Source organism: Streptomyces sp. NPDC093544 (genome assembly GCF_040683495.1).
GTDB lineage: Bacteria > Actinomycetota > Actinomycetes > Streptomycetales > Streptomycetaceae > Streptomyces.
In genome coordinates, this window is record NZ_JBFBEA010000042.1 from 1 (window position 1) to 46,866 (window position 46,866).

Consider the following 46,866-nt stretch of genomic DNA (forward strand, 5'->3'; position numbering starts at 1 on the left):
GGACAACGTCTGGTTCGACCGGATCATCCCGTGCGGGATCCGCGACGCGGGTGTGGCCTCGCTCGCGGCCGAGCTGGGCCGCGACGTCACCATCGGCGAGGTTCTCCCGGTGGCCGAGCGGCATCTGAAGGACGTACTGGAGAACGCGGAGCTGCTGCCCCGGGAGATCGAGCGGGCGTCGGCGTAGCCCGGCGGGAATGGGCCCCTGTTCCCCAGGGTTGCCCGTCTCATAGACCGAAAACGAACGGGCGTACCCTGGTGTACGCCGAAGAATCGAAGCTACAGGGAGCCGATGTGTCCGCAGTCGCACCCGACGGACGCAAGATGCTGCGCCTGGAGGTCCGGAACGCCCAGACCCCCATCGAGCGCAAGCCCGAGTGGATCAAGACCCGGGCGAAAATGGGTCCCGAATACACAAAGATGCAAGCTCTCGTGAAGAGCGAGGGGCTGCACACGGTCTGCCAGGAGGCGGGCTGCCCCAACATCTACGAGTGCTGGGAAGACCGCGAGGCCACCTTCCTCATCGGCGGGGACCAGTGCACCCGACGCTGCGACTTCTGCCAGATCGACACGGGCAAGCCCGAGGCGCTGGACCGCGACGAGCCCCGCCGCGTGGGCGAGTCGGTCGTCACGATGGACCTGAACTACGCCACGATCACCGGCGTCGCCCGCGACGACCTGGAGGACGGCGGTGCCTGGCTGTACGCCGAGACGGTCCGCCAGATCCACGCCCAGACGTCGGGCCGCGAGGCGGGTCGCACCAAGGTCGAGCTGCTCGCCCCCGACTTCAACGCCGAGCCCGCCCAGCTCGCCGAGGTCTTCTCCTCGCGCCCCGAGGTCTTCGCGCACAACGTCGAGACGGTCCCGCGGATCTTCAAGCGCATCCGCCCCGGCTTCCGCTACGACCGCTCGCTGAAGGTCATCACCGAGGCCCGCGACTACGGTCTGGTCACCAAGTCGAACCTGATCCTCGGCATGGGCGAGACCCGCGAAGAGGTCAGCGAGGCGCTCCGGCAGCTGCACGAGGCGGGCTGCGAGCTCGTCACGATCACGCAGTACCTGCGCCCCTCCGTGCGCCACCACCCGGTGGAGCGCTGGGTCAAGCCGCACGAGTTCGTGGAGCTGAAGGAGGAGGCCGACCAGATCGGCTTCTCCGGTGTCATGTCCGGCCCGCTGGTCCGCTCCTCCTACCGGGCCGGCCGGCTGTACCAGATGGCCATCGAGAAGCGGGGCGCGTACGTGGCCTCGCAGGCGGTCTGAGCCGACGTACCGACGGTAAGAGGAAGGACGACGACGGCCTCGGGACCCCGTACGGCCTAGGCGGCCGGGCACGTCGTAGATGACGATCCGACGAGAGCGGTGGCACTGAGTGCCACCGCTCTCATGTGAATCGGCACACAAGCAACTCCCTCTCCGCGATGGCGCGTTCGACACGGCCGAGGCCGTCCCCGCAGATGGGGGCGCCGTCAGGGACGCATCAGCGATCGGCCCCGGTGCATCAAGGTTTCATTGGTGTTTGACCGGTCGGTCACGCCCTGGTAACACCAATCAGTGACGCTGGTCTTACACCACGTACCGCACCCGCTAGAGCCGCCATCCCGAGGGGGGAACTCCATCATGCAGGCCGCGCCCGTTCGCGCCACCGCCATCCCGTCGTTCACCGATGCACTCCGTGCCGTCGAGTCGGTCCTCATGAGCGGCGGCCAGCGCACCGCCCGCCGCAATGCCTGGACCTCCGTCCTGGAGGACCGCCGCCGCGCCAAGGACAGGGTCGAGGCGCAGCTCGTACTGGAAGCCGTCGCGACGCGTTCGTAGTCGCCGCCCCGCTCCCCCGGCACCTCGCCAACGCTTCCCCGGTACTGCCGTCGTCGGCGCTTCCCGGGCCACGTAGACTTCCGGGCATGGCGAGGAAGGAAAGCGCAGCGGACGCCGCTGCCGAACCCGGGCGACTCAAGCAGATCGCTCTGACTTACAAGATGACCCGTAAGGCCGATTCCAAGATCGGTCTTGTGCTCGCGGCTGTCGGAATCGTCACCCTCGGTGTCTTCCTCGCGATCGGCTTTTTGATCGGTCACCCGATCTATCTCGGCCTCTTCGGCCTCCTGCTCGCCTTCCTCGCGTCGGCGATCGTCTTCGGGCGCAGGGCCGAGCGGGCCGCCTTCGGGCAGATGGAAGGCCAGCCGGGCGCAGCCGCGGCCGTGCTGGACAACATCGGCCGAGGCTGGACCACGACTCCTGCGGTGGCGATGAACCGCAGCCAGGACGTGGTGCACCGCGCGGTCGGCAAGGCCGGCATCGTGCTGGTCGCGGAGGGCAACCCGAACCGGGTGAAGAGCCTGCTGGCCGCCGAGAAGAAGAAGATGGCGCGGATCGTGTCGGACGTCCCGGTGCACGACATTCTCGTGGGCACCGGTGAGGGCCAGGTGGAGCTCAAGAAGCTCCGTACGACGATGCTGAAGCTGCCGCGTGTGCTGGGCGGCCCGCAGGTCACCGCGACCAACGACCGGCTGCGTGCGATGGGCGACATCATGTCGAACCTTCCGCTGCCGAAGGGTCCGATGCCGAAGGGGATGCGGATGCCGCGGGGCAAGATGCGCTGAAGTGACTTGTTGTTCCGATGCTCCCCGTCATGAGGATGACGGGGAGCATCTCTGTTTCAGGCAAGGGTTCTGAACGCCCGGTCGTAGTACACCATCGGGGATCCCTCGCCCAGGCGCACGCCTCTCACCAGGCCTATCAGGACCGTGTGGTCTCCGGCGGGGTGACGGGCGTGGGCCGCGCAGTCCAGTTCGGACAGCGCCTGCTCGACCGTCGGTAGTCCGTCGGGGCTGAGGCACAGTCCGCCCGACGTGAACTTGTCGGCGCCCTTGGTGGCGAAGCGCAGTGCGAGCGGGCGGTGGACCGGGGCCAGCACGCTCACCGCGAAACGGTCGCAGCACTCGAACGACGCCGCCGAGTCGGCCGAGTTCGCCAGACAGACGAGGATCATCGGCGGATCGAGCGACACCGAACAGAAGGAGCTGGCCGTGAATCCCCGGGGGGTGCCGTCGGCGCAACGAGTGGTCACCACGACCACTCCCGAGGGGAAGCGCGCCATCGCGGCACGGAACTGCTCGGGGGCCACCTCGGCGTCCGCCACGTCCTGGCGATCCGTCATCGCAGCCGCGCCGCCATCGATCTGCTGAACCATCGTCAACTCCCGGAGGACTGACAGGTGAGCGAATTGCCGTGGCCGCATTCATGGCGATCGTGATTCGTGGCGATCGTGAATCAGCGATCGTGATTCACGGCAATCGTGGATGTCGGCTTCGGCAATGTGGCGGCCACCGATCGTGTTCGAGATGTCACGCGCATCCAGGACGACTATGCCGTCGCCGTCCCGGGCCGGCAACTGGACGACCGGTCCCTCGCGGCGCTCACCACCTGCGTCAACGCCGCCCGCCTCGGAGCGGGCGGCGTTCGAGAGGTACCGCCGAACGGGTGCCGAGAGGGGCTTACCGGGACCGGGTTCAGCGCACCGGCTCCGTCCGCTCCTGGCCGGACAGCGCCCAGGCGCCGTAAGCCGCACCGGTGGTCTCGAAGGACAGCGCCACGTGCGAGGCAGCGCTGTTCACGTCCCGCCAGAACCGTTGCACGGGGTCTGAGGAGGACTGTCCCGAGGTCCCGCTCGCGCGGAAGACCCGGTCGACGGCCGAGACGAGCAGTTCCACGGCCAGCGCGAGGTCCCTGGCGCCCCGGACCGCGGCCTCGCCCTCCGGCGGACACTCCGTGCCGTCGGCCACCGCCGCCGTCCGCAGGATGAGGAGTTCGGCTGCGTCCACCTCGGCGGCCGAGCGGGCCAGGGAGACCTGCGCCGACGGCATCTCGCGGACGGCCCGTCCCCGTCGGTCGACGCGCTGCCCGGTCCGCGCGATCCAGGCGCGCAGTGCGCCTCGGGCGGCCCCGATCAGCGGAGCGGCGAACGGCAGGCTGTTCACGGCGTACATCGGGACGATGTGGCAGCGCGCGTCCGACGCGGTCGCGTGGCCGGCGTGGACAGCCGAGCGCGGCAGGGTCAGGTGCTCGGGCACGAAGGCGTCGGAGAGGAGCAGGGTGTGGCTGCCGGTGCCGCGCATCCCCACGGTGAACCAGCTGTCCTCGATGGCGAAGTCGGCCCGCGGCACCGCGAAGAACCGCACCTCGGGCCGGTCCGCGGCGTTCGCGGCGTTCGCGGCCTTCTCCTCGTCCTTGGCCGGTACGGCCGCGCAGGCGAGCGCCCAGTCGGCGAAGTGCACCCCGCTGATGTACTTCCACTCACCGCTCAGTCGCCAGCCGCCGGCGACGGGCTCCGCCTTGCCGGACGGCATGAGCGCACCGGCAAGGACCACGTCCGGCCCGTCCGCCCAGATCTCCGCCTGCCCCGCCTCGGGCAGGAACGCCGCGTACCGCCCGGCGTAGGCCGCCAGCGAAGCCGCCCAGGCCGCTGACGTACACCCCTCGCCGACCAGCGCCACCGCCGAGGTCAGCTCGGTGAAACCGCCGGTCTCGCCGCCGTGGGCCACCGGTACGAAGTGCCGCGCGAATCCGGCGTCCCGCACCGCGCGGACCACCTGTGGTGAGAGCTGACGGGCGGTTTCCGCCTCGTCGCTGTACCGGGCCGCGATTTCGGCGACCTGCGGCGCTCGGGCCACGATCGTCGACTTGTTGTCGTACGACATGCTGTCCACCACCTTCACCGGGAGTGGACGCAGTGTCTCCGCCGTGGCTCGCCACCGACCGGACCCCGAGCCGGGCCGGGCGATCCGTCACCCGACCGGCGTCAGAAGTCGAGCATCGGGTCGCAGAAGGCCGACTGCCGCGGGGGCGATCGCTAGCCGCGGACCTCGATCGTGCGGGCCAGGCGGTCGTGGAGGCCGCGGCCGTTGCGGTCCCAGATCAGGGCGGGGAGGGCGAGGCACAGGAGCGCGGTGCGCAGGAGGGCGCGGAGGGGGTTGAGGCGGCCGCCGTTCTCCGGGACGATGCGCAGGCCGAAGAGGCGTTTGCCGGGCGTGCAGCCGACCGTGCCGACGGTGAGGACGCCGAGGGCGAAGAAGATGAGCAGGGCCCAGTTGCCTGTCGTCTGGTTGTAGCCGTCAGTGATCAGGCCGTATGCGATCAAGACGCAGAGCGCCCAGTCGACGACCAGGGCGCCGAGGCGGCGTCCGGGGCGGGCGATCGAGCCGGGTCCTTTCTCCGGCAGACCGAGCTGCTCACCGGGGTAGCCAAGGTCGACACCGGCTTCCCCCAGGGCTTCGCGCGGTCCGGAGAGCCATGATCCGATTGCTTGCCTCTTGTCCACGCGTCCACGGTACTGTGCCCGTTTTGACATGTGGACGGGTGGGGTGCCACGGACCCGGTCCGGTTAACTTGGGCGAAACAAATGGGTCACGCTTGAGAAATCCCCCGTCCCTATGGTCGGGTCCAGCGTGTGCCACCGCACTGGCCGCACGAACGAACTACCACCCCGGTCCGAAGTGAGCGGGAGTAGGAGGAGCTGGATGTTCCAGAACGCCGACGAGGTCAAGAAGTTCATCAAGGACGAAGACGTCAAGTTCGTCGACGTCCGCTTCTGCGACCTGCCGGGTGTGATGCAGCACTTCACCATTCCGGCACAGGCCTTCGACCCGACCGAGGAACTGGCCTTCGACGGCTCCTCCATCCGCGGCTTCCAGGCCATCCACGAGTCCGACATGGCGCTCCGCGCCGACCTGTCCACCGCGCGCGTCGACCCCTTCCGCCGCGACAAGACGGTCAACATCAACTTCTTCATCCACGACCCGATCACGGGCGAGCAGTACTCCCGTGACCCGCGCAACGTGGCGAAGAAGGCCGAGGCCTACCTCGCGTCGACCGGCATCGCCGACACCGCGTACTTCGGCCCCGAGGCCGAGTTCTACGTCTTCGACAGCGTGCGCTTCGACACCAAGTCGAACGAGGCGTTCTACCACATCGACTCCGAGGCGGGTGCCTGGAACACCGGCGCCGTCGAGGACAACCGTGGTTACAAGGTCCGCTACAAGGGCGGCTACTTCCCGACCCCGCCGGTGGACCACTTCGCCGACCTGCGTGCCGAGATCTCCCTGGAGCTGGCCGCGTCCGGCCTCCAGGTCGAGCGTCAGCACCACGAGGTGGGCACCGCCGGCCAGGCCGAGATCAACTACAAGTTCAACACGCTGCTCGCCGCGGCCGACGACCTCCAGCTCTTCAAGTACATCGTGAAGAACGTCGCCTGGCGCAACGGCAAGACCGCGACCTTCATGCCGAAGCCGATCTTCGGTGACAACGGCTCGGGCATGCACATCCACTCGTCGCTGTGGGCGAACGGCGACCCCCTGTTCTACGACGAGGCCGGTTACGCGGGCCTCTCGGACACCGCCCGCTTCTACATCGGCGGCATCCTCAAGCACGCCCCGTCGCTGCTCGCCTTCACCAACCCGACGGTGAACTCGTACCACCGCCTGGTCCCCGGCTTCGAGGCCCCGGTCAACCTGGTGTACTCGCAGCGCAACCGCTCCGCGGCCATGCGTATCCCGATCACCGGCTCGAACCCGAAGGCCAAGCGCGTCGAGTTCCGCGCGCCCGACTCCTCCGGCAACCCGTACCTCGCCTTCTCGGCGCTGCTGCTCGCGGGCCTCGACGGCATCAAGAACAAGATCGAGCCGGCCGAGCCGATCGACAAGGACCTCTACGAGCTGGCTCCCGAGGAGCACGCGGGCGTCGCCCAGGTCCCGACCTCCCTCCCGGCCGTCCTGGACCGCCTTGAGGCCGACCACGAGTTCCTGCTCGCGGGCAACGTCTTCACGCCCGACCTGATCGAGACGTGGATCGACTTCAAGCGCACCAACGAGATCGCTCCGCTGCAGCTGCGTCCGCACCCGCACGAGTTCGAGCTGTACTACGACGTGTAAGTCGTCGCCACGGTTCTTCTACGGAGCCCCGTCAGCGCCTTCGGGTGGTGGCGGGGCTCCGTCGTTGTGCCCCGCCACCACCCGAAGGCCCGCCACCCCGTCGCACCGTCGTACTCTCTCGCACCCTCTGCCCCGTCGCCCCGTCGTACTCTCCGTCCCGCCGTACTCTCCGTCCCGCCGACGTTGTCCGCTCCGGATAAATAAGTGGCTCTTGACAGGGCAGGTCTTTGCCCGCTGTGGGGTCGATCGGGGCCTGTATATGGGGGTGCGCGGGCGCACAATGGAATTCGGGACGAGTGCCCGAGTGTGGGGTGATGCATGATGCAGAGCCGGTTCCAGAGCGATCGGCGGTTGACCGTGCGGATGACGGTCACGTTGTTTTTGCTCGGTCTGTTGTACGTGGCCTTCATCGCGGCGTTGATCGTGCTGCTGAAGTCCTGGGTGCTGGTCGTGGTGATCGCGGTGGCGTTCCTCGGGGCGCAGTACTGGTTCTCGGACCGGATCGCGCTGTTCGCGATGCGTGGGCGGATCGTTGAGCGGGAGGAGTATCCGCAGCTGCACGGGGTGGTCGACCGGCTGTGTGCCGTCGCCGACATGCCGAAGCCGCTCATCGCCGTCTCCGAGATGGACATGCCCAACGCCTTCGCGACCGGGCGGAACCCCGATCACGCGGTGCTCTGTGTGACCACCGGGCTGCTGCGGCGGCTCGAACCCGACGAGCTCGAAGGTGTGCTGGCGCACGAGCTGTCGCACGTGGCGCACAAGGACGTCGCGGTGATCACCATCGCTTCGTTCCTCGGTGTGATCGCCGGGCTGATCGTCCGGTTCGCCCTTTACTCGCAGCTCTTGGGCGGCGGGCGCAGGGACCAGAACACTGCCATGGTGTTCATGGCCATCATGACGGTCTCCGCAGCCGTGTACACGATCAGTTTCCTGCTCATCCGGGCACTGTCCCGGTACCGCGAGCTGGCCGCCGACCGCGCCGCGGCCCAGCTCACCGGGCGGCCGTCGGCGCTGGCCTCCGCGCTGACCAAGGTCACCGGGGACATCGCCAAGATCCCGACCAAGGACCTGCGGACGGCCCAGGCCTTCAACGCCTTCTACTTCACCCCCGCTCTCGGCGCCGAACCGGGCGTGGCGAAGTACTTCTCCACCCACCCGAGCCTGGAGCAGCGGCTCGAACAACTGGCACGTATCTCGGCGGAGTTGGGTGAGGCGGCGACGCCCGGGAAGGCCGGCTGAACATGGGGCTCCTGGACATCCTGCTCGGGCGCAGCAGACCCGTCGCGCCCGACCTCGACCAGCTCTTCGCCCTGCCGTCGGCCGCCATCACCTTGCAGGCGGCCGCCGGGTTCACTCCGACGGGGACGGGCGCGGTGTGCTTCGCGACCGTCGAGGGCGGGGCGTTCGCCGAGGCGCGTCAGGAGGTCCAGGCGCTACTGGACGCGGATGCGGAACGGGACAGTTCGCCGGTGGAGATCAGCAAGGACGAGTACGGGTACTCGTGGCTGGTCTCGCGGCGGGAGCCCGACGATCTGCCCGCGCTGGTGAGTGATCTGCACGCGGTCAACAGTGCGCTGGAGGGCAGCGGCTTCGGGCCGCAACTGCTCTGCTCGGTGGCGAGCTTCCAGGACAGTGAGCAGCGGCGGCTCGGGCTCGTCTATCTCTACAAGCGCGGCACGTTCTATCCCTTCGCGCCGCTGGCCGGCCAGGCGCAGCAGCGCGACAACGCGCTGGAACTGCAGATCAAGGCCGCGCTCACCGACGATCTGCGGATCGAGCAGGACCTGAGTCGCTGGTTCCCGATCTGGGGCGCCCCGGGTCTGTGACCCGGGGCGCGCCGGCTTACTTCTGGCGCTCCTGGCGCCGTGCCTCCAGCGGACGTTCGCGGCGGTAGCGCCGCTCCCACCTGGCCTGACGGTCACGGCGGGCGCGGTACGCGCGGTAGGTGGAGTCCGCGCGGCCCCCGGATCCGGACGCGCCTCCCGAGGAGGCACCCGGCGCCGGACCCGGTGCGGACGCCGCAGATGTGCCGCCCCCGGTGCGGCCGTAGCGGACGTACAGGAAGAGCAGGGCGATCGCCGCGAGCCACAGGACGTGGTTGGAGAAGCCCAGGACGACCAGAATTGCGGTCGCAGAAATGATCAAGGTGCCCATGACGGGACTCCTTGCGTGCGTGGGTGACTGGATCTTGATGTGGTGAACGTGTCGTCCGATGAATCGACGGGGCGCTGCGGGAGGCTGCCCGTCCGTCGGTGCGTAGAGAGTAGCCCTGAGTCCGCCCACTGGTGCCTGTCCGGAGGAAAGCGGTGCTCAGCACCTCCGGAACGCCCCTCCACCGTAGGGAAGCGACACGTGGGTGCGCATCTGCATTTCCCTCGGCATGTCTCTCGCCTGCGCCCCGTCATATACCGCTGTGGAGTGGAGCAAGGTCCACGGCCGGGATCACACGCCCTGTGTCGCCGTGACAACCCCCGCCGTCACGGCGGCGCCCAGTGTCGCGTGGTCGGTGGTGTTCTGGTCCGCGTAGCGCAACGCGAAGTCCGCGACGGCGTGTTCGAAGGTGTCGGCGCCGCCCAGGTAGGCGGCGATCGCGATGCGGTCGCCGGAGCGGGCATGGGCGCGGGCCAGGGCGGTGCCGCAGAGGCGGGCGTAGGCGACCAGTTCGTCAGGGGCCATCCCGGCGACGTCCGCGGAGCCCTTCATGTCGCGCAGTTGCCGCCAGTAGAAGGCGCGTCCCTGTGGCCCGGTCATCCAGCCCAGGAAGATGTCGCTCGCCGCCTGCAACAGGCGCTGTCCGGCGACGACCCGATGCCCTGGATGGACGTACGGGCCGCCTGGCAGATGCTCTTCGAGTACGGATCTGCCGGCTTCCTTGATCTGGAGGAACAGCGGGTCGTCCGTGTCCCGCCCGGCGAGCAGCACGATGAAACAGCGGGTGCCGACGCTGCCGACGCCGACGACCTTGCGAGCGGCGTCGACGAAGCGGTAGCGGTCGAGGAGAAGGCGACGTTCCTCGGAGAGTGTGGAGCGGTAGTCACTGAAGATCTTGCGGAGCGACGCCATGTCGGAGACTCCGGCGGATTCGAGCAGCGGCGGGTCCTGGACGATGCGGCGGCGGCCGCCGACGGTCTCGGTGAGTTTGCCGAGCGCGTGCAGGCTGGTGCGCCGACGGGCGCGGGTGAGGCTCGACTCGACCCGCTTGCGGTGGTGGGCGGAGCGGACCAGCGGGAGCAGGCGGTCGGCGTCGATGCGCTCGTACCAGACGGCCAGCTCGCCCTTCCCGGCGAGCCGCCGGATGCTCTCGCGGTACTCGCCGACCGCCGCCTGGGTCGCACCGTGGGCCTGCGTCTCCGTGTGCCCGTTCTCGCGGGCAGCGACCGCGACGCTGGCCGCGAGCCGTTTGACGTCCCACTCGAAGGGGCCCGGGTGCGTCTCGTCGAAGTCGTTGAGGTCGAAGAGCAGGGTGCGTTCCGGGGAGGCGTACAGGCCGAAGTTGAGGAGGTGCGCGTCCCCGCAGAGCTGCACCGTGAGCCCGGTGTGCGGCTGGGCCGCCAGGTCGGCGGCCATGACGGCGGCGGCGCCGCGCAGGAACGCGAACGGCGACGCGGTCATCCGCCCGTACCGGATCGGCAGCAGCTCCTGAAGACGGCTCCTGCCCTGCCGTTCCAGTACGGCGACGGGGTCGGGCCGGCCGACGCCGGGGATCCAGCCGGCGTGCGCGGAACGGGAGACGCGTTTGCGGGCCGCTCTGCCCTGCGCGGCACGGTCCGCCGCGGTGGCCGTGGCGCCGATCGGGGCCATGGCCGTCAGTTCCGCACGGCTCTGGCCACCACGGCGGTGACCTCGCCGGAGAGTGTGCGGTTGCTGCGGGCGGTGGCGTCCTTGGCGGCGCCCGCGGCGACGTCGTCGACCGTGACGACGGCCGTGTCGAGGAGGTTGCCGCTCTGGTCGCGGAAGTCGATCTGGACGGCGTACGACCTCGACGAGGAGGCGGAGTTGGTGATGGTCACCTTGGCGGTGGAGCGTCCGTCGGAGTCGGTGCTCACGTCACCGACCTTGACGTCGCCCTTGGCGTTCACGCCGTTCTTGAACTCGTCGAACTTCTGGCCGGCCTCGGCGGTGGCGGAGGCGAGGGCGTCGCCGGCCTCGGAGGCGAGGGAGGACGCCGCGGACGCGGCCTTGGAGGCGGCGCCTGAGGGGGTGGTGTCGTCCGAGCAGCCGGTGAGGGGCATGGCGAGGGCCGCCGTGGCGGCTGCCGCCAGGATCAGCCCCGGTATGCCGTGCCTCGTCATGGCGTCTCCCGACGTCTCTCTGGTTTCTTGTCCGATTCCGCTCCTCGCGGTTGCCTCAGTCAAGGCGGGGAGCGGGGCGTACGCATGCCGGGTACGGCGATCGGGTGAGGTGCGCGCGAGGATGGGGACGACGGCGTACTACGGGGTGGGTGGAGACGGCATGGGCGGACAGCGGCGGCATATCGGGGTGGCTGAGCGGCGGGCGCGGCTCGCACTGGGGCAGCGGCTCGCGGTGTCCGCGCGGGCAGTGAGCCCCGAGGAGGTCGCCGCATCGCTGGTCGCGTTGCACGGAACCGATCCGGCGACGGTGTATCTGGCGGTCGGCGCGCGGCTGGCGGATGCCGGGAAGGCGGTGCCGGAGGTCGAGCGGGCGCTGTACGAGGACCGGACGCTGGTGCGGATGCACGGCATGCGGCACACCGTGTTCGTGTTCCCGACCGGGCTGGCCGCCGTGGTGCACGCGTCGACGGGGCTCGCCATCGCCGCGAAGGCCCGTGCCGGGCTGATCAAGGACATGACGACCGGCAGCGACGGCCGGCTGACCGAGGAGTGGCTCGCTGAGGTCGAGGCGTCCGCGCTCGCCGCGCTGGCCCGGCGCGGGCAGGCCACCGTGAACGAACTCACCCGGGATGAACCGCGGTTGAAGGAGCAGTTCACGTACGGGGCCGGCAAGAGCTACGAGAGTCCGCACACCGTGTCCTCGCGGCTGATGCGCGTGCTCGGTGTCGAGGGGCGGGTCGTGCGCGGGCGTCCGCTGGGGTCGTGGACGTCGTCCCAGTTCCGCTGGGCGGTCGCTCCGCCGCATCCCGGGCTTTTGCTCGCCGAGGCCCAGGCCGAGCTGTTGCGCCGTTGGCTGCGGGTGTGCGGGCCCGCGACCGAGGCGGACCTGAAGTGGTGGACGGGGTGGAAGGTCACTGACGTACGTCGTTCGCTGGCCGCGGTCGGGGCGGTGGCCGTCACCCTCGACGACGGGGGCACGGGGTACGTGGCGGCCGGCGACGTCGGGCCGGTGGGCGGGCCCGCGGAGCCGTGGGCCGCGCTGCTGCCAGGGCTCGATCCGACGGCCATGGGGTGGCAGGAGCGGGATTGGTATCTCGCCCCGGACCTGCGGCCGGCCCTCTTCGACGGCAGTGGGAATGTCGGACCGACGGTGTGGTGGGACGGGCGGGTGGTCGGGGGGTGGGCGCAGCGGTCCTCTGGCGAGGTGGCGTGGCGGCTGCTGGACACCGACGGGGTCGGGCGGGAGGCTCGCACGGCCATCTCGGCGGAGGCCGCGCGGTTGGGAGCCTGGCTGGGCTCGACCCGGATCACTCCGCGCTTCCGGACGCCGTTGGAGCGGGAGTTGGGGGCGGGGTGAGATTTTCGCCGCCTCCGCCCCTACCCGTCCCGTACCTGGGGGCTGTCGCCCCCAGACCCCCCGCTATCGGCCTGGACGGCCTCGTCCTCAAACGCCGGACGGGCTGAAAATCCTTAGCCCGTCCGGCGTTCAGGAATCAGCGCGCGTACCTCATCAGCGCTCGCACCATGTGGCACGTGGTGTCCGACGGTGGGTGGACGCCGATGAGTTGTGCGGTGACGTGTATCCGTTCGTTGCGGGCCTGGTTCGGCATGTAGATGCCGGAGTCGAGCAGGGCGATCGCGAGGCGCATCGCCTTGAGCCGGCGGTTGTGGATGACGTACCACTCGCGGGGACGCCCCGGCGGCAGCGGGCGCTTCTCCACGGGCTCGTACGGCAGGTCCAGCTGGACCGCCCTCTTGGACGTGGACTGGGTGGGCAGCGGCTTCAGTGCGGCAACGGGCACGGGCATCCTCCTGTCGCGGTCAGGGCACCGCCGGACTCCCCGGCGACACCCTCGAACACTGCTTCTATTCTACCGCCGAGCACTGACAAAAGCCGCTGGCCACAAGGCATTTGGGGCTGCTGGGGCACCAGCCGAAAAAGGGGTTCCACGTAGCGCGTGCGGCGCCCGTCGATCCCGGTCGACCTCGGCCGGGCGCCAACTCCCCTGTGACCTACGTTACTTCGGTGACTCCTGTAACTGTTGAGTAACTCCGTTCGGCATCTCGTACATAGCGGCGTACCGCACCCCCCGCACACAGGAGGCCGCCCATGTCGCGCAGGAGAACCCTCAGCACCAAGAAGAAGGTCGCGCTGTTGGTCAGCGCCGCGGTTGTGGCCGGAGGTGGGGCCTTCGCCCTGGCCGCCACCTCGAACGCGGCCTCGGTGCAGAACGCGGCGAGTTCGACGGTCTGCCAGGGACTGGCCACCGCGTTCGGCAACAACGAGCAGTTCATCGCCGACCAACGGGCCAACCCGGACTCGCAGTCGGAGGCCCGGATCGACAACCGCGAGGCGGTCCTCGCGCAGATCAAGGTGCAGCAGGAAGCGTCCGGCTGTGAGGTCGGGGAGTCGGCTCAGGACTCCCAGACCGCCACGCCGCCCGCCGCTCCCCCGGCCTCGGCTCCCGCCGAGAGCGCCCCCGCGCAGGACACCGGTGGCGACGCCGGCGCCGCCACCGGCGAGCAGGTCTGCAACGGCTCGACCGTCACCCTCTTCGCGGAGGCGGGCACCCCGGCCGCGTCCAGCAACCAGTTCCCGGCCGGCACGCAGCTCAAGGTCACGAACCTGGACAACAACAAGTCCACGACCGTGGAGGTCACTTCGGTCTCCGGAAGCTGTGTCCTGCTGAACACCGCGGCCTTCGAACTGGTCCGGGAGCCCGGCAAGTTCGTGATCCGCAACGTACGTATCGAGCGAGTGGGCTGACGGAAGCCGTAGCCGTACCGACCGGGTCCTGCCGCTCTCCGGCCTAGAGCGGCAGGACCCGCACCGCGTGCGCGCCCGCAAACCCATCGCATACGAGCCGTGGCACCGCGGGCAGCGGGAAACGCCGTGCGCGACCGCCCGGCAGGGCCGCCGATCGCGGTCGCGAACACCCCCGGCGAGCAGTGCCTGGTAATAACGGGCACACACAGCTCAGGTAACACGGGGTTCACATTTGAGCAATGATCGGGAAATCGCCTGTTGACACGCTGACCTGCATATCCGCGGCGCCCCAGTGCCGCAGCGCCGCAGGCAGCACCCGCAGTGCGACTGAAGACCCACCCCGAAGGATGTGGCCCGTGACCTTCAAGGCTGAGTACATCTGGATCGACGGCACCGAGCCGACGGCCAAGCTCCGTTCGAAGACGAAGATACTGGCCGACGACGCCAAGGGTGCCGAGCTGCCGATCTGGGGCTTCGACGGTTCCTCGACGAACCAGGCCGAGGGTCACGCCTCCGACCGCGTACTCAAGCCGGTCGCCAGCTACCCGGACCCGATCCGCGGCGGCGACGATGTGCTCGTCATGTGCGAGGTCCTCAACATCGACATGACGCCGCACGAGTCCAACACCCGTGCCGCGCTGACCGAGGTCGAGGAGAAGTTCGGCGCCCAGGAGCCGATCTTCGGCATCGAGCAGGAGTACACCTTCTTCAAGGGCACGCGCCCCCTCGGCTTCCCCGAGGGCGGCTTCCCGGCCGCGCAGGGCGGCTACTACTGCGGTGTCGGCTCGGACGAGATCTTCGGCCGTGACATCGTCGAGGCGCACCTGGAGAACTGTCTCAAGGCCGGTCTCGCCATCTCCGGCATCAACGCCGAGGTCATGCCCGGCCAGTGGGAGTTCCAGGTCGGCCCGGTCTCCCCGCTGGAGGTCTCCGACCAGCTGTGGGTGGCCCGCTGGCTGCTCTACCGCACCGCCGAGGACTTCGACGTCTCCGCGACCCTGGACCCGAAGCCGGTGAAGGGCGACTGGAACGGCGCGGGCGCGCACACCAACTTCTCCACGAAGGCGATGCGCGAGGGCTACGACGCGATCATCACCGCGTGCGAGTCGCTGGGCGAGGGCTCGAAGCCGATGGACCACGTCAAGCACTACGGCGCGGGCATCGACGACCGTCTGACCGGCCTGCACGAGACCGCCCCGTGGAACGAGTACTCCTACGGCGTCTCCAACCGCGGCGCCTCGGTCCGTATCCCCTGGCAGGTCGAGAAGGACGGCAAGGGCTACATCGAGGACCGCCGTCCGAACGCCAACGTCGACCCGTACCTCGTGACGCGTCTGATCGTCGACACCTGCTGCACCGCCCTGGAGAAGGCCGGCCAGGTCTGATCCACCCAGCTTGTGTGAGGGGCGTCCACCGTCGTGGTGGGCGCCCCTTCGCGTCTTTATGGGCACCTCTCCGCATTTTTAAGGGGATGTGACGTCAAGTTCACGCCAAGGAAGCGTCCGACGGGTGAGAGGAGTCTCCTGCCCGGCGCCGGCTTCTGCTTCAATGGAGTCATGGCCAGCTTCCAGAGGTACACCGCGACGGGTCGCCAGGACCTGGAGCCGTTCTGGCCTTCCCGTCAGCACCATGACTTCGACCGGGTGTGTTGTCGCGCGATGAACGCGCGGGCCCTCTAAAGCCGACACCCGGCCTCCGGCCAGCGCGCACGACGTACGTCCTCGACGACCCCGACCACGAACTCGCGGCCGTCGATCTTCCAGACGAACTTCTCGCGCGAAAGAGCTGACCTCTCATGGCGAACACCCGTTCCTTCTCCTCCGTCGCGACCGCGACCGCTTCCGCGACCAACACCACCTCCGGACGGCACCGACTGCGTGCCGTCGACCGGGACGAGGTGGTGGATGTCGCCGACTTCCTGCCGCCGGGTGCCACCTGGCTGCCCGCTCCCCAGCACACCCTGCCCGTGCTGCCGGGGCAGCCGCCGATGATCGGCTACCTGGTCCTCGTACCGGCCGACCAGCAGCCCCTGCTGCCGGTCGCCGTGCCGGACCGGCCCGAGCCGTTCACCACCGAGGGCGCCGTCGGCGGTGCCAACCCGCTCGTCCGCATCGACACCGTGCAGCGCACCGCCGAGGTCGACGGGCAGCAACTCGACCTCACCTACCTGGAGTTCGAGCTGCTCGCGCACCTCGTCGCGCACCCGCACCGGGTGCACACCCGCGACCAGCTGGTCACCACGGTGTGGGGCTACGGGCACGTGGGCGACGGACGGACCGTCGACGTCCACGTCGCACGGCTGCGGCGCAAGCTCGGCGTGCAGCACCGGCAGACGATTCAGACGGTGCGGCGAGTGGGGTACAAGTACGCGCCGCCGACCGGTCGTTGACCCTACGGCCATCCTTCGCATCCTGACGAAGGAACTCACGGATCTTCTGTCAGCAGATTCCCGTTCCGTACCGCCCGCCGTCCGGGCAGAGTCGCCCGCATGAGACTTCTGATGCTGGGCGGTACGGAGTTCGCGGGGCGCGCTGTCGTGGAGGCGGCGCTCGGTCGCGGCTGGGAGGTGACCGTCTTCCACCGGGGGCGGCACGCGCCTCCTGCCGGGGTGCGGTCGTTGCACGGCGACCGCACCGCTCCCGACGGGCTCGCGGCGCTTGCCGACGGTGAGTGGGATGTCGTCGTCGACACCTGGTCGGCCGCGCCGCGGGCCGTGCGGGACACGGCACGGCTGCTGGCCGGCCGGGTCGGACGCTATGTGTACGTGTCGAGCTGCTCCGTGTACGCGTGGCCCCCGCCCGCCGGGTACGGCGAGGACACAGCCCTCGTCGACGGGGCGTCCGGGGACGCCGAGCAGACGGACTACGCGCGGGACAAGCGGGGCGGCGAGCTGGCCGTGCTCGACGCGTTCGGGGCGGAGAGGTCGCTGCTGGTGCGGGCCGGGCTGATCCTCGGGCCGTACGAGAACATCGGGCGGCTGCCGTGGTGGCTGAACCGGGTCGCCCGGGGCGGGCCGGTGCTCGCCCCCGGGCCTCGTGAGCTCCCTCTCCAGTACGTCGATGTCCGCGATCTCGCCGATTGGGTCCTCGGGGGTGTGGAGCGGGGTCTGGGCGGGGCGTACAACCTGGTCAGTCCGCGGGGGCATACGACGATGGGAGGACTTCTCGACGCGTGCGTCCAGGTCACCGGGGGTGAGGGGGATCTGCGGTGGACCGATGCCGAGGTGATTCTCGGGGCCGGGGTGGAGCCGTGGGGGCAGTTGCCGGTGTGGGTGCCGGAGGGGAGCGAGCTGCATGGTGCGCTTCATGGGGTCGGGGTGGGGCGGGCGGTCGGCGCGGGGTTGCGGTGCCGGCCCGTGCTGGAGACCGTCGCCGATACCTGGAGCTGGCTCCAGGCACTCGGCGGGGTTGCGCCCCTGCGGGCCGACCGGCCTGCGGTGGGGCTTGATCCGGTGGTGGAGGCGAAGGTGCTTGGGCTGTGAGGGGTGGTTTTCCCGCCCCCTCCGCCCCTGCCCGTCCCGTTTCTGGGGGCTGCCGCCCCCAGACCCCCGCTTTCGGCCTGGACGGCCTCGTCCTCAAACGCCGGACGGGCTAAAGATCTCTAGCGCCGGCCGGGGAGAGATTCAGCCCCTCCGGCGTTTGAGGAGCGGGCTCTGGGGCGGAGCCCCAGGAACAAGGGACGGGCAGGGGCGGAGGGGGCGAAAAACAAAGGGGTGCACCCACCACCACCCCGGCCGGGGGGCCCGGCCCACCGACCGGCTCCACCCGGTCGGTGAGACTGAGCGCATGGATACGCAGAGCAGCAGCCCGGTGCGGGCGCGGGCGCGGGAAGTTTTCGTGGCGGGGGCGCGGGGGCTTCTGGTCGGTGTCGTCGGGCCGGTCGGGTCGGTTGTGCTGTTCGTGCTGGCGGTCGTGTCGATCGTGCTGGTGCCGGTCGGCGTCGGGATCGTCACGACGCCGTGGGTACTCAGCGGCGTACGTGCCTTCGCGAACTGGCGCCGGGTCGTCGCGGCCCAGTGGTGCGGGGTACGGATTCCGGCCATGTACCGGCCGGTGCCCGAGGGCGCCAACCCGTGGGAGCGGTGTTTCCGGATGCTCCGGGACCCGGCGACCTGGCGGGATCTGGCGTGGCTGCCGGTCGACATGACCGCCGGGTCCGTCACCGCGCTGTTGCCGGCTGTCCTGCTGCTCTACCCCCTGGAGGGGTTCGCGCTCGCGCTCGGACTGTGGCGCGTGCTGACGGATGGCACCGGCATCGGCTGGTGGTACGGGTTCGTGCCCGTCTCCGGGCAGGGCACGGCGCTCCTCGCGGGCGCGCTGGGCGTCGCACTCCTCGGCGCCTCCTACTACCTCACCCCGCCCCTGCTGCGCGTCCACTTTCTGCTCACCCGGGCCGTGCTCAGCCCGGGCGAGGGCCAACTCGCCGAGCGGGTGCGCGTGCTGACCGAGACACGGCGCGACGCGGTCGACACCTCGGCGGCCGAACTCCGGCGTATCGAGCGGGACTTGCACGACGGGGCGCAGGCGCGGCTGGTCGCCATGGGGATGGATCTGGGGACCATCGAGACACTGGTCGAGAAGGACCCGGCGAAGGCGAAGGAGTTGCTGGCGCAGGCCCGCAGGTCCTCCGCCGACGCACTCACCGAGCTGCGCGATCTCGTCCGGGGCATCCATCCGCCCGTGCTCGCCGAGCGCGGACTCGGCGACGCCGTAAGGGCGTTGGCGCTGCGGCTGCCTCTCGCGAGCGAGGTGGAGGTCGACCTCGACGGCCGGCCGGGCGCGCCGGTGGAGTCGGCGGCGTACTTCGCCGTCAGTGAGGTGCTGACCAACGCGGTCAAGCACTCGGGCGCCGAGCGTCTCTGGGTGGACGTCCATCACGCGGACGGCATGCTGCGCATCACGGTCACCGACAACGGCACGGGCGGCGCCCGGCTCGACGCGGGCTCCGGGCTCACCGGGATCGACAGGCGACTGGGTACATTCGACGGCGTCCTGGCCGTCAGCAGCCCCGCGGGCGGTCCCACCATGGTCACCATGGAGATCCCTTGCGAGTTGTCCTAGCCGAAGACCTGTTCCTGCTGCGCGACGGACTGGTCCGGATGCTCCAGGCGTACGACTTCGAGATCGCCGCGGCGGTCGAGACCGGGCCCGAACTCAGCCGGGCGCTGGCCGAGTTGGAGCCGGACGTCGCGGTGGTCGACGTACGGCTGCCGCCCTCGTTCACCGACGAGGGGCTGCAGTGCGCGCTGGAGGCACGCCGGAACCGGCCCGGGTTGCCGGTGCTCGTCCTTTCGCAGCACGTGGAGCAGTTGTACGCGCGGGAGCTGCTCGCCGACGGCACGGGCGGGGTCGGCTATCTGCTGAAGGACCGGGTGTTCGACGCGGACCAGTTCATCGATGCCGTGCGACGGGTCGCGGGTGGGGGTACGGCCATGGATCCGCAGGTGATCCAGCAGCTGCTGTCGCGGCGTTCGACCACCGACCAGCCGCTCGGGCGACTCACCCCGCGCGAGCTGGAGGTGCTCGAACTGATGGCGCAGGGGCGCACGAACGCGGCGATCGCGGGTCAACTCGTGGTCACGGAACGGGCGATCGCCAAACACACCTCCAATATCTTCGCCAAACTGGGACTGGAGGTCTCGGACGATGACAATCGGCGCGTACTCGCGGTGCTCGCCTATCTGGACCAAGGGCAGCGGTGAACCGTACTGACACATGTTCAGCGGCGCTGAATATCATTCAGACCCGTCACCAAACCTGTTTTCCGAGATCAACTGCCGGAGAATCGCGGGCTTCTGCGCCCATTGTGGCGGAATTGACCTCACGAACTTCTAAGATTTTCCAGGGTTTCTGAACACCCCACACGCCTCACGCGTATGGAATGGAGCCGCTTCACTCCTGTCGGGCGCCTCCTGCCCCGCAAGGAAGTCAGAGGAGTTCCATGGGACGCAACGTACGAAAACGCCGTTCGCCACTGGCCGTTCGCGCCGTGGCCGCATCCGCGGCCCTCGCGATCGGTGGAGGCGGTCTTGTCTGGGCGAACTTTTACGCCTCGGCTCACGAGGAGAACTCAGGGCAGAACAGCACCAAGGCCGCCACCGCTCAGGTGGCCACCATCTACTGCCCGGATGTCGGCCAGCAGCTCACCGATGTGCCCGACCCGGCGCGCGGGGAGGTCGACGGCGAGCTGGCCACGCTGGACCAGCAGATCACCGACGCCTACCAGCGGTTGGCGACCACCCGCGACGCGCAGGCCCAGGACGCGAGCTTCGTCCAGAACTCCGTTCTCCAGCCGCTCAAGGACAACCGAGCGGTGATCATCGACCGGATCCAGCTGGAGATATCCCGCGTCGGCGGCAACGCCCCGGGCACGCTGGACGGTCTCGCTTCCTGCACCGGGGAGGCCGTGGAACAGCCGCAGACCAACGACGGTCAGGCGGGGGACGGCCAGGACCAGAACGGTGGCGACCAGAACGCCGAGAGTCCCGCTCCTGGTGGGGACGCCGCTGAGCCCGCTCCTCCGGCAGCAGGCGGCGGTCAGGGTGGCAACGGCCCGGTGGCGGACGACTTCCAGGACATCACCACCGCCCAGGCCAACGCCCAGCTGGGTGTCGGCGCGAACGGGATCGCCGCGAACGGGAATTCCGGTTCGAAGGGCACCTTCACCACGAAGTGCGGCACCAACGGGAACGACAACCACAACACGGACAACGTGATCGTCGCCCCCGGTGTCACCAACGGTGCGCACCACCTGCACGACTACGTCGGCAACCAGAACAACGACGCTTTCGCGAGCGACGAGGACCTGGCCGCGGCCGACACCACCTGCCAGAACCAGGGTGACAAGTCGTCGTACTTCTGGCCGGTGCTGCGTCTGCAGGACGGCTCGCAGGACTTCGACCAGAACAACGCCGGTGGCGGCACCGAGGGCAACGTCGGCAAGATCCTCCAGCCCACCAAGGCGCAGCTCAAGTTCGTCGGCAACAAGACCAGCAACGTCGTCGCGATGCCGACGGCCCTGCGCATCATCACCGGTGACGCCAAGGCCTTCATCAACGGCAACGCGAACGCCAACACGAACTGGAGCTGCACCGGCTTCGAGAACAAGGTGCAGCTGGAGGACAAGTACCCGATCTGCCCCGAGGGCAGTGACGTGGTGCGGACCACCAACTTCCAGAGCTGCTGGGACGGCCAGAACATCGACAGCGCCAACCACCGCACGCACGTGGCGTTCGTCCAGGCCGACGGCACCTGCGCCAACGGCTTCAAGGCGATCCCCCAGCTCCAGGTCCGTCTGGTCTACGACGTACCGGCTCCGACCATCGAGAACGGCCAGGTCGTGAACCCGTACGCGGTGGACAGCTTCCCGGAGAACCTGCACAAGCCGATCACCGACCACAACGACTTCATCAACTTCTTCGACACGAACACGATGAACAAGGTGGTCAATTGCATCAACAAGAACAAGAAGTGCACGTGAGTGGCTCACTGAGAAGGTGACCTGCTGAGAAAGCCGGTGGTGGGAATCTCCCACCACCGGCTTTCTCTTGCCCCACCGATTTTCGCCTGCCCCACCAGCTTTCGCTTGCCTCGGACCCGGACCGGATCCGAGGCAGTCCCGGACCCACGCGTCAGCCGGTGTGGCCGGCGTGCGAGGTCCCCACCTCCATGGTCCCGCCGAGCTGGCCGCGCAGCGCGGTGACCACCTTCTGCTCGCCGACGGCCACCCACTTGCGGCCGACGAGGTAGAACCCGCCGTAGTCCTTGGCTCCGTTGATCCACTCGCGCTGGCCGCGGTCGGTGGCGAAGGTCGCGAGGATGAACTGGCCGTCGGTGTTCTTGCAGGTGGCCTGGCGGATCTCGTCCGCGTCTGTCTGGAGCTCGGGGGCACAGCCCGCCTCACTCGCGATGTGCTCCAGGCTGCCGGTCGCGGTGACAGGCACTGCGTCGGAGGTGTCCGAGGTGTCCTCGGCCGCGCAGCCAGTGAGCGCCAGCACCGCCACGGCTCCGGCCACCGTGAGCTTCGGTCGCGTCAACCTCATACCTACGTACCTCCGGTCTGTGTCGGCGCCCATACCGCCGGGAGCCCCGTCGAACGAAGGCCCTTGCCCTGGATACGGCTCCCACGGGCCCAGCGCTCAATCAGCGGCCCCGGTCGGCCTCAGTGGGCACACCCGTGCGAGGGTGAGCCTGTGAACGAAGACTGGGAAAACTGGGAGAAGCGTACGGCGGCGGCGTGGTCCACGTTCGACGACTATGACGATGGGGGCACCTCCCACGCCCTTAAGGCAGTGGGGGACGACGCGGCGGACTTCCGGGCGGTGATCGACGCGCTGGTCGCCGAGCTGCCCGCCGCCAGCCCGCTCGGCCCGTTCGAGCAGGCGTGCGCCTGGGACTCGACGGGTCACTCGGACAAGGCCATTCCGCTGTACCGGGAGGCGCTGGCCCGCGGCCTGGGCGGTTACCGTGGCCGCCGTACCAAGATCCAGCTGGCCAGTTCGCTGCGGAACCTCGGGAAGCCGGAGGAGGGCTTCGAGCTTCTCGGCCCCGAACTCGACGCTCCCTCCGACGAGTTGGACGACGCGGTACGCGCCTGCCTGGCCCTCTGCCTCGCCGACCTGGGCCGCGAACGCGAGGGCCTCGCCCTGGTGATCGGCGCCCTCGCACCCCATCTGCCGCGCTATCAGCGGTCGATGGCGAACTACGCGAGGCTCCTGGTCGAACCCGAGTAGGGCAGGGCCGGTCAAACCCGAGTAGGGCACGGCCGGTGACCATCCAACGACTCGCTCGTTTTGCGCTATGTGCAGTCACAGGATGTAGCCCCGCGCTCCGCACCCTCCTCAGGCCCGGTCGTCGATGTCGAGCAGGCCGAGGCGGCGCTCGTCGAGCACTATCCGCGGCTGGTCCGGCTCGCCTATCTGGTGCTGCCGCCCAGCCTCGGCCGCAACCGCCGGGTGCTGACCGCGCACGCCCTCACCCAGCGTGCGCTGCCGCGGAGCCGCACGTCAGGTGACGCGACGGTCATCCCGGCCCAGCAGACGGGCGGCGGCCGCGACGGCGACCCGGGCTACGCCTTCGTACGCCTCCAAGTGGTGCGTACGGCGTTGGAGGCGGGCCTGCCGCTGGCACGGCCCGCGTGGCCCAAGCGCTCCCAGCTGCCGCCGCTGCTGCCCCAGGTGTGGGGCCTCAGGCTCTTCCCGCGTTCGGGTGGCGCCGACGAACTCGCCCTGGACCAGCGGCTGTCCGCGCTCTCCGGGCCGGCCCGCGCCGCGTATGTGCTGCGCGGCCTGGAGAAGCTGTCCGAGGCGGACGTACGGAAGGTGCTGACGGCGGCGGGCGTCGACGACCCGGGCGCGGCGCTCGCGGTGGCCGCCGGTGTGGAGGCGCAGGACTCCCTGCTCGACTCCCCCGAGTTCGACCCCTGTTCGCTGCATGCCCGGCCCACCGACCTGATGCGGCGCAGGCAGCATGTGAAAGCCGCGATCGCCGCCACCGTGGCCGTCGTGGTGTGCGGTGCGCTGCTCGGCCTGCCCGGCGACGGGTGGGGGCCTGATGGCGCCGCGGCGCCGTCGTACGCGCAGAACCCGGCGGCCCAGGCCGCGCTGGATCCGGCGCAGCTGACCAAGGTGCCGGCCCTGGCCTGGCAGTCGTCCGCGCGCACCGACTTCTCCGTGTGGCCCGCGCGCGGGACCCTCACCGGGGACAGCGCGCTGCTGCGGCGGGCGCTCGCCGTGTGGGCGCGGCCCGGCGAGTCCGTGGCGGTGTCGGCGACCCCCGGCACTCCGTCCGGCGCCCCGCCCGGACCGCCGCAGCTGCTGTACGCGGGTGTGGTGGACCAGGCCCGTGTCGTGCTGCTCTACGACGGTCTGCGCATCGCGCGGTACGCCGAGCCGACCGACGGAACGAACGGCGCGGCCCTCGACTTCGCGCGCGTCGACAGCGCGAAGGGGGCGGAGGCCGAGGCGGTGGTCCTCGGCCGGACCGACGGCAACGTCCGCTATCTGACGGCCCCTTGGGTGACGAAGGCCACCGAGCGGGACCTGATGAAGCCGTCCGCCGGCGCGATGGATCTCGATCTCTCCGCCGACGGTGTCGCCTCCCCGTTGGCCAGCCCGGCCCAGCGGTCCGGCGCGTGCACCTCGTGGAACGTGCTGGAGCTGAAGGACAACTCGGGCACGCGTCTGCTGACCGACCTCGGCGAGCTGATCCCGGCGCATCTCACTTCGGGGCAGCCCTCGTCCCCCGGCGAGGCGACCGGCGCCGAAGCGCTGCGGAACTGGGCGCCGTTCGCCTGCTCGCTGGCCTCCGTGCGCTCGCAGGGCGTGCGGTCGGTGAACGCCTGGCAGTACGCGCGGCAGTCACTGCCCGACGCCGGCGGCAGCGCCACCTGGGTGTGCACGCGGGCCGACACCTGGCGGGGCGGCGGCACGCGCGTCCTTGCGCAGTTCCAGACACCGGGCGGGGTGTACGGGGCGGTCGCCGCGAAGGCCGAGAACTCGCCCGCGTGCGGCCCCCGCGACCCGCATGTGCTGGCGGGTGTGCTGTGGAAGTCGGGCACGGGAAGCTGGTATCTCCTCGCGGCCGGGAGCAGGGACACGGCGTCGGTCGGCGCGACCGGCGGGGTGACCGGGTCGGCGCGGGGCCCCCTGCTCTCCGTACGGACGAAGCAGGGAGCGCAGGCCGAGCTGAAGGGGAGCCTGGAGGACGGGCGGGAGATCAGCGGGCTGCGCTAGGGCCTGTCCGAGCGGGCTGCGCTATGGCCTGTCCGGCCGATCAAGTCGCAGGAAAGCGGCGGCGCCTCGCCGGTGCCGGAGACCCTCGCTGACACTCGCGTCAACAAGTCGACGCACAGGGGTTCTCCCAGCGACTACCCGTCAGTACATTGACGGCATGTCTAACACGCGTGCTCGGCTGCCCGAACCGGTCGACTCCGAGCGGATACCCCTCAAGGCGCGGAAGGTGTCGTTCTCCTGGGAGGACACGCCTCTGCACTGGGTGCCGGGCGATCCGTTCGCCACGCACACGATCAACGTGCTGCATCTGCTGCTGCCGGCCGGTGAGCGCTGGTTCGTGCATGTGTACAAGCAGGTGCTGCCGTACATCCGGGACGAGCGGCTGCGCGAGGACGTCATCGGGTTCATCGGCCAGGAGGCGATGCACGCGCAGGCGCACGACGAGGTACTCCCCCACCTGAGGGAACTCGGGCTCGACCCGACGCCGTACACCGCCCAGGTCGACTGGCTCTTCGAGAAGCTGCTCGGCGACCGTACGCTGCCGCCGGGCAAGGCCCGTAAGTGGTGGCTGCTGGAGCGGGTCGCGATCATCGCGGCGATCGAGCACTACACCGCGTTCCTCGGCAACTGGGTACTGAACGCGGAGGAGTTGGACCGACGGGGCGCCGACCCGACCATGCTGGACCTGCTGCGCTGGCACGGCGCGGAGGAGGTCGAGCACCGGTCCGTGGCGTTCGAGCTGTTCCTGCATGTCGACGGGGGCTACCGGCGCCGCGCGCGGACCTGGGCGACCGCGTTCACGGCCCTGGTCTTCCTGTGGCAGCGCGGGGCGCGGTTCTTCATGGAGAACGATCCGACGCTCACGGCGGGCAGGGCGAGCTTCAAGGACTTCCATCGGGCCGGGAAGGCGGGGGTACTGCCGACGACCGGGGACATGCTCAAGTCCATTCCGCGCTACCTCAGCCGGGCCTACCACCCGTCCCAGGAGGGGTCGACCGAGCAGGCCGTTGCCTATCTCGCCTCATCACCTGCGGCGACGGCCGCGGAGAAAGCCGCAGAGCAGGTCGCGGAGCAGGTCACCGAGCAGGCCGCGGAAAGGGGCGTGGCCTGATGCCTCGGCTGCGGACCGTCGTGGCCGTCGCCGGAGCGGCCCTGCTCGTCAGGCGCGCGATGCGCCGCCGGATCGAGGCCTCGCCGCTGTGGCCGCTGCCCACGCTGGAGAACCCGGTCTCCGGGCGGCCACGCTCCCGGGCCCTGCGGCTGTCGGTCGCCCGGCATGAGCGGGTCGCCGACGGTGTCGTACAACTCCGCCTGGAGGGACGGGACTTGCCGCGCTGGGAGCCGGGCGCGCATCTCGACCTGGTGCTGCCTTCGGGGCTCGTACGCCAGTACTCGCTCTGTGGGGACCCGGAGGACACCTCGTCGTACACCGTCGCTACCCGGCTCGTGGGCGAGGCGGCGGGCGGGCGCGGGGGTTCGCGCGAGGTGCACGAGGGGCTCCGGGACGGCATGGAGGTCGAGGTGCGCGGGCCGCGCAACCGGTTCCCGCTCGTGGCCGCTCCCGCGTATGTCTTCGTGGCCGGCGGTATCGGGATCACGCCGGTCCTGCCGATGCTGCGGTCGCTCCAACAGGGCGCCGATTGGAGGCTGTTGTACTGCGGGCGTACGCGGGCCTCGATGCCGTTCCTGGAGGAGATCGGGAAACTGCGGGGCGGGCGGGTCACCGTTGTCGCCGAGGACGAGGCCGGACTGCCGGAACTCGACGGGCTGTTCGCCGATGTTCCCGAGGGCGCGGCGGTCTATAGCTGCGGTCCGGAGGGGCTGATGGCGGCGGTCGAGGCCCTGCTCCCGGAGGGGGCGGCGCTGCACCTGGAACGGTTCGCGCCGCGTACGTCCAGCGAGGGGAACGTCGCCTTCGAGGTCGAACTGCGGCGCAGCGGACGTACGTTGACCGTGTCCGCCGACTCCACCGTTCTCGCCGCCGTGCGCGCGGAGCTGCCGAACACCGCCTACTCCTGCGCGCAAGGATTCTGCGGAACCTGCCAACAGCGGGTCCTGGAAGGGGAGATCGAGCACCGGGACGAACTGCTCACGGATGCGGAACGTAGCGACTCGATGCTGATCTGTGTATCACGGGCCCGTGGTGAGAAGATCGTCCTGGACATGTGAACAGCCGTGGCCGGACCTGGCCGTTCGGGCCGGATTCGATCGGTAAGGTGTTCGTATGACAACCGGGGTACGCCGCAGGATGGGTGTCGATGAACGGCGGCAGCAGCTGATCGGCGTCGCCCTCGAACTCTTCAGCAGACGCTCGCCGGACGAGGTCTCCATCGACGAGATAGCCGCGGCCGCGGGCATCTCGCGACCGCTGGTCTACCACTACTTTCCCGGCAAACTCAGCCTGTACGAGGCCGCGTTGCAGCGCGCTTCGGACGATCTCGCGGGGCGGTTCGTGGTCCCCGAGGAGGGTTCGCTGGGGTCGCGGCTGCTGCGGGTGATGCGCCGGTTCTTCGACTTCGTGGACGACCACGGGCCGGGTTTCGCGGCGCTGATGCGGGGTGGCCCGGCGGTCGGTTCGTCGACCACCAATGCGCTGGTCGACGGGGTACGGCAGGCCGCGTACGTCCAGATCCTCTCGCACATGAATGTCGAAAACCCGCCTGCGCGGCTGGAGTTGGTGGTCCGCTCATGGATCTCGCTCGTCGAGTCGACGGCACTGATCTGGCTGGACGGACGGCGCATCCCGCGCGCCGAGCTTGAGCGGCAGCTCGTGCACGACTTCGCGGCGCTGGCCGCGGTGAGTGCCGCGTACGACGAGGAGTTGAGCGAGCTGCTGCGCCGGTCGCTCAAGAACGAGCCGGGCGACGGGCCGTTCAGCGACCTCGTCGTCCGGCTGATCGCGCTGGCGTCGCCGCCCGCCTCGTAAGGACTGCTATTTCTCGTACTTCCGGTACGACGGGTCGAGGTCGCGTACCTCGGCGGACGCGTGCACCGTCGAGACTCCGTCGGTGGGCTCGATGTGCTGGCGCAGCAGCTCCAGTACGGCTTCGGTGAGCTTGGCCTTGGTCTCGTCGGTGCGGCCCGGGAGCAGGGCGAGCGTGACGTGCACGACGGCGTGTCCGTCCACCTCCGCTCCCACCACGTTGGTCTCGGTGAGCCGGAACCGCGTCTTGCATGCCTCGATGCGCGCGGCCGCCGTCTCGACGACCACCGGGTGCAGCGCGAGTGCGAAGCCGCGCCGGTCGAAAGTGAGGTCGAGCGCATCGGAGTAGTCGACGGTGATCTGCGGCATGGGCACTCCTGTTCTACGGATATCCAGCTCACCCTAGCCGCAGCGCAAGCAGCGCGATGTCGTCGTCCCGGTCGCGGCCGAAGTGGTCGAGGAGCGTGTCGCACAGGGCGTCCAGGCCGGGCAGGGCGCCCGCGGCGGCCGCGCGGAGCTGCTCCATCGAGACCGAGAGGTCCGTGCCCCGGGTCTCGATCAGGCCGTCGGTGACCATGAGGAGCCGGTCGGTGGGTTCGAGGAACAGCTCGGTGGGCGGTGGGTGGGGCAGGCCCACGCCGAGCAGCGGTCCCGCGGCCTTGGCGTAGTCTGCGCTGCCGGTGTCCCGGATGATCAACGGCGGGATGTGGCCCGCGTTCGCGATGCGGGTGCGTCCGGTGGCAGGCTCGGTCAGGACCAGGCAGACGGTGGCGGTGACGTCGGGGTGGTAGCGCTGGAGCATCCGGTCGAGGCGCTCGGCGAGCACGGCCGGGTCGCTCTCGTCGACGCAGTAGGCGCGCAGCGCGTGCCGGATCTCGACCATGACGGTGGCCGCCTCCAGCGAGTGCCCGACGACGTCGCCGACCGCGGCGAGCACGCCCTCGTCGGTGCGCAGGGCCGCGTAGAAGTCGCCGCCGATCTCGGTCTCCTCCGACGCGGGCACGTACCGGACCACGACGTCGAGGCCCGGCAGTTCGGGCAGCCGGTGCGGCTGGGGCAGGAAGCTGTGCTGGAGGGTGAGGGCGACGTGCCGTTCGACCTGGTACATGAGCAGTGGCTCGGCGGCGAGCGCGGTGGCCTCGGCGAGCCGGGCGACCAGGGCCTCGCCCTCGGGGTTCACCCGGCGCACCCCGCGGGTGGGCGTGGCGAGGCACACCGCGGCCCTGCCGTCCTGGATGGGGATCAGCGCCAGCCGGGCGTCGTGCTGCACTTCCGGCCGGAAGAACCCGGCGGGCCACAGCGGCGCGGGCACCGTGGTGATCCGTACCCCGGCCTGCCCGCGGGTGAGCCGCCGGAGCAGACCGGCCACGGTCCGGTGGGCGCTCTCGTCGGGCATCGCGAGCGAGGTGCGGTCGCGTGAGGTGGCGCGGTACAGCTTGTCGTCCGGGCCGAGGACGAAGACGGCCGCGGGACCGCCGGTGAGCCGCGCGGTCCCCTCGACGGCGGCATCGGCGAGTTCCTGCGGGGAGCGCGCCGTCTGGATGGCGACGATCGTCTCCGAAACCCGCGTCAGCCGCCGGGCCACCGCCTGGTCGCCGGCCCGCAGCCGCGCGGCGCGCACCGCGGCGCGGATCACCGCGTCGATCTCCTCGGGCTCGGCGGGCACCGTCAGATACGCCTCGCCGCCCGCGTCAAGGCCCTGGCTGCGGTCACCGGGGGCCACCGCGGCGGCCGAGAAGTGCACGACGGGCAGGCCGGCCATGTGGGGCCGAGCCTTGAGCCGACGGCACAGTTCGAAGCCGCTCATGTCCGGCAGGTGCACATCGATGAGCGCCACGTCGGGCAGGGTGCCCTTGCGCAGCCGTACGTCGAGCTCGACGAGGGCCTCATGACCGGTGGCGGCCGCGACGACCTGGTAACCGGCGCGGCGCAGCATGGCGCCCATGGCGTACCTGCTGGCCGCCACGTCGTCCACGACCAGCACGGTCGTGTCTGTCCGCTTGCCGTTGACGTCCATCTGCCAGCCCTTGGACACACCGATGGGGCAGACCGGGAGTTCGAGGTCTGCCCCACCAAGATAATGCCCTTTTCAGGAGGTCCGGAAGAATACCGCCACTGTGCGTCCCGGAACGGCGAACGTGCCCGTTCTCTCCGTGTACGAGGAGGACTTGACGGTGGAGTCCGCGCCCGTCGCCTGTACCGGATGCAGCGCGTACGCCGTCCCGGCCAGCGCGTCGACCGTCTGCTCCTGCTTCTCGGGCGTCGCGTTGAAGACCACGACAAGGTCGCCGAGTTCCATCGTGATCACACCGGGTGTCTCATCCGTCCCCGACAACGGGAAGGACAGCTTCGACTGCACCTGGTCGGCCGTGGAGAGTGAGAAGACGCTCTCGGTCGTACGGATGCTTTGCAGATCCTGGTACGCGGCCGAACTGCCCTCGATCTGCTCGCAGCCCACCTTGACGGACGTCAACAGCGGTGTGGCGTAAGGCCACTTGGGCGCGTTGTCGGCGGCCATCGGCAGTCCGCGTCCGAAGCCGTTGCCGTCCTGGCAGTTCCAGTGGATGGCGTTGAACCAGTCGCCGCTGTCGTAGGAGTTGCGGTCGAGGGACTTGGAGCGCAGCAGGTCGGAGCCGGCCTGGGAGAGGGACGGGCCCTGCGAGAGGGTGGCCGTCGCCATGGCCAGGACCTGCATACGGGCCCGGTCGCTCGCGCTCGTCGCGGCGGGCAGCTTGAAGGTGAGGGCGTCGTACAGCGACTCGTTGTCGTGTGCGTCGGCGTACGCGAGGGCGTCTCCGGGCGCGTCCGCGTATCCCGCCGCCTGGCCGTTGTAGTCGACCTCGGAGCCCTTGACCTCCTTGCCGCCGGTGTCGGTGAAGCTGTACTTCGCGAGGTTGCCGCTCAGCCCGACCTTGATGAGGTCCTGGTAGTGCAGCAGGCGGGCCTTCTGCTCGGCCGAAGTACCGTTGTTGGTGGAGGAGTTGGGGTCGGTGTAGAGGCCGGAGGCGAAGCCCTGGACGCCGGGGTCCTCGTCGAAGGGGCCGCCGCCGCGTACGGCGTCACGCGCACGGTCGGAGAAGGTCGCGATGCCGGTCCCCGCCATGTTCTTCTGGGTGGCCTGCGTGAAGCGGGCGTCGTCGGCGACCTCGCCGAAGTTCCAGCCCTCGCCGTACAGGATGATCTTCTTGCCGTCGACGCCGTCCTTCTTGAGGGTGAGCGCGTCGAGAGCCTTGCGGACCGCGAGGATGTTGGCCTTGGGGTGGTGCCCCATGAGGTCGAAGCGGAAGCCGTCGACCTTGTACTCCTTGGCCCAGGTGACGATCGAGTCCACCACCAGCTTGCCCATCATGGCGTTCTCGGTCGCCGTGTTGGCGCAGCAGGTACTCGTCGCCACGGACCCGTCCGCGAGGAGCCGCTGGTAGTAGCCGGGCACGACCTTGTCGAGCACCGAGGTGTCGGCCTGGCCGCTCGCGGCGGTGTGGTTGTAGACGACGTCCATGACGACCCGCAGGCCGTCCTCGTTCAGCGACTTGACCATCTCGCGGAACTCGACCGTACGGTCCGTGCCGTCCGGGTCGGTCGCGTAGGAACCCTCCGGAACCGTGTAGTGATACGGGTCGTAGCCCCAGTTGTAGGCGTCCTTCGCGGCGGTCTTCGCCACGCACTCCTGCTGCTTGTCGGAGTCGGCCGGGTAGGAGGCGAGGTCGCAGTCGGTGGTCGCCTGGTCGGACTTCTTCTCGGGGATGGTGGCGATATCGAACACGGGCAGCAAGTGCACATACGAGGTACCGGACTTGGCCAGTTCACGCAGGTGCTTGGAGCCGTCGCTGTCCTTGTCGGCGAAGGCGAGGTAGGTGCCGGGGTTCTGGGCCGTGGTGTCCGCCACCGAGAAGTCCCGGATGTGCAGCTCCTGGATCTGGGCGTCCTTCAGCGCCACCGCCGCGGGCTTCTTGAGGGTCGACCAGCCGCTCGGGGCAAGGGACTTGGCGTCCAGGTCGACGACGAGGCTCTGCTTGGAGTCGGCGGTCAGAGCCACCGAGTACGGGTCGGTGACCGTGTTGCTGACGACCTTCTGGACGGTCGGCGCCCACACCTTGACGACGTACCGGTAGGGCTTGTTCGCCCAGGACTTCTTGCCGGTGACGGACCAGACGCCGGTGGTGTTGTTCCGCTTCATGGCCACGGTGGAGCCGTCGAGGTCCAGGGAGACGCTCTGCGCGGTGGGCGCCCAAACGGCAAGCGTGGGGCGGCCGTTGTGGAAGGTCGGGCCGAGGTCCGCCTTCGTCGCGTCGTACAGATCGTCGAGTACGCCGGCGATCTGTACGCCTGTCGCCGCCAACACAGCTCCGTTCACGGCGCGTTGTGAGGCGACGACCTGTCCGCTCAGCGCTTCACGCACCCGGTCACGGTCACGCGGATCGACCGTCCAGGCGGTGTAGTCCTTGAGGTGCGGGAAGGCGGTCTTCTGGGCGTCGGTGAGGGTGGACCTGGACAGGCGGAGCCACTTGGCGTCCCCGGCCAGCGTGCCGTCCTTCACCTCGATCGAGCCGTCGCGGGAGTAGAGCAGCTGCGTGGACACAGCCGCGTCGGAGCCGTTCCAGGCGACCGTGTTCCGGTCGATCCAGACCGCCTTGGACGTGGTCAGGTCGAGCGCGGCCGCACTGCCCGCCGGCTGCGGCAGCAGGTACTTCTCCTGGCCGTTCAACAGCCACACCTCGTGGCCGTTCGCCGAGAGGTCGAGCGACTGGTCGGTGGGGAGGTCCTTCTCGTCGCCCTTGTGGAGGATGTAACTGAGGCTGGTGGCACCCTCGGCGAGCGGCACCTCGTACACAGCGCCATAGGCGTCAGTGTCCACCGGCTCCAGTGGCTTCGACCAGTCCGTGCCCGTCTCGGCGCCCGTCCAGACGTGCAGCCCCCAGCCGGCGTAGTCGCCGTCGGCGCGGTGGTAGTGCAGGAGCGCCTTCGTCTTGTCCTGCGCCGGGTAGTCGGGCTTCTCGGTGAGGACGGCCTCCTTGCCCTGTTCGAGCCAGATCTCGCCCGTCCTGGTGACGTCGATCGTGCGGTCGGCTGAGACGTCCTTGTTGCCGTCCTTGTCGATCACGAGGTAGCCGACACTGGAGGCGCCGGGCTTCAACTTGACGTAGGCGAAGGCCCCGTAGGCGTCGCGGCCGATGAAGTCGTGGCCCTCGGGCCAGGTCGTCGCCTCGCCGTCGGCGAGGTCGCCCCAGGCGTAGAGCCGCCAGTCGGTGTAGACGCCGTCGGTCCGCTTGTAGTGGACGATCGCGTAGTCGCGCGAGGAGGCCGTCGGGATCTCCTCGGCGGGCGGGGTGCCCGTGACCGAGGTGGTCGTGGCGCTCGACCTGCGTCCGGCCGAGTCGATGACAACTGCCTTGTAGCGCAAGGTGGTTCCGGCCGGTACGTCCTTGGCGATGGCCTGGGTGACCTTGTACGGGGCATGGTCGGCGGAGCCGAGTGTCTGCCACTTGGCGTTGCCGACCTGGGCGGCGAGGACGACGCGGTTCAGCTGACCGCCGGTGACGTCGGCGCTCAACTCCACGGTGCCGGTGGCGCCCGCTTCCGGAGCCTTCAGGGTGAGCGTCGGCTTCGAGACTGGGGCGGCGAGCTTGCCCGCGGCCTTGAGGACGATGGAGGAACCGGCCGGGACGGTGACAGTGACCTTGCTGTCGGCGCCGCTGGTGACGGTGTCCTGGGTGCCGTAGATCCCGCGGAACCTCATGTCCGACGAGCCGGTCGCGAAGGTCGCCGTGTTCGCCTCGCCCGCGTTGCTCACGGCGACGACGTACTCGGTGCCGGTCTTCGCGTCCGTACGGGAGAAAGCGTAGATCCCGGCGCCGTCGGCGGCGTACCGCTCCGTCTGGACGCCGTCCGCGAGGGCGGGGTTGGCCTTGCGGAGCTTCGCGAGAGCACTGATCTGTTTGTAGAGCGGTGCACTCGTGTCGTAGGCGTCGCTCGCGTGGGTGCGGTCGGTGCCGAGCTCATCGTCGTCGAGGTAGTCGGCGGTCTTGGAGGCGAACATCGTCTGGCGGGCGTCCTTGTCGCCGCCCGCGCCGGTGAAGCCCTGCTCGTCGCCGTAGTAGACGACCGGGTTGCCGCGGCTGAGGAACATCAGCTCATTGGCGAGCTTGTCCTTCGCAAGGAGCTCGGTGTCGCTCGCGCCGGGATTGTCCTGGCCCAGGAAGTACCCGATGCGGCCCATGTCGTGGTTGCCGAGGAAGGTGACCTGCTCGTACGCGTTGGCCTTGTCCGTCGTGTACTTGTAGTCGTCGCCGAAGACCGAGGCCAGCTTCTGCGCGCTGCCGCCCTGGGAGGCGTACTGGCGGGCCGCTTCCTGGAAGGGGAAGTCGAGCGTGGAGTCGAGGCGGCCCTCGGTGACGTACGGCGAAGTGATCGACGTGTCGGCGGAGTAGACCTCGCCGAACATGAAGAAGTCGTCACGGCCCTGCTTCTTCGCGTACGCGTCGAGGGCGGTGGCCCACTGTGTCCAGAACTCCATGTTGACGTGCTTCACGGTGTCGATCCGGAAGCCGTCGATGTCGAAGTCGCGGACCCACTTCTCGTAGATCTTCGCCATGCCGCTGACGACCTCGGGACGCTCGGTCCACAGGTCGTCGAGGCCGGAGAAGTCGCCGTTCTCGGAGCTCTCACCGGCGAAGGTGGAGTCGCCGTGGTTGTGGTACATCGTCGTGTCGTTGAGCCAGGACGGGACCTTGGTGTTCTGCTTCGCGGCGGTCACGGTCGGCGTGCGCGGGAAGGAGTCGGCGTCGACCTCGGGGAAGTCCTCCGAACCGTCCGCATAGTCGGCGTCGTCGAAGGGCTCGCCGTCCTTCGTCAGATACGGGAAGGCGCCCTTGGAGAGGTAGCCGTAGGACTTCTCCTCGTAGTCGACGACATCGGCGGTGTGGTTGGTGATGACGTCGAAGAAGACCTTCATGCCCTTGGCGTGGGCCTTGGAGATCAGCGTCTGAAGGTCCTTGTTGGTGCCGAAGTGCGGGTCGACCTGGGTGAAGTCGGTGATCCAGTAACCGTGGTAGCCGGCCGAGGCATTGTCACCGGTGCCCTGTACGGGCTGGTTCTTGAAGATCGGCGCCATCCAGATGGCGGTGGTGCCAAGGCCCTTGATGTAGTCGAGCTTCCCGGTCAGGCCCTTGAGGTCGCCGCCCTGGTAGAACCCCTTGTCGGTGGGGTCGTAGCCGGTCGACAGCCGTGAACCGGTCAGGCCACCCTCGTCGTTGGACGTGTCGCCGTTCGCGAATCGGTCCGGCAGGACGAAGTAGAACTGCTCGCGGGTCGCGTCGTTACGGGCGGCCGTCTTGGCGAGGGCCGCGTCGGACGGGGGCGCGGGCGGGGTGGCGGCGCGGGCTGCGATGGGCTGGACGAGGGCTGCGGCGAGGGCGACCACCGCGACGGTCGCGATTCTTCTGCGTTGCGTGGTGCGGCGCACCCGGGGCGCCGGCCATCTCGGTATCAGGGCCACAGACGTGAACTCCTTGCGATTACGGCTCATTTGGGTCCGACCCCACGCCGCGGCTCGGCTTCGTTGCCGGGCGCCGGCGTGACCGTATCGCTTACGCAAGGTTTACAGCAAGAGTCTTGAAACCGATGGCAAGAACTTTCACATCTGCTCGGAAACGAGGGCCCGTTCACCTGCGAATCGGCGAACGGGCCCTCTTCTGGCGCCACTCAGCAGCTGGACTTGCCCGAGTAGATCGCGAGCGCCGTGTTGGCGCCGAGCGTCGCCGTGAACTGGCCCGAACTGTTCACCGAGACCGTCGAGTTGCTCTGGACGTTGCAGTACGTGCCTGCCGCGAGGGAGGTCTGGTACGTCCGGCTCAGCGAGGACGACTCATGATTGATGGCCACGAAGCCCTTGGAGCCGCGGCCGAACGCGATGGCGTCGGCGCCGTTGTCCCACCAGTTGGTGACCGACTCACCGCGGGTGGTGTTACGGAAGGCGACCATCGACTGGATCTCCGGCCAGGCGTGCTGGCACTTCCAGCCGTCCTGCCAACAGGCGTTGACCGTGCCGTCGCCCGGCGGCCCGGCGTCGGTGGAGGAGAACTCGTAGCCCGAGTTGATGTCGGGCGCGCCGTACGGCCAGGCGAGCATGAAGACATTGGCGAGCGTGTAGTTCGCCCCGTCCTTGTAGTTCAGCGTCGAGCCGTTGCGCTCGGTGTCGTGGTTGTCGACGAAGACACCGGAGACGCCACTGCTCATATAGCCCCAGCCCTCACCGTAGTTCTTGAGGTAGGCCAGGTTCTCGTTGTTGAAGACCCGCTTGAGGTCGTACGCGTACCGGAACTCCTGGACGTCGCCGTTGCCGGTGTACTCGGTCGGCTGGACGGCCTCGCCCGAGCCGTAGATGACCTCCTGCTTCCAGTACACGCTCGGATTGCTCAGCCGGGACTTGATGTTGGCGAGGTCGGCGGCCGGTATGTGCTTGGCCGCGTCGATGCGGAAGCCGTCGACGCCGTAGCCGAGGAGGCTGTTCATGTAGCCGGCGATGGCGGAACGGACGTACGACTCGCCCGTGTCCAGGTCCGCGAGACCGACCAGTTCGCAGTTCTGGACGTTGGTGCGATTCGTGTAGTCGCTGATGCTGGCGGTGCAGTCGTCGAAGTCGTACGAGGAGTACAGGCCCGGGTAGTTGTACTTCGTGTACGACGAGCCGCCGGTGCCGGTACCGCTGCCGGCCGACATGTGGTTGATGACCGTGTCGACGACCACTTTCACGCCCGCGTTGTGGCAGGCCGTGACCATGTCCTGGAAGTCGGTGGCGTTCCCGAGCCGCCCGGCTATCCGGTAGCTGACCGGCTGGTACGAGGTCCACCACTGCGAGCCCTGGATGTGCTCGGCGGGCGGGGAGACCTGGACGAAGCCGTAGCCGGCGGGGCCGAGACGGCTGGCGCACTCCGTCGCGACGGAGTCGAAGTCCCACTCGAAGAGGACGGCGGTGACGTCCTTGGTGCCGGGGGGAGACGCCTGCGCCGTGCCCGCGGGGACGGCGAGCGCGACCGACGCGGCCGCCGTGAGCGCGAGGGCGCCGGAGAGAGTTCTGCTGGCCATGTGTGGTTCCTTCTCCATTGAAGGTCCATTGAATGTTCTTGCTGAAAGATTGCAAGATGTGCGGTGCCGCAGATAGTAGAGGCCCGCCTCCCGAAGCGGAAGGCGGGCTTCTGAAAGTGCCGGAAACTCCTTGCGGGGCTTGACGGTTGACGGGCCGTCGGCTGCCGGCCCGCAGGGTCGTGATGTCAGCCGGTGGTCCACCACACGGTGACGTCCGCCGGCAGCTTCGCCTCGCCGCCGTCCTGCGAGAGTGTCACCTCGCCACTGGCGAGGAGCACACGGCCGTACGCCGGGACGGTCACCGCCTCGGTGCCGGTGTTCGCGGTACAGGTGAACTCGCCGCGGCGGAAGGCGAGTACGCCTTCGGGAGCCTTCAGCCACTCGACGGAGTCACCGGCGCCCAGGTCGGGCTGCTCGCGGCGGGCGGCGAGCGCGTCGCGGTACAGCTCCAGGGTGGAGCCCTCCGCCCCGGTCTGCGCCTCGATGCTCAGCTCGGCCCACTCGACGGGCTGTGGCAGCCAGCTGCCACCGCCTCCGAAGCCGTACGACGAGCCCGCGCGGGTCCACGGGATCGGCACCCGGCAGCCGTCGCGGAAGCCGTCCTGGCCCGCGCCCCGGAAGTAGGCGGGGTCCTGGCGCACCTCGTCCGGCAGGTCCACGACGTCCGGCAGGCCGAGCTCCTCGCCCTGGTAGAGGTACGCGGAGCCGGGCAGCGCCAGCATCAGCAGGGTCGCGGCCCGCGCCCGGCGCAGGCCCAGCGCGCGGTCACCCGCGGTGCGGATCTGCGTGCCGAGCCCGGCCTCGTTGGCGAAGCGGGTGGCGTGCCGGGTCACGTCGTGGTTGGACAGGACCCAGGTGGCGGGGGCGCCCACCGGGCGCATCGCGTCCAGCGTGCGGTTGACGCAGTCGCGCAGCTCGGCCGCGTCCCAATGGGTGGCCAGATACTGGAAGTTGAAGGCCTGGTGCAGCTCGTCGGGGCGTACGTAGTTGGCGGTGCGCTCGATGGTCGGGGTCCACGCCTCCGCCACGAAGATGCGCCCACCCGTCTCCCGCCCCCGCCCTTCTGAGGAAGGCCCTTCGGGCCCTTTCCGATTTCCGGAGTACTCGTCGAGGATCGTGCGCCACTGGCGGTAGACGTCGTGCACGCCGTCCTGGTCGAAGAACGGCATGACATCGTTGCCCAGCAGCTTCAGCTGCTCGTGGGATCCCAGGTCCGGCAGGCCCTGCGCCTTCACCAGGCCGTGCGCCACGTCGATGCGGAAACCGTCGACGCCCATGTCGAGCCAGAACCGCAGGATGGAGCGGAACTCGTCGCCGACGGCGGGGTGCTCCCAGTTGAAGTCGGGCTGCTCGGGTGCGAAGAGGTGCAGATACCACTCGCCGGGGGTGCCGTCGGGCTCGGCCACCCGCGTCCAGGCGGGGCCGCCGAAGATGGACTCCCAGTCGTTGGGCGGCAGTTCGCCGTTCGCGCCCTTGCCGGGCCGGAAGTAGTAGCGCTCGCGCAGCGGCGACCCCGGCCCCTCCGCGAGCGCACGCTTGAACCACTCGTACTGGTCGGAGGAGTGGTTGGGGACGAGGTCGACGATGATCCGCAGGCCAAGCTCGTGGGCGTCGCGGATCAGGGCGTCGGCGTCCAGCAGATTGCCGAACATGGGGTCGACGGCCCGGTAGTCCGCGACGTCGTAGCCGGCGTCGGCCTGCGGCGAGGCGTAGAAGGGGCTCAGCCACACGGCGTCCACGCCGAGGTCGCGCAGATACGGAAGTCTGGAACGTACGCCCTCCAGGTCGCCCATGCCGTCGCCGTTGCTGTCGGCGAAGCTGCGCGGATAGACCTGGTAGATCACCGCGTCGCGCCACCAGTCGCGGTGCGTGGCGACGGTGGCGAGGGCGGAGGTCGGTGCCTGGTCGGCGGAGTGCTGGCTCATGGCGTCCTTGATGCGATGGGGGTCCCCCCGGTCGAGCGAAGCCGAGTGTGGGGGAAGGGTTCGGGTCATGGGCGTAGGCGAAGTGGTTGACGAGGCGGAATGGTCGACGAGGGCTGAGTGGTTGACGAGGCGTGGCAGTTGACGAGTCGGAGTGGTTAACGAGGCGGCCGCGATGACAGCGGGGTCGGATGGCCACCGCGGCCGCCACCCGCGCGACACAGCGCGCGGGAGTCACTGAAGCGTCAGGCGGGCGTCAGCCCTTCGTGCCGCCGGCGGTGAGGCCGGCCACCAGGTTCTTCTGCACAAGGTAGAAGAACGCGGAGACGGGTATCGCCACCAGCACGGCGGTGGCGGCCATCAGGTTGCGCTGCGCGTCGTGCTCGCTGACGAAGCTCTGCAGGCCGACGGCGAACGTGTACTTCGTGTCGGACAGCATGAACGTCGAGGCGAAGGCGACCTCGCCGAACGCGGTGATGAAGCTGTAGAAGGCGGCAACTGCCAGGCCCGGCTTGGCAAGTGGCAGGATCAGCCGCGCGAACGTGCCGAAGGGGCTCAGTCCATCGACGCGCCCCGCCTCGTCGATCTCGAAGGGGATCGTGTCGAAGTAGCCCTTGAGCAGCCAGGCGCAGTACGGCACGGCGGTCGAGCAGTAGACGAGGATGAGGCCGAAGTAGTTGTCGATGAGCTGGAGTTCGGAAAGGATCTCGTACATCGGCACCATCAGTACGGCGACCGGGAACATCTGGGTGACCAGCAGGACCCACATGAACTTCCGGTAGCCGGGGAAGCGCATGCGGGAGACCGCGTAGCCCGTGGTGGCGGCGACCAGCACACCGATGAAGGTGGTGCCGAGCGACACGACGAGCGTGCTCCACAGCCAGTCGAAGAACGGCGTGTGCTGCAACACGAACGAGTAGTTGTCGAGCGTCATCTTGCCGAAGATGCGCCCGGGGTGCAGATAGTCGTCCTTGTCCGGGCCGAGGGACAGATAGACCAGCCAGCCGATCGGGAACAGCGCGACGAGGCTGGCGACGGTCAGGATGGAGTGCGAGGTGATCGTCCCGGCGAGGCTGTTCTCGCCACGCCGCCGCGGCCTACGTCCCGGCTTGGCGTCCGTGGGAACCTCGTCCGCCGAGGCGGAACTCTGCAGTGTGGTGGTGCTCATGGGGGCTCCTGCCTCAGTTCGCGAGCTGCTGCTCATTGCGGGCCAGCCAGCGGCGGTAGACGGAGGTGAAGACGATCAGGATGGAGAGGAGCAGTACGCCGTACGCGGCCGACTGGGCGTAGTCGCGCGGCTGTTGGCCGAAGCCCAGGTAGTAGGCCCAGGTGACGAGGATCTGCGCGTCGGGGGCGGTGTCGCCGAAGAGCAGGAAGATGACGGCGAACTGGTTGAAGGTCCAGATGACACCGAGGAGTACGACGGTGGAGCTGACGGGCCTCAGCCCCGGCAGCGTCACGTGCCTGAAGCGCTGCCAGGCGTTGGCACCGTCCATCTCGGAGGCCTCGTACAGGGTCGAGTCGATGGACTGCAGACCGCCGAGCAGCGAGACCATCATGAACGGCACTCCGCACCAGGTGTTGACCATGATGGCGGAGGTGCGCTGCCAGAAGGTCTCCTCCAGCCACAGCGGCGACGGCAGATGCAGCGCGTCGAGGGCGGAGTTGATGATGCCGGAGTCGGCGAGCATGAAGCGCCAGCCGAAGACGGTGACGAAGGTGGGCACGGCCCACGGCAGGACCAGGATGAGCCGGTAGAACGTGCGGCCGCGCAGCTTCTGGTTGAGCAGCAGCGCGAGGCCGAGGCCGATGGCGTAGTGCAGCAGGACGCACAGTGCCGTCCACGCGATCGTCCAGATGAAGTGCGACCAGAAGCGGTCGTAGGAGGTCGGGCCCCACAGGATGTCGGCGTAGTTGTCCAGGCCGATGAACTTGTAGGTGGCGTCGATGTGGTTGACGCCGATCTGGCGGGCCGAGTTGAGGCTGTTGGCGTCCGTGAACGTCAGGTAGATGCCTCGCACCAGCGGGTACAGCACCAGCGCGCCGAGCACGACGACCACCGGGGCGATCATCGCGTACGCGTACCAGAACTTCTGGTACCCGTGCTTGAGGCGCTGGAGCGGCCCCGGGCGCGGCCCTCGGTCGCCGCGGCGCTTGCCGGTCGCGCGGTCGATGACGACTGTCATGGTTCGACACCTTCTGGAAGATCTGCGGCACAACGTGAAGGGCTGGGCACAGGCCGATGGCCGCCGGATCCGTCCCCCCAATCCTCAGGCGGATCCGACGGCCACGACGGTCACTTGCTGAAGTCGGGGACCAGCTTGGCGATCGCGGTTTCCGCGTTGCTCAGCCCCTTGTCCAGCGATTCGTTACCGGCGGCGACCTTGTTCAGCTCGGTGTCGAGCGGGCCCCACAGCGAGCTGTACTCGGGCAGCGCCGGGCGCGGCTGGGCGGCGGCGAGGACCGTCTGGTAGCCGGCGATGCCCGGGTCGGCCTTGACCTCGGCGGTGTAGGCGTCGTCGCGGGTCGGCAGTGTGGAGTTCTTGAGGGCGATCGTCTCCTGGGACTTCGCCGAGGTCATGAACTTCAGGAACTTCAGCGACGCTTCCTGGTGGGCCTTGTCCGAGCCCGCGTAGACGGAGAGGTTGTGGCCGCCGGTCGGGGCGCCCGACTTGCCGGCTCCGCCGGCCGGGACGCTGACGATGCCGAGGTTGGACTTGTCCTTGAAGGCCGAGCCCTTGTAGAAGTTCGTGATCTCCCAGGGTCCCTGGATGATCGAGGCGACCTTGCCGCTGACGAACGCCTCCTGGATGTGGGCGTACGCGTCGACGGTGGTGTCGGCCTTGTGCAGACCGTCGCCGTCGAAGAGGCCTTCCCAGGTCTCGTAACCCTTGACCGCGGCGGCGGAGTTGACGGTGATCTTCTTGGCGGCGGCGTCGACCGTGTCGGTGCCCTCGCCGTAGAGGAAGGACTGGGCGTAGTACGCCTGGGTGGAGCCCCAGTAGCCGTCGACGCCGGTCTTCTTCTTGATCGTGGCGGCGGCGGCCTTGAGCTCGTCCCACGTCGTGGGTGCCGCGACGCCGGCCTGCTCGAAGATCGCCTTGTTGTAGACAAGGGCGAGCGTGTCGGTGACAAGCGGTGCGCCGTACGTCTTTCCGTCGTACTTGGCCTGCTCGATCAGGCTGGGCTGGAACTTGCTCTCGTCCGCGAGGGCTTCGGTGCCGTCCAGCGGCAGGAAGTAGCCCTTCTTCGCGAAGGCGGGGGTCCAGCCGACCTCGGAGCGCAGGACGTCCGGGGCGCCGCTGGCACCGGCGGCGGTGTCGAACTTGTTCTGCGCCTGGTCGAAGGGGACGTTGACGTACTTGACCTTGACGTCGGGGTTGGCCGTCTGGAATTCCTTGACCAGGGCCTGGTACGTCGGTGCCTCATTGGTGGCGTTGGAGGTGTCCCACCAGGTGATGGTGGTGGGTCCTTCCGACTTGTCGCTGCCGCTGTCACTGCCGCCGCAGGCCGTCGCCGCGAGGGCGAGGGAAGCCATCAGAGCGGTGGCCGCTATGCCACGCCGCATGAGATCTCCTTGAGGGTGAAAGCCCGAGTGGGTGAGGCAGCGGTCCCGCCCGCTCCCCCTGCCGACTTGCCGACTGCGCCGTTGCGTCCGCCGGGCGACGTGAACGTAACAGCGTTGTAAGCGCCGCGAAAGGCCTTGCAGCAAAAAAGTGCAAGGACTGCCGAGAGTTACCCGCCCGTGACCTCTGCCCGACCACTCGGAAGCCCCTGAACACGGGCGCTCAGCAGACATGGGACCCCTGTGCAAGACTCTGCAAGCTCTTGCCACACCTGCCGGGTACGAGGATCATCGCCCCGTCAGCGCCTTGCAGGAGCCACCCCTTTCCCGCGGCGCACGCCCGGGACGGGGAGCCACCCCTTCCCGCGGCGCGAGCCCGGGACGCCGAGCCGACCACTACACGAGGGAGCGCGATGACGCAGCAGCCCGGAGCGGGCCGTTCAACCGCCCGCACACGGCGTCTGGTTGGTGGGCAAGGCGAGAACCGGCCGGTACAGTCCACTCCCGTGACCACACGGCTTGCCGACATCGCAGCCCAGGCGGGCGTCAGCGAGGCGACTGTCAGCCGCGTCCTGAACGGAAAGCCGGGCGTCGCCGCGACCACCCGCCAGACCGTTCTGGCCGCACTCGACGTCCTTGGCTACGAGCGCCCCGTACGACTGCGGCAGCGCAGCGAGGGCCTGGTAGGCCTGATCACGCCGGAGCTGGAGAATCCGATATTTCCCGCGCTTGCGCAGGTCATCGGCCAGGCACTGACACGGCAGGGCTACACGCCGGTCCTCGCGACCCAGACCCCGGGCGGCTCCACCGAGGACGAGCTGACGGAGATGCTGGTGGACCGCGGCGTCGCCGGGATCATCTTCGTCTCGGGCCTGCACGCGGACACCTCGGCGGACATGCAGCGCTACGACCAGCTGCGTGCCCAGGGCGTCCCGTACGTCCTCGTGGACGGTTTCTCGCCGAAGGTCCAGGCGCCGTTCATCTCCCCGGACGACCGCGCGGCGATGGCCCTGGCCGTCACCCACCTCGTCTCGCTCGGCCACACCCACATCGGACTCGCGCTGGGCCCCAAGCGGTTCGTGCCCGTGCAGCGCAAGATCGAGGGCTTCATTCGCACGATGCAGGAGCTGTTGGGGCTGACGCCGGCCGACATCGAGGAGCGACTGGTCCAGCACTCGCTGTACACGCTGGAGGGCGGCCAGGCCGCGGCCTCCGCACTCATGGACCGTGGCTGCACGGCCGTCGTGTGCGCCAGCGACATGATGGCGCTCGGCGCGATCAGGGCGGCACGTCAGCGCGGTCTGGACGTCCCGAAGGACGTCTCGGTCGTCGGCTTCGACGACTCCCCGCTCATAGCTTTCACCGACCCGCCGCTCACGACGGTCCGCAAGCCGGTGCCCGCCATGGGACAGGCGGCGGTACGGACCTTGCTGGAGGAGATCGGCGGGACGCCCGCGCCGCACAGCGAGTTCGTGTTCATGCCGGAACTGGTGGTGCGCGGTTCGACCGCTTCGGCCCCCGGGGACCGGAATCGTCCGTAATCCTCCCTGAGGAGGAGCCCGTACGGCACCCGTCGGAGTCCCCTCGCCGTAGAACATGCGACCTGGACCCGCCCAAGGGATGATCTGTGAGGCAAGGCTTTTCTGGCAGACTCTGCGTCTATGGGTGAGACAACCGTGACGACACTGGAAGGCCGGGAGCAGAGTGCTTCGGGGCCCGTCGCGGAGGAGGAAGCGGGGCGGCGTTTTCTACGTCGGCTGCGGACCCCGCGTCGCCCCCGCCTCTGGTTCGAGATCCTGCTCATCGCGGTCAGTTACTGGACCTATTCGCTGATCCGGAACGCGGTCCCGGAGCAGCGCGGACAGGCGCTGCGCAACGCCGACTGGATCTGGCGCACCGAGCACCACCTCGGCATCGCCTTCGAGGAATCCGTCAACCACGCCGTGAACTCGGTGACATGGCTGATCATCGGCATGAACTACTACTACGCGACACTGCACTTCGTGGTGACGCTGGGTGTTCTGGTGTGGCTGTATCGCAGCCACCCCGGCCGTTACGCGGCAGCGCGCCTCGCCCTCTTCGCGACCACGGCGGTGGCGCTGGTCGGCTACTACTTCTACCCGCTCGCACCGCCCCGCCTGATGAACGGCAGCACCTTCGTCGACACCGTGGTGGTCCACCAGACCTGGGGCTCCATGGCCTCCGGCGACCTGAAGCACATGTCCAACCAGTACGCCGCGATGCCGTCCATGCACATCGGCTGGTCCCTGTGGTGCGGCCTCACCATCTTCGCCCTGGCCTCCGCCCCCTGGGCCCGCATCCTCGGACTCCTTTACCCGATGGCGACCCTGGTGGTCATCGTCGCCACGGCCAACCACTTCTGGCTGGACGCGGTGGGCGGCATGCTCTGCCTGGCCTTCGGGTTCACGGTGGCACGTGTCTGCTACGGGGCACGGCCGTACGCGCTGCCGCGGTGGGTACCGGACCCGCTACCGGCCAAGACCTGACGGAACCCGGCGATCACCCGGCCGCGAGCGCGAACGGCCGCCCTACTCCCGATGCTCACTCGCGCGGGCCGCGTCCCGCAAGGCATCGATCAGTCCGCGCAACGCCGGCTGCTGCGGGGCCGTCTCCCGCACGGCCACGTAGATCGCCCGCTGCGGCTCGGGAGAACGCACCTTGCGGATGACGACATCCGGATGGAGTCCCCCGAGCCCGAGACGCGGAATGAGGCTGACCCCCAGCCCGGCCGCCACGAACCCCTGGGCGGTCACATAGTCCTCGCTCTCGACCACGAACCCGGGCCTGAACCCTGCCGCGGCGCAGGCATCGAGCTGAGCGTCAAGACAGGACCCCGGCCACTCACTCCCGACCCACGGCTCTTCGGCGAGGTCGGCCAGTTCGAGTGAACGCTTCCCGGCGAGCCGGTGCCCCTTGGGCAGCACGGCGCGGTACGGATCGTCGAGCAGATGCACCAGCTGTACGCCCTCGGGTCCGCCGGAGTCATGCGGCGGCCGCACGACGAGCGCCAGGTCGGCCCGCCCCTCCTTCACGTCGGGCAGCGGATCCTCGGGATCGATGAGCTTCAACTCGACCTGCACACCGGGATGTTCGGCCCGGAACCGGGCGATGGCGGGAGCCACCAGCGAAGCCCCCGCCGTGGCGAAGTAGCGCACCGCAAGCCGCCCCGTGCGCCCGGCACGCAGATCTCCCAGCGCGGTCTCCGCCTCGGCGACCTGCCGCCCGATGACACCGGCGTACTCGGACAGCAACAGCCCCGCCGCGGTCGGCCGCACACCACGCCCGACCCGCTCCAACAGTTCGACCCCGGCCTGCTTCTCCAGTGCGGCGATCTGCTGACTGACGGCGGACGGCGTGTACCCGAGATCGGCCGCAGCGGCAGTGACCGACCCGCACCCCACCACAGCCGACAGAACCTGCATACGCCTCACATCAAGCATGCAGCCTAGCTTAACAGTACGTACAGCACTCTTCACTTGTCCTCAAAGGTTTCTTCCAGGACCGTGGACCCATGCCAAGCTCCCGCTCCCTCGCCTCCCCACTCCGCATGGCCGCCCTGGCCCTCCTCTGGGGCTCGGGCTTCCTCTGGATCAAGCTGGCCCTGAACCACGGCCTGTCCCCCGCCCACATCACGGTCACGCGCTGCACCCTGGGCACGGCGGTCCTCCTGTTCCTGGCCCGCAGGGCGAAACAGCACCTCCCCCGCTCCCGCAAGATCTGGGGCCACCTCGTCATCGCAGCCCTCTTCTGCAACGCCATCCCCTTCGCCCTCTTCGCCATCGGCGAGCAGACGGTCGACTCCGGCATCGCAGGCGTCCTGAACGCGACGACCCCCCTCTGGTCCCTCCTCATCGGCTTCCTCCTGGGCACCGACCGAGGCCTCCACCCCCTGCGCCTGACCGGCCTCGTCCTGGGCTTTGCCGGCGTACTCCTGATCTTCGCCCCCTGGAACCAGGCGGGCCTGGCCAGCTGGGGAGCTCTGGCCCTACTGACCGCCGCGGCGAGCTACGCGATCGCCTTCGCGTACATGGCCCGCCACCTCACCACCCAGGGCGCCCCCCTGGCCGTCTCAGCGGCCCAACTCCTCACCGCCACAGCCTGGAGCACCCTGGCCCTCCCCACCGGCGGCTCCCTCGGCAACATCGACGCCACAGCCGTACTCGCCGTCACCGCCCTGGGCATCTTCGCCACCGGCATCACCTTCTACCTCAACTACCGCATGATCGCCGACGAGGGCCCCACCAGCGCCGCCACAGTCGGCTACCTCCTCCCCGTGGTCTCGGTAGCCCTCGGCGCCCTGGTCCTCGACGAACAGATCGGCCTACGCGTCATCGCAGGCATGGCGATAGTCCTGACAGGCGTATCCCTGTCCCGCAAAAAGCCACAGCCGAAACCGGACGAACAAGAAGCAGCCCCCGCCGCTCCCACACCCGCACCCGCAAACGGCCGGTAGGAGCCGGATGGTGTTGCTGCCGCACCCGAAAGACCACGGAAGGGGCCGGGGGCCGGTACATCACATGCCCGTCGCTTACGTTCGCGTCACCGGACCCCCGCATCCTGCCCAACGCCTGATCCGGCGGCGACGGGCGGATGTACCGGCCCCCGGCCCCGACCCACCCACCGGACCCCAG

Annotated in this window: 39 protein-coding genes and 1 pseudogene; 23 read left to right on the top strand and 17 right to left on the bottom strand. The window is 69.2% G+C overall.

Features of this window, described 5'->3' with window-relative positions:
• The 4 genes and pseudogenes from AB0N66_RS39060 to AB0N66_RS39075 form a co-directional block, all read left to right on the top strand.
• A pseudogene (locus AB0N66_RS39060) lies at positions 1 to 187 on the top strand (lipoate-protein ligase B); the annotation flags it as partial.
• 107 nt (positions 188 to 294) lie between these two features.
• On the top strand, positions 295 to 1,260 hold the full coding sequence (lipA, locus tag AB0N66_RS39065) for a lipoyl synthase (RefSeq protein WP_365444519.1): 966 nt from the start codon (positions 295 to 297) through the stop codon (positions 1,258 to 1,260).
• A 357-nt stretch (positions 1,261 to 1,617) separates the two neighbouring features.
• Entirely contained in the window at positions 1,618 to 1,815 is a 198-nt protein-coding gene (locus AB0N66_RS39070) for a hypothetical protein (RefSeq protein ID WP_365444522.1), read from the top strand.
• Positions 1,816 to 1,901: 86 nt separating this feature from the next.
• Positions 1,902 to 2,600, top strand: a complete 699-nt coding sequence (locus AB0N66_RS39075) for a DUF4191 domain-containing protein (protein ID WP_365444525.1) — start codon at positions 1,902 to 1,904, stop codon at positions 2,598 to 2,600.
• A 56-nt stretch (positions 2,601 to 2,656) separates the two neighbouring features.
• On the opposite strand, the gene AB0N66_RS39080 is transcribed toward AB0N66_RS39075, so the two are convergent.
• The 3 genes from AB0N66_RS39080 to AB0N66_RS39090 all read right to left on the bottom strand — a co-directional run bounded on the left by AB0N66_RS39080 (position 2,657) and on the right by AB0N66_RS39090 (position 5,317).
• Positions 2,657 to 3,157, bottom strand: a complete 501-nt coding sequence (locus AB0N66_RS39080) for a flavin reductase family protein (protein ID WP_365444620.1) — start codon at positions 3,155 to 3,157, stop codon at positions 2,657 to 2,659.
• Between the two features lie 352 nt (positions 3,158 to 3,509).
• Entirely contained in the window at positions 3,510 to 4,697 is a 1,188-nt protein-coding gene (locus AB0N66_RS39085) for an acyl-CoA dehydrogenase family protein (protein ID WP_365444528.1), read from the bottom strand.
• A 152-nt stretch (positions 4,698 to 4,849) separates the two neighbouring features.
• The gene (locus AB0N66_RS39090; protein WP_365444531.1) at positions 4,850 to 5,317 is read right to left on the bottom strand and encodes an RDD family protein; all 468 of its coding nucleotides are present in this window, start codon (positions 5,315 to 5,317) and stop codon (positions 4,850 to 4,852) included.
• A 199-nt stretch (positions 5,318 to 5,516) separates the two neighbouring features.
• On the opposite strand from AB0N66_RS39090, the gene glnA reads away from it, so the two are divergent.
• The 3 genes from glnA to AB0N66_RS39105 all read left to right on the top strand — a co-directional run bounded on the left by glnA (position 5,517) and on the right by AB0N66_RS39105 (position 8,755).
• Positions 5,517 to 6,926, top strand: coding sequence for a type I glutamate--ammonia ligase (gene glnA, locus AB0N66_RS39095; protein ID WP_365444534.1), 1,410 nt, complete (start codon positions 5,517 to 5,519; stop codon positions 6,924 to 6,926).
• A gap of 321 nt (positions 6,927 to 7,247) precedes the next feature.
• Positions 7,248 to 8,168: a zinc metalloprotease HtpX gene (htpX, locus tag AB0N66_RS39100; protein WP_365444623.1), complete on the top strand. Its 921-nt coding sequence runs from the start codon at positions 7,248 to 7,250 to the stop codon at positions 8,166 to 8,168.
• 2 nt (positions 8,169 to 8,170) lie between these two features.
• The gene (locus AB0N66_RS39105) at positions 8,171 to 8,755 is read left to right on the top strand and encodes a hypothetical protein (RefSeq protein WP_365444537.1); all 585 of its coding nucleotides are present in this window, start codon (positions 8,171 to 8,173) and stop codon (positions 8,753 to 8,755) included.
• 16 nt (positions 8,756 to 8,771) lie between these two features.
• On the opposite strand, the gene AB0N66_RS39110 is transcribed toward AB0N66_RS39105, so the two are convergent.
• From AB0N66_RS39110 to AB0N66_RS39120, 3 genes are all read right to left on the bottom strand, one after another.
• Complete coding sequence (locus tag AB0N66_RS39110) at positions 8,772 to 9,083, bottom strand: hypothetical protein (protein ID WP_365444540.1); 312 nt, start codon at positions 9,081 to 9,083, stop codon at positions 8,772 to 8,774.
• Between the two features lie 288 nt (positions 9,084 to 9,371).
• Positions 9,372 to 10,730 carry a DUF2252 domain-containing protein gene (locus AB0N66_RS39115; RefSeq protein WP_365444543.1) on the bottom strand — a complete coding sequence of 453 codons (1,359 nt, stop codon included), beginning with the start codon at positions 10,728 to 10,730 and terminating at the stop codon, positions 9,372 to 9,374.
• Between the two features lie 5 nt (positions 10,731 to 10,735).
• Positions 10,736 to 11,221, bottom strand: coding sequence for a hypothetical protein (locus tag AB0N66_RS39120; RefSeq protein ID WP_365444546.1), 486 nt, complete (start codon positions 11,219 to 11,221; stop codon positions 10,736 to 10,738).
• Positions 11,222 to 11,381: 160 nt separating this feature from the next.
• Here AB0N66_RS39120 and AB0N66_RS39125 point away from each other — a divergent pair, with 160 nt between their 5' ends.
• A complete protein-coding gene (locus tag AB0N66_RS39125) occupies positions 11,382 to 12,578 on the top strand; it encodes a winged helix DNA-binding domain-containing protein (RefSeq protein WP_365444626.1) in 1,197 nt (398 codons plus the stop codon).
• A 136-nt stretch (positions 12,579 to 12,714) separates the two neighbouring features.
• On the opposite strand, the gene AB0N66_RS39130 is transcribed toward AB0N66_RS39125, so the two are convergent.
• Positions 12,715 to 13,023 (bottom strand): hypothetical protein, encoded by a 309-nt coding sequence (locus AB0N66_RS39130; protein WP_365444549.1) that lies wholly within the window; start codon positions 13,021 to 13,023, stop codon positions 12,715 to 12,717.
• A 308-nt stretch (positions 13,024 to 13,331) separates the two neighbouring features.
• Here AB0N66_RS39130 and AB0N66_RS39135 point away from each other — a divergent pair, with 308 nt between their 5' ends.
• From AB0N66_RS39135 to AB0N66_RS39165, 7 genes are all read left to right on the top strand, one after another.
• On the top strand, positions 13,332 to 13,988 hold the full coding sequence (locus tag AB0N66_RS39135; RefSeq protein WP_365444552.1) for a hypothetical protein: 657 nt from the start codon (positions 13,332 to 13,334) through the stop codon (positions 13,986 to 13,988).
• 356 nt (positions 13,989 to 14,344) lie between these two features.
• Entirely contained in the window at positions 14,345 to 15,373 is a 1,029-nt protein-coding gene (gene glnII, locus AB0N66_RS39140) for a glutamine synthetase (protein ID WP_365444555.1), read from the top strand.
• 410 nt (positions 15,374 to 15,783) lie between these two features.
• Positions 15,784 to 16,377 (top strand): winged helix-turn-helix domain-containing protein, encoded by a 594-nt coding sequence (locus tag AB0N66_RS39145; RefSeq protein ID WP_365444558.1) that lies wholly within the window; start codon positions 15,784 to 15,786, stop codon positions 16,375 to 16,377.
• A gap of 99 nt (positions 16,378 to 16,476) precedes the next feature.
• Positions 16,477 to 17,469 (top strand): SDR family oxidoreductase, encoded by a 993-nt coding sequence (locus AB0N66_RS39150; RefSeq protein ID WP_365444561.1) that lies wholly within the window; start codon positions 16,477 to 16,479, stop codon positions 17,467 to 17,469.
• A gap of 304 nt (positions 17,470 to 17,773) precedes the next feature.
• Positions 17,774 to 19,048, top strand: coding sequence for a sensor domain-containing protein (locus AB0N66_RS39155; RefSeq protein WP_365444564.1), 1,275 nt, complete (start codon positions 17,774 to 17,776; stop codon positions 19,046 to 19,048).
• On the top strand, positions 19,033 to 19,689 hold the full coding sequence (locus AB0N66_RS39160) for a response regulator transcription factor (protein ID WP_365444567.1): 657 nt from the start codon (positions 19,033 to 19,035) through the stop codon (positions 19,687 to 19,689). Before AB0N66_RS39155 ends, AB0N66_RS39160 begins: the two co-directional genes overlap by 16 nt.
• A gap of 239 nt (positions 19,690 to 19,928) precedes the next feature.
• A complete protein-coding gene (locus AB0N66_RS39165; protein ID WP_365444570.1) occupies positions 19,929 to 21,467 on the top strand; it encodes a DUF1996 domain-containing protein in 1,539 nt (512 codons plus the stop codon).
• A 151-nt stretch (positions 21,468 to 21,618) separates the two neighbouring features.
• Here AB0N66_RS39165 and AB0N66_RS39170 read toward each other — a convergent pair whose 3' ends face one another.
• Positions 21,619 to 22,029, bottom strand: coding sequence for a hypothetical protein (locus tag AB0N66_RS39170; protein ID WP_365444572.1), 411 nt, complete (start codon positions 22,027 to 22,029; stop codon positions 21,619 to 21,621).
• Between the two features lie 150 nt (positions 22,030 to 22,179).
• Between AB0N66_RS39170 and AB0N66_RS39175 the strand changes: the two genes are divergently transcribed.
• The 5 genes from AB0N66_RS39175 to AB0N66_RS39195 all read left to right on the top strand — a co-directional run bounded on the left by AB0N66_RS39175 (position 22,180) and on the right by AB0N66_RS39195 (position 27,646).
• A complete protein-coding gene (locus AB0N66_RS39175) occupies positions 22,180 to 22,719 on the top strand; it encodes a tetratricopeptide repeat protein (RefSeq protein WP_365444575.1) in 540 nt (179 codons plus the stop codon).
• 69 nt (positions 22,720 to 22,788) lie between these two features.
• The gene (locus tag AB0N66_RS39180; RefSeq protein ID WP_365444578.1) at positions 22,789 to 24,720 is read left to right on the top strand and encodes a hypothetical protein; all 1,932 of its coding nucleotides are present in this window, start codon (positions 22,789 to 22,791) and stop codon (positions 24,718 to 24,720) included.
• 157 nt (positions 24,721 to 24,877) lie between these two features.
• Complete coding sequence (locus AB0N66_RS39185) at positions 24,878 to 25,831, top strand: metal-dependent hydrolase (protein WP_365444581.1); 954 nt, start codon at positions 24,878 to 24,880, stop codon at positions 25,829 to 25,831.
• On the top strand, positions 25,831 to 26,889 hold the full coding sequence (locus AB0N66_RS39190; RefSeq protein ID WP_365444584.1) for a PDR/VanB family oxidoreductase: 1,059 nt from the start codon (positions 25,831 to 25,833) through the stop codon (positions 26,887 to 26,889). Before AB0N66_RS39185 ends, AB0N66_RS39190 begins: the two co-directional genes overlap by 1 nt.
• A 55-nt stretch (positions 26,890 to 26,944) precedes the next feature.
• Positions 26,945 to 27,646 (top strand): TetR/AcrR family transcriptional regulator, encoded by a 702-nt coding sequence (locus AB0N66_RS39195; RefSeq protein WP_365444587.1) that lies wholly within the window; start codon positions 26,945 to 26,947, stop codon positions 27,644 to 27,646.
• Positions 27,647 to 27,652: 6 nt separating this feature from the next.
• Here the strand turns inward: AB0N66_RS39195 and AB0N66_RS39200 are convergent, their stop codons facing one another.
• The 8 genes from AB0N66_RS39200 to AB0N66_RS39235 form a co-directional block, all read right to left on the bottom strand.
• A complete protein-coding gene (locus AB0N66_RS39200) occupies positions 27,653 to 28,012 on the bottom strand; it encodes a 5-carboxymethyl-2-hydroxymuconate Delta-isomerase (protein ID WP_365444590.1) in 360 nt (119 codons plus the stop codon).
• Positions 28,013 to 28,040: 28 nt separating this feature from the next.
• Positions 28,041 to 29,660 (bottom strand): fused response regulator/phosphatase, encoded by a 1,620-nt coding sequence (locus AB0N66_RS39205; protein ID WP_365444593.1) that lies wholly within the window; start codon positions 29,658 to 29,660, stop codon positions 28,041 to 28,043.
• A gap of 72 nt (positions 29,661 to 29,732) precedes the next feature.
• Positions 29,733 to 35,132 carry a pullulanase-type alpha-1,6-glucosidase gene (gene pulA, locus AB0N66_RS39210; RefSeq protein ID WP_365444629.1) on the bottom strand — a complete coding sequence of 1,800 codons (5,400 nt, stop codon included), beginning with the start codon at positions 35,130 to 35,132 and terminating at the stop codon, positions 29,733 to 29,735.
• A gap of 212 nt (positions 35,133 to 35,344) precedes the next feature.
• Complete coding sequence (locus AB0N66_RS39215) at positions 35,345 to 36,727, bottom strand: alpha-amylase family protein (protein WP_365444596.1); 1,383 nt, start codon at positions 36,725 to 36,727, stop codon at positions 35,345 to 35,347.
• Between the two features lie 185 nt (positions 36,728 to 36,912).
• Entirely contained in the window at positions 36,913 to 38,652 is a 1,740-nt protein-coding gene (locus tag AB0N66_RS39220) for a glycoside hydrolase family 13 protein (RefSeq protein ID WP_365444599.1), read from the bottom strand.
• A gap of 253 nt (positions 38,653 to 38,905) precedes the next feature.
• A complete protein-coding gene (locus AB0N66_RS39225; RefSeq protein WP_365444602.1) occupies positions 38,906 to 39,817 on the bottom strand; it encodes an ABC transporter permease subunit in 912 nt (303 codons plus the stop codon).
• A gap of 13 nt (positions 39,818 to 39,830) precedes the next feature.
• The gene (locus tag AB0N66_RS39230) at positions 39,831 to 40,835 is read right to left on the bottom strand and encodes a sugar ABC transporter permease (protein ID WP_365444605.1); all 1,005 of its coding nucleotides are present in this window, start codon (positions 40,833 to 40,835) and stop codon (positions 39,831 to 39,833) included.
• Positions 40,836 to 40,945: 110 nt separating this feature from the next.
• The gene (locus AB0N66_RS39235) at positions 40,946 to 42,217 is read right to left on the bottom strand and encodes an extracellular solute-binding protein (protein ID WP_365444608.1); all 1,272 of its coding nucleotides are present in this window, start codon (positions 42,215 to 42,217) and stop codon (positions 40,946 to 40,948) included.
• A gap of 503 nt (positions 42,218 to 42,720) precedes the next feature.
• On the opposite strand from AB0N66_RS39235, the gene AB0N66_RS39240 reads away from it, so the two are divergent.
• Together AB0N66_RS39240 and AB0N66_RS39245 are read left to right on the top strand one after the other, a co-directional pair.
• Positions 42,721 to 43,755 (top strand): LacI family DNA-binding transcriptional regulator, encoded by a 1,035-nt coding sequence (locus AB0N66_RS39240; protein WP_365444611.1) that lies wholly within the window; start codon positions 42,721 to 42,723, stop codon positions 43,753 to 43,755.
• Between the two features lie 120 nt (positions 43,756 to 43,875).
• Complete coding sequence (locus AB0N66_RS39245) at positions 43,876 to 44,721, top strand: phosphatase PAP2 family protein (RefSeq protein WP_365444614.1); 846 nt, start codon at positions 43,876 to 43,878, stop codon at positions 44,719 to 44,721.
• 42 nt (positions 44,722 to 44,763) lie between these two features.
• Here the strand turns inward: AB0N66_RS39245 and AB0N66_RS39250 are convergent, their stop codons facing one another.
• Positions 44,764 to 45,675 carry a LysR family transcriptional regulator gene (locus AB0N66_RS39250; protein WP_365444617.1) on the bottom strand — a complete coding sequence of 304 codons (912 nt, stop codon included), beginning with the start codon at positions 45,673 to 45,675 and terminating at the stop codon, positions 44,764 to 44,766.
• Positions 45,676 to 45,782: 107 nt separating this feature from the next.
• Here AB0N66_RS39250 and AB0N66_RS39255 point away from each other — a divergent pair, with 107 nt between their 5' ends.
• A complete protein-coding gene (locus AB0N66_RS39255) occupies positions 45,783 to 46,688 on the top strand; it encodes a DMT family transporter (RefSeq protein ID WP_365444632.1) in 906 nt (301 codons plus the stop codon).
• Positions 46,689 to 46,866: the final 178 nt, after the last annotated feature.

Excerpts from the sequence above, each read along its gene's own strand:
- AB0N66_RS39070 (WP_365444522.1), top strand. The coding sequence starts at position 1,618 with ATGCAGGCCGCGCCCGTTCGCGCCACCGCCATCCCGTCGTTCACCGAT.
- AB0N66_RS39075 (WP_365444525.1), top strand. The coding sequence starts at position 1,902 with ATGGCGAGGAAGGAAAGCGCAGCGGACGCCGCTGCCGAACCCGGGCGA.
- AB0N66_RS39080 (WP_365444620.1), bottom strand. The coding sequence starts at position 3,157 with ATGACGGATCGCCAGGACGTGGCGGACGCCGAGGTGGCCCCCGAGCAG.
- AB0N66_RS39085 (WP_365444528.1), bottom strand. The coding sequence starts at position 4,697 with ATGTCGTACGACAACAAGTCGACGATCGTGGCCCGAGCGCCGCAGGTC.
- glnA (WP_365444534.1), top strand. The coding sequence starts at position 5,517 with ATGTTCCAGAACGCCGACGAGGTCAAGAAGTTCATCAAGGACGAAGAC.
- htpX (WP_365444623.1), top strand. The coding sequence starts at position 7,248 with ATGCAGAGCCGGTTCCAGAGCGATCGGCGGTTGACCGTGCGGATGACG.
- AB0N66_RS39105 (WP_365444537.1), top strand. The coding sequence starts at position 8,171 with ATGGGGCTCCTGGACATCCTGCTCGGGCGCAGCAGACCCGTCGCGCCC.
- AB0N66_RS39110 (WP_365444540.1), bottom strand. The coding sequence starts at position 9,083 with ATGGGCACCTTGATCATTTCTGCGACCGCAATTCTGGTCGTCCTGGGC.
- AB0N66_RS39115 (WP_365444543.1), bottom strand. The coding sequence starts at position 10,730 with ATGGCCCCGATCGGCGCCACGGCCACCGCGGCGGACCGTGCCGCGCAG.
- AB0N66_RS39120 (WP_365444546.1), bottom strand. The coding sequence starts at position 11,221 with ATGACGAGGCACGGCATACCGGGGCTGATCCTGGCGGCAGCCGCCACG.
- AB0N66_RS39125 (WP_365444626.1), top strand. The coding sequence starts at position 11,382 with ATGGGCGGACAGCGGCGGCATATCGGGGTGGCTGAGCGGCGGGCGCGG.
- AB0N66_RS39135 (WP_365444552.1), top strand. The coding sequence starts at position 13,332 with ATGTCGCGCAGGAGAACCCTCAGCACCAAGAAGAAGGTCGCGCTGTTG.
- AB0N66_RS39145 (WP_365444558.1), top strand. The coding sequence starts at position 15,784 with ATGGCGAACACCCGTTCCTTCTCCTCCGTCGCGACCGCGACCGCTTCC.
- AB0N66_RS39150 (WP_365444561.1), top strand. The coding sequence starts at position 16,477 with ATGAGACTTCTGATGCTGGGCGGTACGGAGTTCGCGGGGCGCGCTGTC.
- AB0N66_RS39155 (WP_365444564.1), top strand. The coding sequence starts at position 17,774 with ATGGATACGCAGAGCAGCAGCCCGGTGCGGGCGCGGGCGCGGGAAGTT.
- AB0N66_RS39165 (WP_365444570.1), top strand. The coding sequence starts at position 19,929 with ATGGGACGCAACGTACGAAAACGCCGTTCGCCACTGGCCGTTCGCGCC.
- AB0N66_RS39170 (WP_365444572.1), bottom strand. The coding sequence starts at position 22,029 with ATGAGGTTGACGCGACCGAAGCTCACGGTGGCCGGAGCCGTGGCGGTG.
- AB0N66_RS39185 (WP_365444581.1), top strand. The coding sequence starts at position 24,878 with ATGTCTAACACGCGTGCTCGGCTGCCCGAACCGGTCGACTCCGAGCGG.
- AB0N66_RS39190 (WP_365444584.1), top strand. The coding sequence starts at position 25,831 with ATGCCTCGGCTGCGGACCGTCGTGGCCGTCGCCGGAGCGGCCCTGCTC.
- AB0N66_RS39195 (WP_365444587.1), top strand. The coding sequence starts at position 26,945 with ATGACAACCGGGGTACGCCGCAGGATGGGTGTCGATGAACGGCGGCAG.
- AB0N66_RS39200 (WP_365444590.1), bottom strand. The coding sequence starts at position 28,012 with ATGCCGCAGATCACCGTCGACTACTCCGATGCGCTCGACCTCACTTTC.
- AB0N66_RS39205 (WP_365444593.1), bottom strand. The coding sequence starts at position 29,660 with ATGGACGTCAACGGCAAGCGGACAGACACGACCGTGCTGGTCGTGGAC.
- AB0N66_RS39215 (WP_365444596.1), bottom strand. The coding sequence starts at position 36,727 with ATGGCCAGCAGAACTCTCTCCGGCGCCCTCGCGCTCACGGCGGCCGCG.
- AB0N66_RS39220 (WP_365444599.1), bottom strand. The coding sequence starts at position 38,652 with ATGAGCCAGCACTCCGCCGACCAGGCACCGACCTCCGCCCTCGCCACC.
- AB0N66_RS39225 (WP_365444602.1), bottom strand. The coding sequence starts at position 39,817 with ATGAGCACCACCACACTGCAGAGTTCCGCCTCGGCGGACGAGGTTCCC.
- AB0N66_RS39230 (WP_365444605.1), bottom strand. The coding sequence starts at position 40,835 with ATGACAGTCGTCATCGACCGCGCGACCGGCAAGCGCCGCGGCGACCGA.
- AB0N66_RS39235 (WP_365444608.1), bottom strand. The coding sequence starts at position 42,217 with ATGCGGCGTGGCATAGCGGCCACCGCTCTGATGGCTTCCCTCGCCCTC.
- AB0N66_RS39245 (WP_365444614.1), top strand. The coding sequence starts at position 43,876 with ATGGGTGAGACAACCGTGACGACACTGGAAGGCCGGGAGCAGAGTGCT.
- AB0N66_RS39250 (WP_365444617.1), bottom strand. The coding sequence starts at position 45,675 with ATGCTTGATGTGAGGCGTATGCAGGTTCTGTCGGCTGTGGTGGGGTGC.
- AB0N66_RS39255 (WP_365444632.1), top strand. The coding sequence starts at position 45,783 with ATGGCCGCCCTGGCCCTCCTCTGGGGCTCGGGCTTCCTCTGGATCAAG.